Raw genomic sequence first — 57,671 nt, forward strand, 5'->3', positions numbered from 1 at the left:
TTAACCTTACTACAGGTCTTTCCTATTTGCTACCTTTTTTTATCTCTACTTTGTCACTCATCATTGTAACACCTACAGCTTCATACGAAGATTCCCAGCGTTTTCCTTGACAAGCCAATAGGGAAGCTGTTAAAATAAGAATACCTATGAAAATAGGCCCTCTGGGGCTGAAAAAACAAGAAAACGGCAGAGAACTGCCAGTTGAATTGAGATGATAATGTGATCAAGAGTATGACCGGCTATGGAAGGTTTGAAGGAGTGATTGAAGGCCGTCAAATTACGGTGGAGATCAAATCGGTTAACCACCGCTATTTTGAGTTCTCTTCGAGGATTACCCGCGGGTATGGATTTTTGGAGGAACGGCTCAAGGGATACCTCCAGGAGCGAGTGGCCCGAGGAAAAGTGGACGCATATGTATCCATCGAGACGTTGGAAGATGCCGAGGCCCAGGTACAAGTAAACCATTCCTTAGCGGCAGGATATGTAAACGCCTTGCATGAACTCGCACAGCGATACAATCTTCGGGATGACCTTTCTGTGAGTACGCTCTCCCGCTATTCCGAGATTTTTTCCGTGCATAAGGCGCCGGAGGACGAAGATGCTATTTGGAGAATCGTCCAGCAAGGTGCGGATTTTGCAATGGAATCTTTCCTTGCCATGCGCGAGCGCGAAGGCCAGCGCATGAAAGAGGATGTCTCCTCCCATGCGGAAAGGATTCTCCAATTGGTCGATCAGATCGAAGCGCGTTCCCCACAGACGGTGGTGGAATATCAGCAGAAGTTGCAGGCGCGTCTGGAAGAGATGCTGGCAGATGTGAAAATCGACGAACAGCGTATCCTAACGGAGGCGGCGATCTTTGCAGACAAAGTCGCCGTAGCGGAGGAAACCGTGCGGCTCCGCAGCCATTTTGACCAGATGCATCAAATGTTGGAATCCGGGGAACCCGTGGGCCGCAAGCTGGATTTCCTTGTGCAGGAGATGAACCGTGAAGCGAACACCATCGGTTCCAAGGCGGTGGATTCCCAGATCGCCTATCTGGTGGTGGATATCAAGGCGGAAATCGAAAAAATTCGGGAACAAATTCAAAATATTGAATAAGGATTGGCGATAGGAGGCATTTTCAACATGAAGCTCATCAACATCGGCTTTGGCAACATGGTTTCTGCAAACCGGTTGGTTGCCATCGTAAGCCCTGAGTCTGCGCCAATCAAGCGTATCATTCAGGATGCCAAGGAGCGCGGTTCTTTGATCGACGCGACTTATGGCCGCCGTACCCGTGCGGTGATCGTCACGGACAGCGATCACGTGATTCTTTCTGCGGTGCAGCCGGAGACGGTTGCCAACCGTCTGAACGACCGCGACGAGGACCTTGAAGACGAGGAGGAACTCGACGAGGATGACTAAGGGATTGATGGTGGTGCTTTCCGGTCCGTCCGGTGCGGGGAAGGATACGATTCTCCATACGCTTTTGCAGCGTGATCCGCGCGTTAAGCTCTCTATTTCCGCTACAACGCGGAAACCGCGTGAGGGCGAGGTGGACGGACAGCATTATTATTTTGTCACAAGGGAACAGTTCCTTGCCATGCGGGAGCGCGGCGAAGTACTGGAAAGCGCCGAATATTGCGGCAATTTCTACGGGACGCCGGAAAAGCCGATCCGGGATTGGATGGCCGCAGGAAACGACGTAATCCTGGAGATCGAGGTGCAGGGTGGAGCGCAGGTTAAGCAAAAATGCCCGGACTGCGTAGGGATTTTTATTTTGCCCCCTTCGATCAAGGAGCTTGAACGCCGCCTGCGCGACCGTGGTACCGAAACGGAGGAAGCCATTCAAAAGCGTTTGGACGCCGCCTGTGGGGAAATTCAGCACGCGAGGGATTATGACTATGTGGTCATCAACGATACAGTTGAAAACGCTGTTGAGGCGATTCAACATATTCTCCGCGCGGAGAAATACAGCAAGTGCAGAAATTTTGATACGATAGAAGGAGTTCTGAACAATGATTAAACCGATTGAAGATTCCAGCCTTGGCCCGAACCAGAGCCGCTATTCCTTTGTGGTGGGCATTGCCAAGCGTGCCCGTGAAATCGCTGGGGAAGCAGAAGAGAAGGGGGAAATTTTGATCGAAAAGCCCGTTGACCTCGCATTGGAAGAGTATGCGGAGCACAAATTCCAGATCATTGAAACCCCGGAACCCAACGACGATGATCCGGAAATGTAATGCCAATCCTTTTTGCACGTGTGGCGGTAGAGAATACCGCCTATCATTTTGACAAAGCATTTGATTACCTCATACCGGAAGAGCTTTTAGAACAGGCCAAGCCGGGCTGCCGGGTTCTTGTGCCGTTTGGCGCTGGGAACGCACAACGGCTTGCGATGATTCTGGAGGTTTCTCCGGAAAAGGAAACCCAAAATACGACGAAACAAGTGGTGGCGGTGCTGGATGAAGCGCCGCTTCTTACTAATGAAGCCATCCAGCTAGTCTTTTGGCTCAAGGACCGCTACTTTTGTACGCTGTTTGAAGCGGTGAAGCTGCTGCTTCCTGCAGGGATTCATTACCGGATGAAAACCGAGTATGCCCTGGCAAAAGGCAGGCCAGTGGAGAAGGAGGCGCTTTCCAAAGAGGAATCTGCGCTGATCGAGTACCTCGCCGGAAAAGGCAAGCCCGTCGAACGTGAGAAACTACTCAAGGCCATGGGACTTCCTGCGGACAGCCCATTGCCGGAAAATCTGTTTAAGCGCGGTCTGCTGGAAAAGACGGGCGCCGCCGTGCGGCAAATCAAGGATGCAGCGCAGAAGATGGTCCGGCTTACTGGCGAAGAATCACCCTCTAAGCTGACGCCAAAGCAGCGGGCAGTATGCCAGGTTTTGCAAGAGGCGGGAGCAGCTTCTCTGAAAGAGCTGTGCTATTTCGCAGGAGTGACGCCTGCTGTGGTCAATGCACTGGTGACAAAGGGCGTGGTCTGTTACTACGAAGCGGAGGTCTACCGAAATCCCTACGATCAGGTGCAGGACCCGGCAGAGGAAAAGGAAATTGTCCTTTCAGAAGAGCAGCAAACGGCCTTTCAAAATCTGTTGGCCCAGTACCGCGAGGAAACCGGAGGTGTCTCTTTGCTGTTTGGCGTCACAGGAAGCGGGAAGACTTCGGTCTTCATGCGCTTGATCGACGAGGTGCTCGCCGATGGGAAGAACGTCATTGTCATGGTGCCGGAGATCTCGCTGACGCCGCAAAGCCTGGCGCTGTTCCATCGCCGGTATGGACGGCGAGTGGCGGTATTTCATAGCGGCCTCTCGCTTTCCGAGCGCTTGGACGAATGGAAACGGGTGCGCCGCGGGGAAGTTTCCATCGCGGTCGGCACGCGGTCGGCGGTGTTCGCCCCATTCGATAACCTGGGGCTGGTGATTTTGGACGAAGAGCAGGAGCACACCTATAAGTCGGAGTCTTCGCCGCGCTACCATGCGCGGGATGTGGCAAAGTTCCGCTGCGCGTATCACAAGACGCTCTTGGTGCTCGCCTCTGCAACGCCGTCCATTGAGAGCTATTATTATGCGCAGACGGGGCGCTATACATTGAACCAGCTGCCGCACCGCTACGGTGGAGCAAGGCTTCCTAAGGTCCGGTTTGTGGACATGAATCGGGAATTGGAGGCCGGAAACGACAGCATTTACAGCCGGGAACTGCTGACAGAAATTGAAAAAAACAGAAAAGTTCATAAGCAGTCCATTATTTTGTTAAATCGGCGTGGTTACAATACGTTTGTATCCTGCAAAGCGTGTGGGAACGTCGTAACCTGCCCGAATTGCAGCATTTCCCTGACCTACCACGCCGCGAATCAACGGCTGATGTGCCACTACTGCGGGTACTCCGTACCGTTTTCAACGGAATGTCCCACCTGCCATGAGAATAAAGTCCACTATGCGGGATTTGGAACCCAACGCGCAGAAGAACAATTGCGGAAACTGCTCCCGGAGGTGCGGGTCCTGCGGCTGGACACGGACGCTGCTATGACACGCTTTGCCTATGAGGAAAAGTTACAGAGCTTTGCCCGCGGCGAGTACGATGTGATTGTCGGCACGCAAATGGTGGCAAAGGGATTGGATTTTGAGAATGTCACTCTGGTGGGCGTGCTCTCCGCAGACCAGGCGCTGTATGGGGACGATTTCCGCAGCTATGAGCGCGCTTTTGACCTGTTGACGCAGGTGGCCGGACGCGCAGGCCGCGGCCAATACGAGGGGGAAGCCATTATCCAGACCTTTACGCCGGAGAATACCGTGCTTTCCCTGGCAGCCCGGCAGGATTATCCCGCTTTTTATGAGGGGGAGATCGCCGTGCGCAAGGGGATGTTATATCCGCCGTTTGCAGATCTGTGCGTGGTCGGATTTGTTGGGACGCGGGAAGAAAAGGTCGCGCGTGCAAGCGAAGCCTTTTTGCAAATGCTCCGCACCCTGGCCCAGGCGGAATACCCACAGGAGCCGATGCGGGTTTTAAATCCCTCTCCCGCATTAATCAGCAAGGTTAGCAATAAATATAGGTATAAATTGATCGTGAAATGCCGGAACAGCCGGAACTTCCGCAGGATGATTTCCCGGCTATTGACCGATTTTGCAAAGGACCGGACGTTCAGCGATGTAACTGCCTTTGCGGACATCAATCCGGATATGATTTTATAAAGAAGAGGAACTATAAAAAATAAGAGTTTAATATGGGAGGAATTACAATGGCCATTCGCAATATTGTAAAAGATGGGGACGAAATCCTGACGAAGGTTTGCCGTCCGGTCGAAAAATTCGACGAGAAATTGGGCGTTTTGCTGGACGATATGATCGAGACGATGAAGTCTGCGGACGGCGTCGGCCTCGCAGCGCCACAGGTGGGCATCCGCCGCCGCGTCGTGGTGATCGATGTGGGGAGCGGCCCCATCGAAATGGTAAATCCGGAGATCGTGGAGCAGAGCGGCGAGCAGGAATGCGTCGAAGGGTGCCTGTCCTTCCCGGGGCAGTATGGAATTACCAAGCGCCCGATGCGCGTCCTGGTGCGCGCCCAGAACCGCGAGGGCAAGACCTTTGAGCTGGAAGGGGAAGAACTGCTGGCAACCGCCTGTTGCCATGAGATCGACCACCTCAACGGCGTGGTGTTCAAATCCCATGTTTTGCGGATGCTGTCCCCGGAGGAGCTACAGAAACTTCAGTAATTTAATCGCGGATAGGATGATGAAAATTGCGGATTCTATTTATGGGAACGCCGGATTTTGCCGTTCCATGCCTGCAAAGCCTGCTGGACGCAGGACATGAGGTATGTGCGGTATTTACCCAACCGGATAAGCCGAAGGGCCGGGGCTATGCCATGACGCCGCCGCCGGTGAAAGTGCTGGCGATGGAGCACGATATACCGGTCTATCAGCCGAAAACGCTGCGCACGCCCGAAGCGGCGCAGCAGATCCGAGAGATGCAGCCCGACTGCATTGTCGTTGTGGCATATGGAAAGATTTTGCCCAAGGAGATTTTGGATATCCCGCCGCACGGCTGCATCAACGTGCATGCGTCCCTGCTTCCGAAATACCGCGGGGCGGCGCCCATTCAATGGGCGGTGCTCAACGGCGATCCAGAGACCGGAGTCACAACCATGTACATGGCCGAGGGACTGGATACAGGCGACATGCTTTTGAAATCGCGTACAGAGATCGGGCCGGAGGAGACTTCTGGTGAGCTGCACGACCGCCTTTCCCAAATGGGGGCGGAATTGATCGTGGAAACCTTGAAGGAGGTCGAAGCGGGCACGGTCCGCTGCACACCGCAGGGCGATGCAGAGACCAGCTATGCTTCCGTGCTGACCAAGGAACTCGGCAAGATCGATTGGGGCCGTCCGGCAGGGGAGCTGCACAATTTGGTGCGCGGGCTTTCCCCTTGGCCTGTAGCGGAGACGGTGTATAACAAAAAACGCCTGAAGATACACCGGGCAAAGGTCATCCCAGGATTCGGCGGTGCGCCGGGCGAAGTAGCCCGCCGCAAGGATTGCTTTGTGGTGGCCTGCGGGGACAATACCGCCCTGGAGTTGGAGACGGTTCAATATGAGGGCGGAAAGAGAATGGGCGGAAAAGAGTTCCTATGTGGGCACCGGCTTGACCAAGGCGCAGTGCTTGGAGAGGCAAAGGAGTAACATTGATGGGATTTTATTATTTTGATTACACGTATTTCTTATTCATGCTGCCGGCCCTGCTCATCAGTATGGTTGCGCAGTTCAAGGTGAACTCCACCTTCCAGAAGTATTCACGTGTCAATACCGCACGCAATATGACTGGGGCGGACGCCGCCATGCGTGTGATGCAGTACGGCGGTGCATACGGTGTGCAGATTCGCCATATCGGAGGAAGCTTAAACGACAATTTCAACCCGTCCACCGGGATCATCAGCCTATCGGACCCGGTATACGCGGCAACGTCCGTTTCGGCGGTGGGTGTGGCGGCGCATGAGGCGGGCCACGCGGTCCAACACGCACAGGGGTATTTTCCCAATAAGATTCGCTCTGCGTTGGTGCCTGTCACACAGATCGGTTCCCGACTGGCAATGCCGTTGATTCTGATTGGTCTGCTTTTGCCGGTACAGTATGATGTCGTGGTAAACATCGGTATTGCGCTGTACAGTCTTTCTGTTCTGTTCCAGCTGGTCACCTTGCCGGTGGAATTCAATGCGAGCGCCAGAGCGCTTCAAGCGCTGGACGCAACGGGCATTTTGTATCCAGAGGAGTTGGAGGGGGCCAAAAAGGTGCTTCGTGCGGCGGCTATGACGTATGTGGCTGCGACGTTTACAGCATTTTTGTCCCTGTTGCGTCTGCTTCTGATCTTTGGGGGCAGGAGGAATGACAATTGATGGCGGATGCAAGAGCAGCCGCGTTAGCGGCTTTGCTGCATGTGGATGAAAACGAGGGGTTTTCAAATTTGGTGTTGGATAAAACCCTTGCGAGATTCGCCTTGGAGCCGCGCGACGCGGCTTTGGCGTCCGCCATTTTTTATGGCGTGTTGGAGCGCCGCCTGACTCTGGATTATTATATCGGGCAATTTGCCCGCACCCCTATCCATAAGATGACGCCGCAGGTGCGGGAGATCCTCCGTATTGGCGCCTATCAGATTCTATACCTTGAGAAAATCCCACCGAGCGCCGCTGTAAACGTGGCCGTGGAGTTGGCAAAACAAAATAAAGCTGTAAAGGCATCTGGCTTTATCAACGCGGTGCTGCGCAACCTGGTCCGGAGCCGGGAAAAGCTGCAGTTACCGGATGAGAAAGAGAACCCGCTCCGGCATCTCAGCTTGAAATATTCGTGCCCAGAGTGGCTGATTTCTCTATGGCAAAAGGCCTATGGGCCGCAGTGTACTGGGCTTTTGCTGGATTCTCTTTCCGAGCACCCACCGATCTATATCCGCTTGAATAATACGAAGGGCGATGAGGAATACTTACTGCGTCGGATGATGGAAGAAAATGTAAAGGTGAATACCATTACATGGATTCCGCATGCGGCAGTGCTGGAAGCGTCCGGTTCCGTGTCGTCTTTGGATTCTTTTCAAGAGGGATTGTTCCATGTACAGGATCTTTCCTCGCAATTGTGTGCAACACTCCTGGAGGCAAAGCCGGGGGAGCGCGTGTTGGACGTTTGTGCGGCGCCGGGAGGTAAGACATTTACCATCGCGGAACAGATGGAAAACAGCGGGGAGGTTCTCGCCTTTGACCAATATAAAGGGAAGGTACGCTTGATCCGTGAGGGAGCAAAGCGGTTGGGGCTGACCTGTATCCATGCGGAACTCCGCGACGCCCTGCGGCCGGAAAAGCCTTTGGAATGTGCGGACCGTGTCCTTTGCGACGCGCCGTGTTCTGGATTGGGCATCCTCCGCCGCAAGCCGGAAATTCGATATAAATCGCCTTCTGCACTTGACAGTTTGCCGGATTTGCAGTACCGTATTCTGAGTAAAACCTCCGAATTGGTAAAAAGCGGAGGCGTTTTGCTTTACTCCACCTGTACGCTGAATCCAGCAGAAAATGGGGAGGTAGCACGGCGCTTCCTGGAAGAACATCCCGACTTTGCCCCGAGAGCGCTGTCCTTGCCGCAGGGGATGCGGCGTGCCATTGAGGAGCCGGAGAATGAATGGACGCTCATGCCGCATGTGCATGGGACGGACGGTTTCTTCGTCGCTTCCTTCCAGCGCCTGTGACAAAGGACGGATAAAAAAGCGGGAAAAGCATCCGGAAAAGCAGGCCGGTCCAGGCCGCCGGATGCGTGGGAGAGTGTAAATTTGGCTTTACAGGACATCAAATCAATGACGTTGGAAGAGTTGCGTGCGGATTTTGCCGCGCAAGGGCAGCCGGCCTTCCATGCGTTACAGGTGTACCGATGGCTCCATCGGGGCGTGCGCTCCTTTTCGGAGATGTCGGATCAATCAAAGGCATTCCGCCAAAAGCTGTCCGAACGCTATTACATAGCTGCGGCGGAAATCGAACAGCGGTTGGTTTCCAAGCTGGACGGCACAGCCAAGTATCTGCTGCGCCTGCCGGACGGCGAACATGTGGAATGCGTGCTGATGGAGTACCACCACGGCTATTCCATCTGTATTTCCAGCCAGGTGGGGTGCAAAATGAACTGTTCGTTCTGCGCCACGGGGAAAAGCGGCTTCTCTCGGAATCTGACGGCTTCCGAGATGCTTTCCCAAATCCAGACGGTTCAACAGGATCAAGGTATTCGGATTTCCAACGTGGTGCTGATGGGCATGGGGGAACCGCTTGACAACTATCAAAATGTCCTCCGTTTTTTGGAGCTGGTCTCCTCCGACGAAGGTATGAACATTGGGATGCGGCACATCTCACTTTCCACCTGTGGGATTGTGGACAAAATTTATGACCTGGCGGAGCGAAAGCTTCAACTTACGCTGTCGGTTTCTCTCCATGCACCGAACGATGCAATCCGTTCACAAACCATGCCGGTCAACAACCGATGGGGGGTAGACGAGCTTTTGACCGCCTGCCGCGCCTATGCCGAGACAACGGGACGGCGCATCTCCTTCGAATACGCGATGATCAGCGGCGTGAACGATACGGCCGCATGCGCAAAGGAGCTGGCAACGCGGCTGCACGGGATGCTGTGCCACGTCAATTTAATCCCTGTCAACGAGGTTAAAGGCAATTCCTATCGGAAGAGCTCCAACGAACAGATTCAAAGGTTTATCCGGATTCTCTCGGAGAAGGGGATCACCGCGACCGTGCGGCGAACGCTCGGTTCAGACATCAATGCTTCCTGCGGGCAGCTGCGGCGTAGGTATCAAGAGGAGGTGGCCAATGTTGCAGATCTATATGAAAACTGATATTGGCCTTGTGCGCCATTCCAATCAGGACGCGGTAAAAGCGGGCGTACTCTCCGGCAATACGGCCTGGGCCGTCGTTTGCGACGGGATGGGCGGTGCGAACGGTGGGAATATCGCCAGTGCGCTTGCGGTCGATTTGATTTCCGAGCAAATTCTCAGCTCCGGGAGCGAGCATATCACAGATCAGTCCATTAAGAACCTGATGATCTCCGCCATCTACAATGCAAATGTGGCGATCTACGACCGCGCAATGGCGGATGAAACCCTGGCGGGGATGGGTACCACGGTAGTGGCGGCCATCGTCTCCGGCGGGGTGGCGCATATCGCCCATGCAGGGGATAGCCGGGCCTACCTGCTCACGCGGGAAGGCCTGCGGCAAATTACAACGGACCACTCAATGGTGCAGGAATTGGTAAACAGCGGGGATCTGACCACCCAACAGGCCAGGCGTCACCCGCAGAAGAATATTATCACCCGCGCGTTGGGCGTGGAATCTGGCATCGAGATCGACTACTGCGAATGTAAATTTTCCGGCGATGATCTGCTGCTTCTCTGCACAGACGGTTTGACCAACTATGTGGAGGAAGAGCAGATCGAGCGGCTCGCCCGGGAACTGGAGGCCCGGCTTCTGCCGGATCGACTGATCGCTTTGGCAAAGAGCGGCGGCGGCGGGGACAATGTCACGGTCGCTGTTATCAGACACTAACGGTATTGGAGATGATGTTTCATGGATAAGTATACGGGAAAACGGCTTGATGGGCGCTATGAGATTCACGAGTTGATTGGTGTTGGAGGAATGGCGTATGTATACCGCGCCTACGATATTATTGACGACCGCACGGTTGCAATCAAGATTCTGAAGGACGAATTCCTGGGAAATCAGGATTTTATCCGCCGCTTCAAGAACGAATCCAAGGCCATCGCGGTCCTCTCCCATCCCAATATTGTGAAGGTGTACGACGTCAGCTTCGGCGACCGTATCCAGTACATTGTGGAGGAATACATCGACGGCATTACCTTGAAAGAATATCTGGACCAGCAGCGTGAGCTCAAATGGAAAGAGGCGGTCCACTTCACCCTGCAAATCCTGCGTGCACTGAATCATGCGCACAGCAAAGGCATTGTCCACCGGGACATCAAGCCGCAGAATATCATGCTGTTGCAGGATGGCACCATCAAGGTGACGGATTTCGGCATCGCCCGCTTCTCCCGCAGCGAAACGCGCACCATGACCGACAAGGCGATCGGCTCCGTCCACTATATTGCGCCGGAACAGGCGCGCGGGGAGGTGGCCGACGAGCGTGCGGACATCTATTCTGTGGGCGTGATGCTGTATGAGATGTTGACGGGCACCCTGCCGTTTGAGGCGGATAACGCGGTCTCCGTGGCGATCATGCAGCTGCAAGCGGATCCCAAACCGCCACGCGACATCAACCCCGCCATCCCGGAGGGGCTGGAAGAGATCACCATGCGCGCTATGCAGAAAAATCCCGACCAGCGGTATCAATCCGCGGCGGAAATGCTGGAGGATATTGAGGCGTTCCAGCGCAACCCAAGCATCAGCTTCCAGTATAAGTATTTTATCGATGAGAAGCCCACGAAATACGTGAATGCCATCAGCGCCGTGCGCAATGGCCGGGCGCCTTCCTACAACGATGGATACGACTACGACGACTATGAGGAAGAACCTCCGCGCCGTAGGCAGAGCAGCAGCGGTGGAAACAACAAAAAGACCATGATGGTGGTCTTGGGCATTCTGGCGGCCTTTCTGATCGTCGCGCTGAGCATTGGCATTGCGGCGATTTTCCGCAGCTGTAGTACACAGCCGGACGACACGATGACCATGCCGAACCTGGTCGGGCAGCTATATACAGACGTCCAGAACAACGAAGAATATGCGTTCAAATTCTCTGTGGAAACGAGGGAGGATTCCTCGCAGGAGACGGGAATTATTTTGGATCAGACGCCTGCGGCTGGCATGTCTGTCAAGAAAGATGGAGAGGTCCTGCTGGTGGTTAACAGCGGTGCGAAAACCATCAACGTGCCGGACGTAACGAATTACCTCCAGGCGGATGCAGAGCAAACGCTGCAAAACGCAGGGTTCGAAACCACGGTCATTGAAGTGCCAGATGATAAAATCGCAGCCGGCTATGTCACAAGCACGGAGCCAAAGGGCAACGCCACGGCGCCGGAGGGCAGCACCGTCAAGATTTTGGTCAGCACCGGACCGGAAAATGAACAGATCGCGGTTCCGAATGTGATTGACAAAAATATCGAGGCGGCAAGAACCGAAATTGAGGCCGCAGGGCTTCAGGTGGGTGATGTCACTCTTCAGGACGACAGCGACAAGCCGGAGAATACCGTCATTGAGACCAACCCGCTGCCGGGCGTGCCGGTCGATCCGGACACCAAGGTCAACATTGTGGTCAGCTCCGGAAAGCAGTCGGAAAAGACCCTGGAGGCCAATGTGCATTTGCCGCTGAATGTCTCCCACGACATCGAGCTCAAAGCGTATCTCGACGGCACCGTGATGGAAGACGGCGTCCGCACGGTGAACCCGGCTTACAACAATCTCTGCACCATCAAGGTAACGGGCACCTCGGGACAGAAGACCTTGGTGATTGAGCTGGATGGCAATAAGTATGCGGTGTTTATTATGGACTTCGACACCGGGAAGCCCAGCCAGGTGGAGAGCTATCCATATGTCGATCCCGGTTCGCCTTCTTCGGATACACCCGGAACAGACACAGAGGAAGATTGGGGCGATATTCCGACCGATCTCCCCATCACGCCGACCGAATGAGCTGTATGAACGAGATGTTAAACGGACGAATCATCAAGGGAATCGGCGGTTTCTACTATGTGGAAACGGCCAAAGAATTGTATTCGTGTAAGGCGAGGGGCGTGTTCCGAAAAAAGAGGATCACGCCCCTTGTGGGCGACCAGGTGCAAATTCGCCTGGATGCGGATGGCACCGGATACATCGAAGAGATCCTTCCGCGCAAGAATTTTCTCACGCGTCCGCCGGTGGCCAATATCGACCAGTTGATCGTCGTCACCTCTGTGTGCGATCCTTCCCCGAATCCCCTGCTGATCGACGAGGCGGTCGCCGCCGCAGAGGACAAAGGGATCGAACCGGTTGTCGTGGTTTCTAAGACGGATTTGCAGAGCGGCGAATGGCTGCGAGAGATCTATGAGAAAGCAGGCATCCCGTTCTTTGCCGTTTCGTCGGTCACGGATGAAGGGGTGGAGGCGGTCAAGGCCCTTTTGAAGGGAAAGATCACTGCGTTCACGGGCAACTCCGGCGTGGGAAAATCTTCACTGCTCAACCGCATTGACAACCGGTTGGCACTGGAAACCGGTGAGATCAGCCAAAAGCTCGGCAGAGGGCGGCACACCACCCGCAAAGTCGAACTTTTGAAGCTGGACGGCAGCAGCTATGTGGCAGACACGCCCGGTTTTTCGTCCATTTCCTTGGAACAGTGCGATTTGGTGCGCAAAGAAAATTTGCAGTTCTGTTTCCGCGAATTCGAACCGTATCGCAATGCATGTAAATTTTCCTCCTGTTCGCATACCTGCGAAAAGGGATGCGCGGTATTGCAGGCCGTTGAGGACGGGAAGATCCATCCCTCCCGCCACGCCAGCTATGTGGCGATGTATAACGAAGTAAAGGACCTTAAAGAATGGGAAATGAAATGAAGCGTTGCATCATCCTCGGTTCTGCACCTGTGGAGGACGGCGGAATCTTTGACCGGTTTGACGCACAGGACGCCTTTCTCATCTGTGCGGACGGCGGCATGGACACGGCGCGCAAGTATGGCGTTCAGCCGAATCTATTGATTGGGGATTTTGATTCCATGCAGGGAAGCCTCCCGGACGGGATCGAGACCATCCGGCTAAAGCCGGAGAAAGACGACACGGATCTTTTGGCTGCGGTTCGGGAAGGTTTGCAACGCGGCTATCGGGAATACATCCTGTTGGGCGCGCTGGGCGGGGAGCGGTTTGACCACTCCTATGCCAACCTCTGTGTGCTGCAATTTTTGGCGCATGAGGGCTGCCGGGCTGTGCTTGCCGAGAAAGGGACCTATATCTTCCTGCTGCGCGAGGGGCAAACCGAGCCGCTTCTTCAATTGCGCGGGGCGACGTTTTCCGCTTTTCCGTTTGGCTGTCCGGACTGTACGGTCAGCTATGAAGGAATGCAGTATCCGCTGACACGAAAGCCTCTGCGTTCGGATTTTCCGCTCGGTGTCAGCAATCGGATTTTATCCGATCAAGCGGCGGTGACCGTCCATCAGGGGGAAATGCTTGGAATTGTATATCAGCCGTAAATCACAGATTGAATGGAATTCATAGAAAAATGGCGCAACGCCCGTACATTGGCCTTCGTATTTGGCCGGTGTGCGGGCTTATTTTTTCCCGAGAGGCCGCTAGTAATGTGTAACCATAACCACAGTGCCATTGCCATCCAACAGGTTTGCCCGTTCCTATGTATTTTTCCGGAACCAAAACTGTTCCCTGCGTATATACTGTTACTACAGCGGAACAAAAGAAGCATTGCCGCTGATACACATAAGGGAAACGAGGCGATGGAAAATGCGGTGCAGAGGGAAATGCTGTAAAGGTGCAGTTTGCTCTCAAGTAGGGCAATGTGCCGTCACATTTGGCCTGGGCCTTGTTTGCTCTTGCTTCTGCCCGGTCGGTCTGATCATGTTTGTGGTGGCGGTCATACTGGTGATACTGGGAATCGCGCTCCTGCGGAGCGGAACATAATTGGGAGGTTTTCGCTATGAAAGTCGTTGTTGTGAAGGGTTCAAAATTCTGGGGCTTCATTCTGCGCAAAATGTTCCACATCAAAAAAGAGGCGTGACAGGCAATCTTTGAAAAAGCCAATGGGAGGCGTTCCCGTTGGCTTTTTTCTTGTAAAAAACAGATGGATTCGCCTCCGATTGTATGATTGCACAGGTTTTTCTCCGGTTTCTTCAAGCGCAAGCATAAAATGGACAGGAACCTCATACCTATGGGATAGAAACAGGAAAAGGAGAGAGCCTGAATGGATTATATGCTTAACCGTGAGGCGCTGGCCGCCGGCGAAGTGCTCTACGACGGGAGCCAGGAACAGCCGGTGGATCTGGACATCAGCCTGCCGGATTACTGCCCGGACATACAAAGGATCCTGAAATGTCAAGTTTATCCCCGCATCACGGGGAGGAACATCATCGGGGACCACGTAGAGCTGGAAGGGACGTACAACGTAAAAGTCTTTTATCTGGACGCGGGAGGGACGACGTTGCGCTGCTGCGAGAACAGCAGTTCGTTCTTTGCTGCGATCACGCTCAAGCAACCGGCCGAAAGCGCACACATCTTTTCGTTCACCCGCGTGGAGTATATCAACTGCCGCGCGACCAGCCCCAGGCGGCTGGATATTCACGGCGCGTTCTCCGTATGCGCCAAAGTGATCGCGCGCACGGACAGCGAAGTGGTGTGCGGCATTGAGGGCGATGAGATCGAGCAGAAGCGCCAGACGATGCCTTATAGCCGCTTGGCCGGATTCTGCGGGCAGCAATTCCCGTTGGAGGAAGTTCTGGAATTGCCGGCCTCCAAACCAGGGGCGGACAATATCCTGCGTGCGACCGCCTTTGCCAGTCTACAGGACAGCAAAGCCGTGGCCGGGAAGCTGATGGTGAAGGGCGAGGTTACACTGAAGATTTTGTATTCGTCCGTCCTGGATGAGAGCATGCTGGAGACCATGGAATACGCCATCCCATTTAGCCAGATGCTGGACGGAGGCGAATTTACGGACGACTGCCTCTGTGAAGTGAAACTCGATATAGCGGGACTGACCATTCAGGTGAAAAACGACTACTCCGGCGACAAGACCTTCTTCGATGTGCAGGCGAGCCTCTATGCGGAAGCGGTGGCCTATCAGCCAGCCGAGGTTACGGTGGTGACGGACGCCTATTCCAAGGCCTATGAGCTGGAGATCGGATACCAGCAGAAGACCTTGGAGCAGGTGGTGGAACTTCTGAACGACTCGACCATCCAGAAGAGCAGCATTTCTCTGGAAGGGACCGGCATTTCCAAGGTGTTTGATATCTGGAATGAGCTTTCCTCCGTGACTGCTGCGGAACAGGACGGCCAGATCGTCTATAAAGGGAAATTTAACGTCTGCATTCTGGCGGCCAACCAGGAGAATCGCCCGTTCTATACCGAGCGCATGGTCGATTTTGAATATGCACATCCATGGGGCGCGGAAAAGCCAAAGGAGGTCAAATGCATCTCCTGGCTCAATGTGGCGGGTATCAGCTACCGCATCACAGGGGATGGCATCGAGATCAAGGCAGAGCTGCGGCTTGAAGCCCAGGTCATCACCCAGAACAGCTTGAAAATCATCTCGGAGATCCGCGCGGACGAGGACCGGCCGCGCGCAAGGGACACCTCTGCCGCGCTCAGCATCTATTACGCAGACCCAGGCGAGAGCCTGTGGGACATCGCGCGGGCGTACTGTACCTCTGTGGACGCCATCCGGCAGGAGAACAATCTCACCGGGGAGTTCGTGGAGAGCAGGGGGATGCTGCTGATCCCCATGTGACCGCCGGATTCCGTAACGGAGCACACCCACAAATTCTCTGCCTGAGGGGGAGGTAAAATGGAAGAACGCAATATTTACCATGATATTTCGGAACGCACCAACGGGGACATCTATATTGGGGTTGTCGGCCCGGTCAGAACCGGCAAGTCCACCTTTATCAAGCGTTTCATGGACACCATCGTCATCCCGAACATAGATGGGAACTACCGCCGGGACCGCGCCATCGACGAGATGCCGCAGTCGGCCGCGGGGCGCACCATCATGACCACCGAGCCGAAATTCGTGCCGGAGCAGGCGGTCACCGTCAATATTGAGGGCAACGCCAGCTTTGCCGTGCGGATGATCGACTGCGTGGGGTACATCGTGCCGAGCGCATTGGGATATGTGGAAAACGATATGCCGCGCATGGTGATGACACCATGGTATGACGAACCGATTCCGTTCAACATGGCGGCGGAAATCGGCACCAAAAAGGTCATCACCGAGCATTCCACAATCGGTTTGGTGGTGACGACGGACGGCAGTATCAGCGATATCCCGCGCGAAGAGTACGAAGAGGCTGAGGAACGCGTGATCTCCGAACTCAAGGAGATCAATAAGCCGTTCATCGTGCTGTTAAACAGCACCTATCCGAATGCGGAGGAGACCCTATCGCTCGCCAATTCCATGCAGAAGAAATATGAGGTGCCGGTATTGCCGGTCAACTGCCTGGAGCTTGAGGAAGGGGAGATCCGCACTATCCTTTCAAAGATCCTCTTTGAATTCCCTGTGAAGGAGATCAAAGTGGATATGCCGCACTGGGTTTCTTCCCTGGAGAAGGAACACTGGCTGCGCGCGTCACTCTACACCACCATTCAGCAGGCAGCGGGGAAGATCACCAGGATTCGCGAGATTGAGAGCGTGGTCAAGGAGGTGACCACCTGCGAATACGTGGCCTTTGCAAAGACCTCCACGGTGGATTTAGGGACCGGGCATGCGCGCATCACGGTGGGATTGCAGGCGAATCTGTTCTATAAGGTGCTGGGCGAAAAGACTGGCCTGGACATCGAGGACGAGGGCGCCCTGCTCGACTGTATGATGCGCTTCGCGGAGATGAAGAAAAAATACGACAAGATCAAGGATGCCTACGACGAGGTGCAGAATACCGGCTACGGCATTGTGATGCCGGGCATCGAGGAGCTCTCTTTGGAGGAACCGGAGATTATCAAGCAAGGCGGCAAATATGGCATCCGCTTAAAGGCCGCCGCGCCGTCCATCCACATGATGAAGACGCGCATCACCACCGAGGTGACACCGATTGTCGGTTCCGAGCAGCAATCGCAGGAGTTGGTCATGTACTTACTCAAGGAGTTCCAGGAGAATCCAGGGAAGATTTGGGAATCGAATATCTTTGGCAAGAGCCTGCACGAGCTGGTCAATGAGGGCCTGCACAACAAGCTCTACCGGATGCCGGTGGATGCGCGCGACAAAGTGCGGGAGACCATCGAGCGGATCATCAATGAAGGCTGCAATGGGCTGATCTGTATTATTCTTTAAAAATGCCGCGCAGACTGAACCGGGGACCGCCGCAGAAGGTAAGAAAGCGTACGCTGCTCCGCCTTCTGCGGCGGTTATCTTTTTCAGGAAGTGGGGGAAAGCTTCCCTGGAAAGAGGGAATTACTCGAATTTTCCATTTAACGACTGAATTTTTACGGGCAATTTTGCAATTTCACGCAAAAAATCTTGAAAAAGGACGACATATTCGATATAATGGTGCATATGGCTATAAATTTATCGCTTTATATAGGAAGTAGGGAAGTATCATGTTTACGATTGTGGAAAAGCGCAGACTGAACGACTCCATGACGTTGATGGCGGTAGACGCACCGTTTATCGCGAAGAAGGCGCAGGCGGGCCAGTTCATCATTTTGCGCGTAAACGAGTATGGAGAGCGGATTCCGCTGACCATTGCAGACTATGACCGCGAAAAAGGCACGGTCACCATTATCTATCAAAAGGTCGGCAAGACCACTTTGCTGCTGGATACACTGGAAGTGGGCGACGCGCTTCTCGATTTTATCGGGCCTTTGGGAAAAGCCTCCGAGCTGGAAGGCCATAAGAAAGTGGCGGTCGTGGGCGGCGGCGCAGGCTGTGCCATTGCCTATCCCCAGGCAAAAGCCTTGCACAACATGGGCGTCCAGGTGGATGTCATTGCGGGCTTCCGCAACAAAGACCTCATCATTTTGGAGGATGAGATGCGCGAAGTGTCCGACCACCTCTACCTGATGACGGACGACGGTTCCAATGGCCATAAAGGGTTTGTAACCGCCGCTCTGGAAGAGAACATTAAAAACGGCGCAGGGTATGATTTTGTGGTCGCCATTGGCCCACTGCCGATGATGCGTGCTGTGTGCAACCTGACAAAGGAACACAACATCGAGACCATGATCAGCATGAACCCGATCATGATCGACGGCACCGGCATGTGCGGCGGCTGCCGCTTGACCGTGGGCGGAGAAACCAAGTTTGCCTGTGTGGACGGGCCGGACTTCAATGGCCATGAGGTCGATTTCGACGAGGCCATGAAGCGCCTGCGTACATACAGCGAACAGGAAAAAGAAGCAACACGCGAATTCAATTGCCGTTTGATGGAGGGTGCAGAACATGCCTAATATGACGCCAAAAAAGACGCCGATGCCGGAACAGGCACCGGATGTTCGGAATAAAAATTTTGAAGAGGTTGCGCTGGGATATACCGATGAGATGGCCATGGAAGAAGCGCAGCGCTGCCTCAATTGCAAACATAAACCCTGTGTAAACGGTTGCCCCGTAGGGGTGCCGATCCCGGAATTTATCTCGCATGTGGCCAAAGGGGAGATGGAAGAAGCCTACCAGACTATTAAGACGATGAATTCCCTGCCCGCCATCTGCGGCCGCGTTTGCCCGCAGGAAACGCAGTGCGAGCACAACTGTGTGCGCGGCATCAAGGGCGAACCGGTGGGCATTGGCCGGCTGGAGCGCTATGTCGCGGACTGGCATATGAAGCACGGCGAGGAGAAAGTGGAAAAGGTCCCTTCAAACGGGCACAAAGTTGCGGTCATCGGCGCTGGCCCGGCTGGTCTGACCTGTGCGGGCGACTTGAGCGCGAAGGGCTATCAAGTGACCATTTTTGAAGCGCTGCACACCGCGGGCGGCGTGTTGATGTATGGCATCCCGCAGTTCCGTCTGCCCAAGGAGATCGTCCAGAAGGAGATTTCCGGCCTGGAGGAGCGCGGTGTAGAGATCATGACCGACATGGTGATGGGAAAGGTCCTCTCCGTAGACGAGCTCTTTGAGATGGGTTATGAAGCGGTCTTTATCGGCACGGGCGCTGGCCTGCCGAACTTTATGAATATCCCCGGGGAGAGCTTGGTGGGGACGTATTCCGCCAACGAATTCCTCACCCGTGTAAACCTGATGAAGGCATATAAGCCCGAGTACGACACCCCGATCATCCGTCCGAAGAATGTGGCGGTCGTCGGCGGCGGCAACGTGGCGATGGACGCCGCGCGCACGGCAAAACGCCTAGGAGCGGAGAATGTGTACATTGTGTACCGCCGCGCTGAGGAACAGATGCCTGCGAGAAACGAAGAGATCCACCACGCGAAAGAAGAGGGCATTATTTTCCGCCTGCTGTGCAACCCGGTAGCGATTCACGGAGACGACGACGGCAAAGTGCGCGCCATCGAGTGCATTGAGATGGAGCTCGGTGAGCCGGATGCCTCTGGACGCCGCAGACCTGTTCCGAAGGAGGGCTCGAACTTCGAGCTTCCCGTGGACTGTGTCATTATGGCCATCGGCAACAGCCCCAACCCCTTGATCCGTTCCACGACCGAGGGGTTGGAGGCCAATCAGAAGGGCTGCATCATTGTGGACGAGGCGACTATGGCGACAACCCGCGAGGGCGTTTATGCAGCGGGCGACGCGGTGAGCGGCGCAGCGACGGTTATTTTGGCGATGGGCGGTGGAAAAGAAGCAGCTGCCTCCATAGACAAATACATCCAGAATAAAGCAAAATAATTCCGGTTTCTATAGAAATCGGGATCGGTTGCGCCGGTTCGGAGAACCTTCCGAACCGGCGTTTTTGGCGTGACGGAAAATCTCCATTGTGCAGATGGAGCATTCCCATTGTTTCCTATGGCTACGATGGCGCAACGGGAACACGTTCTTTTTTGCCCCACGTGTGCATATAGTGTACAGGCAATCAAAAACAGGGGGATGGAAGAATGAACGGATTCGATTATGAGGAAGAATATCAAAGAGACACGCAGGATGCGAGGCAAATACCTTCCGAACCGGGACTTTACGATTCCTTGGAAGGGCTGTCGCACAAGAAAGCAAAGCGCGCCAGTTCCTGGCTTTTAACCGTCATACAGGTGACCGTATGCGGAGTGGTGATTGTAGCTGCGTTGGCGCTCAAGGTGTTTGGCGGGGATCTCTACACCAATATACGGGATTGGTATGTCAAACAGATCAATAATTCCATTGTTGCGGAAGAACAGGCCGATTCATTTAAAACCAAGGTGTTGGAGCTATTTCCGAGGGCTTCTTCCGCCCCGGAATCGTCGGAGCCGGAGAGCAGTGCCTCCGGAACGGAGAGCTCATGACGTTTTCCATCGGAACCTGCCGCGTGACAGTGGGATTCCTCTTTGTGGCAATGCTGGCCTTTTTCTTATTGCTGGACACCGATGGGATGGCCGGGCCGGGCATTGCGGCCGCAGCTTTGCATGAATGCGGCCATTTAGCGGTGCTTTTTGCGGTTGGCGAACCTCCCAAGGCCATCCGGTTGAATCCCTTTGGCGTGGAAATTGTACGGAGAGGGGAACCACGCGGCTATCTGCGGGAGGCAGCAGTGGACCTGGCCGGGCCCTGTGTCAACCTGCTTGTGGGAGGAACCTGCATGTTGCTCCTTGGGACTGGCGCAAAAAAGTTTGCCATCGCCAATCTCATGATCGGGGCGATGAACCTTCTGCCAATCGATCCACTCGACGGCGGCCAGGCCCTGCACGCATTGCTCTGCCTGCGCCTACGGGAGGAGACGGCGGCGCGTGTGGGAACAGCGGTCTCCGTTTTGGCATTGCTGCCGTTGGCCATCGCAGGATTCCTGCTTTTACTGCGTTCCAGGTACAATTTTTCGCTTTTGCTGGTTGGATGCTATTTGATGCTGCTGCTCCTGCTCAAGCGTCGCCGGTTCGGGAGTGAAAGAGCGTTTCCCAGAGAAAAAACGTTTCCATGTAGGTGAAGAGAAAAATGTCTCGTAACGCTTGGATTCGTTCCATATAAGTGGTCCACTTTCAAGCGGTCGATCCCATTTCTCACGCCGCCCGACTCCACAATACGGGGGAGGGCGGCATTTTTGCGTAAAGCAAGAAATTCCTTAACCTCAGCTCTGTGGCTTTACACGGAAGAATCTGATAAAAATAATACAGAGGTTCACAAATGAATTGAGCAATTCACACATTGACAATCAAATTGATGTGATTATAATTGATATGTCAATTATTGATATATCAATTATTGTGGCGAGGTGAAGGGAATGGAAAACACGTTTTATATGCTGCTGCATCGTGCGTTTCATGCCCAGCGGGGATATCTGCGGTCCTTTCTGGGGGAATCCGGGTTGGGAACAGGCCAACCGAAGCTCCTGGTCCATCTGGAACGGCAGGGGCCATGCAGCCAGCGGGAACTGGCGGAATATTTTGAAATTGACCCTGCCGCTGTGTCACGGATGCTGTGTGCACTGGAGAAAAGCGGGTTTGTAACACGGAAGGCCCACCCAGAGAGCCGGCGCAAGGATTTGGTGGAGCTCACCGAACAGGGACACACCATGGCGAAAATTTGGCGGGGAAATTATCAGAAGATGGAAGAGATCATGCTCAAGGGGTTTTCCGACCAGGAGCGGGCGCAATTTGCCGATTACCTCATTCGAGCGTATCATAACTTCCGAGAGAGAGAGGAGGAACCGCTATGCAAGATATGAAGCGGTTGCTGAAGTATTTAGGGCCTTATCGGAAGGACATGCTCATCGGCGCGCTGCTGATCTTTGTGGAGACCTGTTTTGAACTGTTTATCCCGGTGCTGATTGCCGACCTCATCGACGTCGGTGTCGCAAATGGAGATATTCCCTACATCTTTTCAAAGGGGATACAGATGGGGATTTGCGCGATCTTGGCATTGATAACCGGATTGCTATATGCCCGTTTTGCTGCCCGTGCCGCATATGGTTGGGGTGCGCAGATCCGCGCGGCACAGTATGAACAGGTGCAGAAATATTCCTTTGCAAATTTGGACCATTTTGATACCTCGTCCCTTGTGACCCGCATGACCACGGACGTCACCGTTCTACAAAATGCGATCAACGGCGGATTCCGTCCGCTGTTCCGCGGCCCATCCATGTTGATTATGGGCGTGGCCCTGTCCTTTTGGATGAGCCCACGGCTGGCGCTGATCTTTGTGGTGTGTACGCCGGTTCTGGGGATTATCCTGTTTTTTATCCTACGAAAGGTGGGACCGATGTATGGCCGCCTGCAAAAGGTGGTCGACCGGCTGAACAACGTCGTACAGGAGGGTTTGACAGCCATCCGCGCAGTCAAAGCGTTTGTTCGCGGGGAATATGAGGAGGAAAAATTCCGGGATGTCAACCAGGATCTGATGGATTCCAGCCAGACGACCTTTCACTATGCGGTTTTAAACCTGCCGGCATTCCAATTTGTCATGTACGCTGCCATTGTCCTCATCATGTGGTTCGGCGGCAATATGATCTTGCATTCCACTTTACAGGTGGGCGATCTCACCGGGTTCCTGAGCTATGTAATGCAGGTTATGAACTCTTTGATGATGATTGCCAATGTGTTTTTGCTGCTTACACGCTCCTTGGCCAGTGCGCACCGTATCAGCGAAGTGTTGGATGAACCGGTTATGCTGACCTCCCCGGAGAACGCCAGAAAAGAGATTCCGGATGGGCGCATCGATTTTGAGAATGTCTCGTTCAAATACCATGAGGACGCGCAGGAATACGCGCTCTCCGGCGTCACATTGCATATTCAGGCCGGCCAAACGATCGGAATTCTGGGAGGGACAGGCTCTTCCAAAACGACCTTGGTGCAGCTTATCCCGCGGCTTTATGATGCGACCGAAGGGTCCGTTAAGGTTGGAGGCCATGATGTACGGGAGTACGATCTCCGGTCCCTGCGGGATGCCGTGGGGATGATCTTACAGAAGAATGTCCTATTCTCCGGCACCGTGCGGGAGAACTTGCAGTGGGGCAACCCGGAAGCCGACGACGAAACCTTATGGGCCGCCTGCCGGGCGGCGTGTGCCGATGAATTTTTGGAGCGCATGCCCAGGGGGTTGGATACCGACCTCGGACAGGGGGCAAACAACATCTCCGGCGGACAGAAACAGCGTCTTTGCATTGCCCGAACCCTCTTAAAACGCCCTAAGGTGATGATCTTCGATGATTCCACCAGTGCGGTCGATACGGCGACGGAGGGAAAGATCCGCACCGCATTGGCGGGACTCTCTGATGTAACCAAAATTATCATCGCTCAGAGGATCACCTCAGTCATGCACACGGACCAGATTGTCATTTTGGACGACGGCAAGGTACACGCTATCGGCACACATAAGGAGCTGTTGGCGAGCGATCCAATTTACCAGGAGATTTACCGATCTCAGATGAAAGGAGGGGATGAATATGGCAGCACGGCAGCTCAATGCTAAAAAGCCTCAAGATTTGCGCTATACCCTGCGCATGCTGCTGTCCTACATGGGGCGTCACAAATTCATCCTGCTGCTGGTGGCGATTCTGGTGACCATCAGCGCCGTGGCCAATCTGCTGGGGACGTATATGATCCGGCCGGTGGTCAACAATCTGGCATCCGGAAATATAAGGGATTTGCTCATGGGCGTGCTGCTCACGGCCGCGATCTATGGAGTGGGGGCATTGTCCGCGTACGGCTATACACAGGCCATGGTAAAAGCGGCCCAGCAGGTGCTCTACGATATTCGCCGGGATCTGTTCGCCCATTTGCAGACATTGCCCCTCAAGTTCTTTGATACCCAGCGGCACGGCGACGTGATGAGCTATTTTACCAACGACGTCGATACGATTTCCGACGCCCTGAACAACAGCTTTGCAATGGCGATACAGAGCTTCATCCAGATGGTGGGCACGCTGGTCATCCTGTTCATCCTCAATTGGCAGCTTTCGATGATCGTGGTTGTGTGCTATGCCGTGATGTTCTGGTACATCCAGTTCAGCGGCAAACGCAGCAAAACGTACTACACACGCCAGCAGGAAAGCTTAGGGGATTTGGATGGCTACATTGAAGAGATGGTAAACGGACAAAAAGTCATCAAGGTATTCAACCATGAGGACGCCAATCTAAAGGGCTTTCAGGAAAAAAATGAAGCCCTGCGTAAGGCAGGGACCGGAGCACAGAGCTATGCAGCGACAATGGTTCCCGCCGTCGTCAGCATATCCTATATCAATTATGCGATCGTAGCGGTTCTGGGCGGAATTATGGCGCTGCAGGGAATGACCGACGTCGGCAGCCTGGCCAGTTACCTGGTATTCGTCCGGCAAGCTGCGTTGCCGATTAACCAGTTTACCCAGCAGAGCAATTTCCTGTTGGCTGCTCTGGCAGGCGCAGAACGGGTCTTTGATGTCATGCACTTAAAACCGGAGGTCGACGAGGGAAAGGTCGACCTGGTCAATGTGGAAGAAAAGGATGGGACATGGATTCCATGCGAAAAAAAGACCGGGCATTGGGCTTGGCGCAGGGAAGACGGTACGTTGGTTCCCTTGCGTGGTGATGTTCGGTTCCAAAATGTGGATTTTGCGTACGAATCCAATCATCCGATCCTAAAAAACATCACTCTCTATGCAAAGCCGGGGCAAAAGATCGCCTTTGTAGGATCGACTGGCGCAGGGAAGACCACCATTACCAACCTGATTAACCGCTTTTATGATGTGCAGGGCGGCAGCGTCACATATGACGGGATCGATGTCAAGGACATCAAAAAAGACGCCCTCCGGCGCTCCTTGGGGATCGTCCTCCAAGATACCCACCTGTTTACCGGCACCATTGCGGACAATATCCGCTTCGGCAAGCTGGATGCAACCGACGAGGAAATCAAAAAAGCAGCCCGCATCGCCAATGCAGATTCCTTTATTCGAAGGCTTCCACAGGGATACCAAACGATGGTGACGGCGGACGGCGCCAACCTGTCCCAAGGGCAGCGCCAGCTTTTGGCCATCGCCCGGGCTGCTGTGGCCGATCCACCGGTTTTGATTCTCGACGAGGCGACGTCGTCCATCGACACCCGCACGGAATCCTTGATTGAGAAGGGGATGGACCAATTGATGGAGGGACGTACCGTCTTTGTCATTGCCCACCGCCTGAGTACGGTGCGCAATGCGAATGCCATTATGGTCCTGGAGCACGGCGAGATTGTGGAGCGCGGTGACCACAAAGACCTGCTTGCACAGAAGGGAAGATATTATCAGCTCTACAATGGCATGTTTGAATTGAGCTGAGACGCGAGTTATAAAGGCTCTTGTGATGTGACAAAAAGACCAGGCTGAATTCCAGCCTGGTCTTTTACAATGTAAATGCATTTTTATAGCCATTAGAAAGTGCCGTGCTACAACGCATACGATTACACGCTACTTTCATAGGTTCGAATAATTTGTTCCGCAATGTTTCGGCGCTTGACGCAAGCGTCCATGGCTGCTTTTTCGATGTGCCGGTGTGCCTCCGCCTCACTCATCTTCAAATGCTCCATCAGAAGGAGCTTTGCGCGGTTAACTAGCCGGATCTCCTCCATCTTGCTTTGCAGGGAAGTGGCCTTTTCTTCCAGGGCCCGGAGCCTTTGCCGGGTTGCAAAAAGCAGCTTTACAGACTGGTATACGACCTGGCGGTTGACCGGCTTGGGCAATGTCAAAATGCCGTAATCCTCCACCTTTTGGCTGATCGGATCTTGCAGGTCCGCGCGGACAAATAGGAGAATACCCGGCCCCTGTGTTTCTGCGGCATCAATGGCAAACTGGATGCCGAAATCGTCGGATAGAGGGGTGTTGATAATCAGGATATCGAAAGGCCTGTCCACCAACATCCGCTTGGCTTCGCCAACGGTAGGCGCAGATCGAATCGGGGAAAAGTTGCTTGCTGGCAACAAGTCCTTGAAAAGCGCACCTGTCTTTTGCCCAGAGGATACCACCAGGACACTACACGGCCTTTTTGGTTGCATCATGTGGATTCACTCCTCTCTTAGACAGTCGTTTATAGAAACAAATGGCACATTACAAAATTTCGGGGATAAATTCCTGGATAAATTTGCTCTGGCGAGCCAGCGAACGCGCCTCCTCCAAAGTGGCAGGAAGAGTCTCTAGGGGGTTCGTGACCGAACGGTCCGCTGTAAAAAGATTGACGTCCAAAGGCGCGCACAACGGCATTTGCTTCCGGATACCGTCCAACCCCGCGTAGATCAGCAGGGCATAGGCGAGGTATGGATTGGCCGTCGGATCAGGGGACCGCAGTTCAAACCGCTTGTATTCCCCCTTCGCAGCAGGGATGCGGATAAGCTGAGAGCGGTTTTCCGAGGACCACGTCAAATATCGCGGCGCTTTCTGTTCTCCCAAGCGGAGATAGGATTCTTCGGTGGGGTTTAAAAAGGCCGTGATCTCACGGATGTGGCTGAGAATCCCTGCGATAAAGGCATCCGTGTCCTTTTGCCCGCCAGGGCTTTTGATCGAGATATTGATATGTAGGCCGTTCCCGCACTGCCCACTTAAAGGCTTAGGGGAGAAGCAGGCATAAAGCCCGTTCTGCATGGCGATGTTCTGGGCGACGGATTTAAATGTCACAGCGTTATCCGCGGCAGAGAGGGCATCGCTGTATCGGAAGTCGATCTCGTTCTGTCCCGGCCCCTCTTCGTGGTGGGAGCCCTCCGGCCGGATCCCCATATCGCTCAATGTCAAGCAGATGTCGCGGCGGACGTTTTCCCCCCGGTCCTCTGGGGCGATATCCATATATCCGGCGTGGTCAAATGGCGCCTTTGTGGGGAATCCATTTTCGTCGGTTTGGAACAGATAAAATTCGAATTCCGCCCCAAAGTAACAGGCAACATCCATCTTTTTAGCCCGTGCAATGGCCTTTTTCAGAAGGAACCGGCTGTCCCGTTGGAAGGGGGTGCCATCGGGATTTTGAATCTCACAAAACATCCGCACAACCCGGCCTTGCGTGGGGCGCCAAGGCAATACAGAAAGCGTAGAAGGGTCGGGGAAAAGGAATAGGTCGGATTTGGTTTCGTCGCCAAAGCCTTGGATCGCGGAAGCGTCAAAGGAAATCCCATATTCAAAAGCCCGTCCGAGTTCGGTAGGCATAATGGCAATATTTTTTTGATTTCCGGCTAAATCGCAGAAGGCCAGGCGGATAAATTTTACATCTTCTTCCTGACAATAAGTCATCACTTCATCGTAACGATACACAACGATTCACTCCTTTTGGCGGCGTTACGCCGGGATATGATGGGGTGCTTTGGCCGGGTTTATCCCTTTAACAGGCGAAAAAGCGGCCTTAAAGAAAAACGTCCATAGATATCCCAAAATGAGGAAATCATCCTCCTTCGATACTATGAACGCCATTGCCCATATTGAATGTTTGTATTCACAATTTATTAATAATCATAGTATGAACAACTAGATTTGTCAACGAAAAATCTGAACCCGGACGAAGGAAAAATTTGTACAGTTTTCCGGAGCTTTCCTAGGCAATATGAAATTTTATAATAACTTCCTTCATAAAACTGTTTCAAGCTTTGAGAAATCAAAATAAAAAATAGTTAAAACCTAGGGAAATCCACATCATACGAGAAATCCACTTTTTGGGAAATTTTTAGAAAATGAAATTTATATTGATTGTAATTGCAAAAAATTTAAAAAAGGGCTTGACAAAGGATTGATTTGCTCGTATACTGCTGTACAGACAAGCAAGCGGCGATGACGTCGCAGGCAAAGACGCTCGGCCTGTGAAAAGGCTGGGTTATAAAAGAAGCTTTGTTCCTCTGTAAATGGAAGACAGATGGAGAAAAACTTTTTCGATTTTGTTCCGAAAAACGGCAAAGGCGTCGTAGAAAGAATGTTTCTACGACGCCTTTGCCGTTTTATTTATTTTCTATGAAAAGGGGTATTGTTATGAACACAATCACAAGCGTTTTTGGAACGAACGTTTTCAGCGATTCTGTTATGAGGGAACGTTTGCCCAACGAGACGTATAAGCAGCTGCAGCGCACCATTAAGCAGGGGAAACATCTGGACAATACAGTTGCCAATGTGGTTGCGAATGCGATGAAGGACTGGGCGATTGAAAAAGGGGCAACCCACTTTACCCATTGGTTCCAGCCGATGACGGGAATCACCGCAGAAAAGCATGACAGTTTTATCACCCCAATCGAAGATGGGCGCGTCATTTTGGAATTTTCCGGCAAGGAATTGATCCAAGGGGAGCCGGACGCCTCCTCGTTCCCATCCGGCGGCCTGCGCGCAACCTTTGAAGCGAGGGGCTACACCGCTTGGGACCCCACTTCCTATGCATTTATCAAGGGGAAGACGCTTTGTATTCCTACGGCGTTCTGCTCCTACGGAGGGGAAGCCTTGGATAAAAAGACGCCTTTGCTCCGCTCCATGGAGGCCATCAGCAAACAGGCGGTGCGGGTGTTGAAGCTCTTCGGTGACGGCGATGTGACCTCGGTCAAAACGACGGTCGGGCCGGAACAGGAGTACTTCCTGGTTGAGCGGGAAATGTTTGATAAACGGCCGGATTTGATTTATACCGGAAGAACGCTCTTTGGGGCGAAGCCGCCAAAGGGACAGGAACTGGACGACCACTATTTCGGCACCATCAAAACCAGGGTGGCTGAGTTTATGGAAGACCTGAACGAAGAGCTTTGGAAGCTCGGTGTTCTGGCCAAGACCGAGCACAACGAGGTTGCGCCCGCGCAGCACGAGTTGGCGCCGATCTTCACCACGACCAATATCGCTACGGACCACAACCAGTTGACCATGGAACTGATGCAGCGGATTGCCAAACGGCACAACCTTGTCTGCCTGCTCCATGAAAAGCCTTTTGCAGGGGTCAATGGCTCCGGAAAGCACAACAACTGGTCGATCTCCACCAACACTGGAAAGAACCTGCTCGATCCGGGGGATACGCCGCATGAAAACGCGCAGTTCCTGTTGTTCCTATGTGCGGTCATCAAGGCGGTGGACGATTATCAAGACTTGCTCCGCATTTCGGTGGCCTCCGCAGGAAACGACCACCGCTTGGGCGCCAATGAAGCGCCGCCGGCAATTGTATCCATGTTCCTTGGAACGGAATTGACCGAGATTCTCGATTCCATCGAAAAGGATGAACAATATGGCACGAGAGAAAAAGAACTTTGGAAGGTGGGCGTACATATCCTGCCGCGCTTCCCAAAAGATGCGACGGACCGGAACCGCACCTCCCCGTTTGCCTTTACCGGCAACAAATTTGAGTTCCGTATGCTCGGTTCCAGCGACTCTATTTCCGGGGCCAACATTGTGCTTAATACTGCGGTTGCAGAAAGCCTGCGGCAGTTTGCCGATGTTTTGGAACAGAGCGAGGACTTCAACGAAACATTGCATGATTTGATCCGCGACACCATCAAGGAACACAAGCGTATCATCTTTAATGGCAACGGCTACGACGACCAGTGGATCGCCGAGGCGGAAAGACGCGGCCTGCTGAACCTAAAGACGACGCCGGATTGCCTGCCATACTTCGTCAAAGAAAAGAACATCCAGCTCTTTAAAACGCACAAGGTGTTCACCGAAACGGAGATTCGGGCGCGGTATGAGATTTTGCTGGAGAACTACAGCAAAATTCTCAACATTGAAGCGGTGACCATGCTCGACATGGCCAATAAGGATTTGCTTCCCGCGTACTCGGCTTATACAAAGCAGCTGAGCGAGACGGTTGTAGCGAAAAAGGCAGCGGTACCGGATGCGGATTGCAGTTATGAAGAAGAACGGATCCGGATGATCTCCGGTCTGTGTGGCAGCATGTACCAGAGGGCCAAGGATCTGGAAGAGGTTCTGATGAAGCTGACGCATATGGAATGTGACGAGCTGGCAAAGGCGCAATATTACCGCACGGAGGTCTTTGGTGCGATGAACGAACTGCGCATTGTGGCGGACGAGATCGAAGGCGTGATGGACCGGAAATTCTATCCGTACCCGAATTATGGCGATCTGCTCTTTGGCGTTCGTTGACCATATCAGCGGATGATGCGGGAAAGCGAACCTACGCAGAGTGGGGTCGGAAGGTGCTTTTTACAATATAAGGGACCCGCACAGAGGAAGAAACAAAGCTGTTTTGTGGATTTGCACAAAGCGGCTGAAAGAGAAACACAACGTTACAATTGGGCGGCTATTCAATAGACGGTCCCGCGGTAAGCGTAGATTGCTCCAAAGGTTCTTCGGAGAAATCTGCGCTTACGCATCAAATAAGGAGGAAATGGATATGTGTTCCATTATGGGGTATTGCGGTAAGAGTATGCCGCTGGAAACGTTTCAGAAAGGGTTTGATAGGACCATCTCAAGGGGGCCGGATGACGCCCGTATTATCCATATAGGCAACGGATTGTTTGGGTTCCATCGCTTGGCGATTATGGGCCTCCAGCCAGAAGGGATGCAGCCCTTTTCCTTGGACGGGGATTACCTGATCTGCAATGGGGAAATCTATGGGTTCCGGCCGGTAAAAGAACAGTTAAAACAAAAGGGATACCGGTTTTACAGCGAGTCAGACTGCGAGATTCTGCTACCCCTTTACCGGGAATACGGGGTGGATATGTTCCGCATGTTGGATGCAGAGTTTGCCCTGGTGCTGTATGACCACAGGCGCGATAAATTTATTGCGGCGCGCGACCCCATCGGCATCCGGCCACTTTTCTATGGAAAAGATGAAAACGGGGATATGCTCTTTGCAAGCGAGGCGAAAAACTTGGTGGGCCTCTGCAAAAAGATCATTCCGTTCCCGCCGGGGCATTATTACGACGGGGAAAGTTTTGTCTGTTACCGCGATATGACAACGGTGGAGACAGTCTGCGAGGACGATTTGGAAACTGTCTGCCGGAAGATCCGCGAGAAATTGGTTGCTGGGATCGAAAAGCGGCTGGATTCCGACGTGCCGCTGGGTTTCCTGCTCAGCGGCGGATTGGATTCCTCCTTGGTCTGTTCTGTGGCGGCAAAACTTCTGAAGAAGCCCATCGAGACCTTTGCGATCGGCATGGACACGGACGCGATTGACCTCAAGTACGCGAGGGAGGTCGCCGAGTATATCGGTTCCCATCACCATGAAGTGATCATCACCAAAGAGGATGTTTTGGAGGCCCTTCCAAAGGTTGTGGCCCTTCTAGGGACCTACGACATCACCACCATCCGCGCGAGCATCGGTATGTACTTGGTGTGCAAGTATGTGCATGAAAAGACCGACATCCGCGTACTGCTGACCGGCGAAATTTCCGACGAGCTGTTCGGCTATAAATATACGGATTTTGCTCCAGACGCCCAAGCATTCCAAAAGGAATCGGAAAAGCGTGTCCGGGAACTCTATATGTACGACGTGCTGCGCGCGGACCGCTGTATTTCCGTCAATTCCCTGGAAGCACGGGTCCCGTTTGGGGATCTGGCCTTTGTGGAGTATGTGATGAGCGTCGATCCGGCGAAGAAGCTGAACACATATGGAAAGGGAAAATATCTGCTGCGCCACGCCTTTGAGGGGGACTATTTGCCCCACGATATTTTGATGCGGGAAAAGGCGGCCTTCTCGGACGCAGTGGGCCATTCCATGGTGGACGATTTGAAGGCATATGCTGAGGAACAATACAGCGACAAAGAATTTGAAGCCGGCTGCAAAAAATACGACTTTGCCACACCGTTTACAAAGGAATCCCTGCTATATCGGGATTTGTTTGAACAGTATTACCCAGGACAGGCAGAGATGATTTCGGACTTCTGGATGCCGAACAAAGACTGGGAAGGATGCGACGTCCAGGACCCGTCCGCGCGGGTCTTGGCCAACTATGGAGACAGCGGCAAATAAACGGAACGGGGGTTTCACCATGGAACAACGACAAAACGGCCTATATCAGGAATCGTTCGAGCACGATGCATGCGGCATCGGCGCCGTTATCAATATCAAGGGGAAGAAAAGCCACAAGGTGGTTGACGATGCGTTAAAGATTGTAGAAAAGCTGGAACACCGCGCAGGCAAGGACGCCACCGGAAAAGTTGGCGACGGCGTGGGAATCATGCTGCAAATTTCCCATCCCTTCTTTGAAAAGATTGCCCGGGAAAAGGGCGTCTCCATCGGTGGCGAGCGGGAATACGGCGTGGGGATGTTCTTCTTTCCCCAGAACAAACTCCTGCGCACGCAGGCGCAAAAGATGCTGGAGGTCATTGTAAAGAAAGAGGGGCTGCTTTTTGGATTCTGGCGGAAGGTCCCAGTCCACCCCGAAATCTTGGGTCAGAAAGCGCTCGACTGTATGCCGGAGATTTATCAATGTTTCATCAAAAAGCCAAAGGAGATCCCCAGCGGCATTGCCTTTGACCGGAAATTGTATGTGGTCCGGCGCACCTTTGAGCAGAGCGGCAACGACACCTATGTCGCGTCCCTATCCAGCCGGACGATTGTCTACAAAGGGATGTTCCTCGTGAATCAGCTGCGGGAGTTCTATTCGGATTTGCAGGACGAGGATTACGTCTCCGCCATGGCGCTGGTGCACTCTCGTTTCTCCACCAATACGAACCCAAGCTGGGAACGCGCTCATCCGAACCGCTTCCTGCTCCACAACGGCGAGATCAACACGATCCGCGGCAATGTAGACCGCATGCTTGCCCGGGAGGAGACGATGTTCTCACCCGATCTTCAGGCGAATATGGATAAGATCCTCCCTGTGGTGGACGACAATGGTTCCGACTCGGCAATCCTGGACAACACCATCGAATTCCTCGTGATGAGCGGGATGGAACTGCCAAAGGCGATGATGATTACGATCCCAGAACCTTGGGAGAGCGATGACAACATCAGCCGGGAAAAGAAAGACTTCTACCGCTATTACGCCACCATGATGGAGCCCTGGGACGGCCCTGCGGCGGTTTTGTTCTCCGACGGCGACCTTGTGGGTGCAACGCTGGACCGCAACGGCCTGCGTCCCTCCCGTTACTATGTATTGGAGGACGACACCGTGATCCTCGCCTCCGAGGTGGGGGTGCTGGATATCCCGCCGGAAAAAATTGTGCAGAAATCCCGCTTGGAGCCGGGCAAGATGCTGGTGGTCGACATGGTGCGCGGCGCGATCATCTCGGACGAAGAGCTCAAAAGCACGTATGCACACCAACAGCCCTATGGCGAATGGCTGGATAAGAACGTCGTGGAGCTCTCGGAGCTCAAGGTGCCCAACCACAAGGTGGAGACACACCCGCAGGAACTGCGGGATAAGCTGTACAAGGCGTTTGGTTACACATATGAAGATCTGAAGACGGCCATTCTTCCAATGGCGCGCGACGGAAACGAACAGACCGCCTCCATGGGCATCGATATTCCCATCGCGGTGCTGTCCGACAAGCACCAGCCCCTGTTCAATTATTTTAAGCAGAGCTTTGCCCAGGTGACGAACCCGCCGATCGACGCCATCCGGGAAAAAGTCGTCACCAATACGACCGTATATGCTGGGTCGGACGGGAACCTCCTCCAGGAGAAGGCGGAGAACTGCATGGTGCTGCAGATCAACAACCCGATTTTAACGAGCGTGGATATGCTCAAGATCAAAAGCCTCAACCGGCGGGGGCTCAAGACCGACACGGTCTCCCTGCTATATTATAAAAACACACCGGTCAAACGGGCGCTGGACCGGCTGTTCGTCCAGGTGGACAAAGCTTATAAGAACGGCGCCAATATCATCGTCCTGTCGGACCGCGGGGTGGATGAAAACCACGTAGCGATCCCCTCGCTCTTGGCGGTGTCCGCAATCGAGCAGTATTTGATCCGGACCAAGAAGCGCACGGCGATCTCCATTATCCTGGAAAGCGGGGAACCCCGCGACGTGCACCACTTCGCAACCCTGTTAGGGTATGGCGCGATTGCGATCAACCCCTATCTTGCCCATGAAGCCATTGCAGAACTGATCGAAAACAACATGCTCGATAAGGATCTGTATGTCGCCATCGAGGATTACGACAAAGCGATCTTGAGCGGCGTGGTCAAAATTGCATCCAAGATGGGCATTTCAACGCTGCAATCGTATCAATCCGCTCAGATTTTCGAGGCCATCGGCATCAAAAAGTCGGTGATCGATGCCTATTTTACCAATACCGTCAGCCGGGTGGAGGGCATCGGCCTGGAGGAGATCGACCAGGACATCCATGTGCGGCATTCCCATGCGTTTGATCCCCTGGGGCTGGGCGTGGACACAACGCTGGATTCCTCCGGCAGTTACAATCTGCGGAGCGGAAAGGACAAAGACGACCATCTCTATTCCCCGCAGGTCATTGTCGCCTTACAGCAGGCTACGAGGTCGGGGAGTTATGAAAAATTTAAAGAATATACCGCTATGGTGGACGACGAGACAAGGCCCCACACGCTTCGCGGCCTGATCGACTTTGTGTTCGATCCGGACGGCGGGATCCCTCTGGAAGAAGTGGAACCGGTGGACAGCATCGTCAAGCGGTTTAAAACCGGCGCCATGTCATACGGCTCCATCTCGGAGGAAGCGCATAAATGCATGGCGCTCGCTATGAACCAGATCGGCGGCAAATCCAATTCCGGCGAGGGCGGCGAGCTTCCGGAGCGGCTTTCCTCCGAGTATTGCAGCGCGATCAAACAGGTGGCTTCCGGGCGCTTTGGCGTGACCAGCGAATACCTGGTCTCCGCGAAAGAGATCCAGATCAAAATGGCGCAGGGGGCGAAGCCGGGCGAGGGCGGACACCTACCTGGCAGAAAGGTCTATCCGTGGATTGCAAAGACCCGCTATTCCACGCCGGGCGTCTCCCTGATTTCGCCGCCCCCACACCACGACATCTATTCCATTGAGGACTTGGCGCAGCTCATCTATGACCTGAAAAATGCCAACCACAACGCGGATATTTCCGTCAAGCTGGTGTCGGAGGCCGGCGTCGGGACCATCGCGGCGGGCGTCGCCAAAGCGGGTGCAAGCGTCGTGCTGATTTCCGGTTACGACGGCGGCACCGGCGCGGCTCCCCGCAACTCCATCCACAACGCCGGCATGCCTTGGGAGCTGGGGTTGTCCGAAGTGCATCAGACGCTGATGAGAAACGGCCTGCGCTCCCATGTGCGGATTGAAACAGACGGCAAGCTTATGAGCGGCCGGGATGTGGCCATTGCCTGCATGCTGGGCGCGGAGGAATTCGGTTTCGCCACAGCGCCCCTGGTCACCATGGGATGCATGATGATGCGCGTATGCAATTTGGATACCTGTCCGTTTGGAATCGCCACCCAAAACCCGGAGCTGCGCAAGCGCTTTTCCGGAAAGCCCGAGTATATCGTCAACTTTATGCGGTTTATCGCAGAAGAGGTACGGGAGATCATGGCGCGGCTGGGCATCCGCACGATCGACGAATTGGTGGGACGGACAGACCTGCTGAAAAAGCGTGAGAATTCCGCAGCGCCCCGCGGGAAGCTGGTGGACCTCACCAAGATTCTGAACCATCCATACCAGGGGACTTGCCATTACCGCAAGGAAGATGCCTATGCGTTTGCGTTGGAAAAGACGGTGGATGAACGGGTCATCCTTCCAAAACTTCATCAGAACTTGATGAACGGGAAACCGGGGCAGGTGGAATTGCAGGTTTCCAGCACGGACCGGACGGTCGGCACGCGGTTTGGCTCGGAAGTGACGCAGCGGTTTGGCAATTCGCTTCCAGAGGACACCTACCAGATCCTCTGTCACGGAGGCGGAGGCCAGTCCTTTGGCGCATTCCTTCCCAAAGGCGTTACAATCCGGCTTTCCGGCGACAGCAACGACTATTTCGGAAAGGGTCTGTCTGGAGGGAAATTGGTGGTATTCCCGCCGAAAGGAAGCCGTTTTACAGCGGAAGAGAATGTCATCATCGGCAACGTGGCGCTCTATGGAGCCACGAGCGGCAAAGCCTTTATCAACGGAATCGCCGGCGAGCGCTTCTGCGTGCGCAATTCGGGCGCACTCGCTGTGGTGGAAGGCGTAGGGGACCACGGCTGTGAATATATGACCGGCGGTGTTGCGGTCGTCCTGGGGAGGACGGGCAAAAACTTTGCCGCTGGTATGAGCGGCGGCATCGCCTATGTGCTCGACCGGGAACACGATCTATATCGAAAGGTCAACAAGGAACTTGTAACCATCGAAAACCTGACGGAAAAGCATGATATCGAAGAGCTGAAGGCGATCCTTTCGGAACATTTTGAGAACACCGGTTCTGCCCTGGCAAAAGAGATCCTTGCGGACTTCGAGGCCTTTGTGCCGCTGTTCAAAAAGATCATGCCCAACGATTACCAGAAAATGCTCAAAACAATTTCTTCCATGGAGAAAAAAGGAATGAGCCGGGAAGAAGCAGAGATCGAAGCGTTTTATCAGAATACACGGAGATAGGAGAAGCGATATGGGGAAAGCAACAGGTTTTTTAGAGTATCAAAGAGATGAAACACCGGAGAGAAGTCCCCTGGAACGCATCCGCGATTTTGATGAGTTTCACGGCGCCCTCTCCGAGGAAGAGCGCAGAAAGCAGGGGGCGCGCTGCATGAATTGCGGCGTCCCATTCTGCCAATCCGGTATGATGCTGCACGGCATGGCGACCGGATGCCCACTGCACAATCTGATCCCAGAATGGAACGATGAGGTTTACCACGGCAATACCTGGCATGCGCTGTCCCGTCTGTTAAAGACCAACAATTTCCCGGAATTTACGGGCCGGGTATGCCCGGCGCTCTGCGAGGTGGCGTGTCTGTGCGGCGTAAACGACCGGCCGGTGACCATCAAAGAGAACGAACGCTCCATCATTGAAAAGGGATTTACGGACGGCTATATGCAGCCCTGTATCCCGGAGATCCGCACGGATAAACAGGTGGCGATTGTTGGTTCGGGGCCCTCAGGTCTGGCCTGTGCCGACATGCTCAATAAGCGGGGCCACCATGTGACGGTATATGAGAAGAACGACCGGATCGGTGGGCTTCTGATGTATGGGATTCCCAATATGAAGCTGGACAAGGCGGTCATCGATCGCCGTGTGGAGCTGATGAAAGAAGAGGGCGTGCGGTTTATCACCCACACAAACGTGGGCGTCGACCTCCTTCCCAAAGCTCTGTTGGAGCAGTACGATGCGGTTGTGCTCTGCTGCGGCGCGGAGCAACCCCGCGACATCCAAGCGTTGGGAAGGGAAGAGGCGAAGGGTGTTTACTTTGCCGTCGATTTTCTGACACGGAACACCAAGAGCCTTCTCGATTCCCACTTTGCAGATGGGCAGTATGTGAACGCCAAGGACAAACATGTGGTCGTTGTCGGCGGCGGCGATACGGGCAACGACTGCGTTGGCACCGTTCTGCGCCATGGCTGCAAGTCGGTGGTGCAGCTGGAGATGATGCCCAAAGCCCCGGACGAGCGCAGTGCCGACAACCCATGGCCCGAGTATCCTAAAACTTGCAAGACCGATTACGGCCAGCAGGAGGCGATCGCTGTATTTGGAAAGGACCCCCGGCGGTACTGTACCACGGTCAACCGTGTGATCACCAACGAAGAGGGAAATGTGACGGCCATCGAAATCGTCCGCCTGGCCTTTGATGAAAACCGCAAATACAGCCCAGTCCCTGGCAGTGAAGAGGTCATCGACTGCGACTTGCTCATCATCGCCGCAGGGTTTACCGGATGCAAGACATATATCGCCGACGCTTTCCAATTGGAGCTTTCTCCCCGGAATACGGTCAAGACAGGGGCTGGAAAATATGCGTCCAATGTCCCCGGCGTGTTTGCTGCCGGAGACATGCACCGTGGGCAATCCCTGGTTGTCTGGGCCATTGCAGAGGGCAGGGAATGTGCCAAAGAGGTAGACGCTTATTTGGAAGGATACTCCAATATGTAAGAGACTCATCGCAAAGGTTACACACATGGTGCCGTCCAAGGAATGAAGAGAGATTCTATTGGATGGACCAGTAAACATAAAAATAGATGCGCTGCATCTGGAAAGCGAAGTGGTTCTGGAATTTTCCATTGCCACTTCGCTTCTGCGTTTCTGTGCCAATTGACTAATGGGACTGGAACGGGAACGATACGAAACGGAACAAAAATGGCTCTTTTTCTGAATCGATTCCTATGTTATAATAATAGCCTTACAACACAAATGGAAATTTTTGATTTTCCCACAACTATCCTCAGAAACTATGTTGGGGCTTTTTGTAGGAATGTGATCGTTTGAAAGGAAAAAGAGATCTATGTACCGATTAATCAAACAGGTGGGCAAAGCCCGCCGCGGGGAATTTGTTACACCGCATGGGATCATCCAAATGCCTGCCTTTATGAATGTGGCGACCGCCGGTGCGATCAAAGGGGCGGTGTCCGCACTCGATTTAAAAGAGTTGAAATGCCAGGTACAGCTTTGCAATACCTATCATTTGCATCTGCGCCCTGGCGATGAGACGGTGAAAAAGCTCGGCGGCCTGCACACATTTACCCGCTGGCAGGGGCCAATTTTGACGGACAGCGGCGGTTTCCAGGTGTTTTCATTGGCAAAGCTGCGCAATATTAAGGAAGAGGGCGTAACCTTTGCCTCCCACATCGACGGGCACCGGATCTTCATGGGGCCGGAGGAAAGCATGCGGATTCAATCCAACCTGGGTTCTACCATCGCCATGGCCTTTGACGAGTGCATGGAAAACCCGGCGGAATACAACTATGCCCGCGCTTCCTGTCAACGGACCGTTCGTTGGCTATACCGCTGCAAGGAGGAACACGACCGGCTCAATGCCCTGCCGGATACGGTCAACCCCAAGCAGATGCTCTGGGGGATCAACCAGGGCAGCACATACGAAGACCTGCGCATAGAAAACATGCGCGAGATCCGGAAGCTGGACCTGGACGGATATGCCATCGGCGGATTGGCGGTGGGAGAACCGGCGGAGGAGATGTACCGTATCATAGAGGCTGTCGAACCGGAGATGCCAGCGGACAAGCCCCGCTATTTGATGGGTGTGGGGACGCCGGTCAACATTTTGGAAGCGGTCAAGCGCGGTGTGGATATCTTTGACTGCGTGATGCCAAGCCGCAACGCACGCCACGGCCATGCCTTTACTTGGGAGGGATGCCGCAACCTGATGAACGCCAAATACGAGCTGGACACGCTTCCGCTGGACCCGACGTGCGACTGCCCGGCCTGCCGCAACTTCTCCCGTGCTTATATCCATCACCTCTTTAAGAGCGGGGAAATGTTGGCGATGCGCCTTTGTGTGATGCACAATATTTATTTTTACAACACGCTCTTAGAGCGTATCCGTGCAGCGCTCGACAACGATCAATTTGATGCGTTTTACGAGGAAAACGTTGCAAAGCTCGGAAAACGGATTTAAAACGGAAATTCCTTTGGGAAAGCGATTAAAACGCTTGCATGCCTTCCCATTTATTGCTATAATGAGTAGCACGAGTGCCCGCCAAAACCGTTCGAATGCACGATGGTTGTGAGTGGATGGGCTTATCATTATGGAGGTGCAGTATCGTATAATGGAAAACTTTATGGTTCTAGCAAACACCACAGAAGCAAGTTCCGGCGGCAGCATGTGGACAATCCTGATCTTCTATGCGGTCATCATTGTGGGCTTTTATCTGCTGCTGATCCGCCCTTCTTCCAAGAAGAAAAAGAAGGAAGAAGCCATGCGCAAAAACGCGCAGATTGGCGATGAAATTACGACCATCGGTGGAATTGTGGGCCGCATCATCAGCATTAAGGAAGACACGGATACCGTTATCATCGAGACGGGCACGGACCGTGCAAAGCTGCGTGTGAAGCGTTGGGCGATCGGCAGCGTGGATACGGAGCATGAAGAGCCCGCAGAGAAGGAAGAAAAGAAAGAAAAAACTGGAAAGTTCAAGTTTAAGAAATAAGCACAGTGGACGAATACCGAACGCGTTCCCCGCATATCTATCAAGCAGATAGTGGAGGAGGGCGTGTGATGAAAATGACCAGATCCAATAAAAACAGCACCGTATTGGGAGCGGTACGCGCGGTCGTGATCGGGGCGGTATGTGGAGCGGTTTTATGTGCGGGACTTTTGGCTCTCTTTGCTTTTGGCTTTGTAAAGGCAAGCTATATCCCGCAATTTGCAATCAATCCCATCATTATTGCGGTTTCCGCTTTCAGCGCTTTTGCAGCGGGATTCTTTGCGGCGAAGGTTTCCAAAAAGAACGGCCTGCTGTTTGGGGCAATCTCTGGGCTTCTGTTGTTTGTTCTGTTTTTGCTTGCGGGTGTGATCGCCTTCCATGGAGCACCCGTGCTGACGACCCTCACGCGCTTAGCAGTGATGGTTTTAGCGGGTGCGATTGGCGGGTTGCTTTCTGTGAGTAAAAAGAGCAAAATAAAATAGCCCTTTTCTTATCGAGTAGATTGTGCTATAATGAACAAAGAATATTCAAGACTTAGAAATGGGGGTTTTATCATGGAGCAGATCAAAACGTTGAATAAGGCCAATCTGAAGGAAAGCGCTGTGAAAGGCGGCTGCGGCGAATGCCAGGCGTCCTGCCAGTCCGCATGCAAGACTTCCTGCACGGTTGCCAACCAGAAGTGCGAAAACGCCAATCGCTAAGGTTTCATATTGCGAAGGGCACGTTTTTTGTAGCGGGTCCGGCTCGCACATAGACCAAGAGACCAAAGGGACAGGAAACCTGTCCCTTAAATTTTGTGCAAATGGGGAAAAGTACATGATACATAAATATCGTTTGAATGGCTACCGCATTGTGATGGACACAAATAGCGGCGCCGTACATCTCTTTGAAGAAGCACCTTTTTTGATGTTGGACTACCTGGAAAAGGAAGATTGTGTCCCGGAATTGCCGCCGCAGGATATGATGGAGGCGCTCCGCAGACAGTTCGATGAAGAAACCCTCACCCAGGCTTATGCCGAATTGCGGGAATTGTATACTTCAGGCCAGCTCTTCTCAGCGGACGAGTACGAAAAGTTTGCCACAATGATGACGAATGCTCCCATCAAATCCATGTGCCTGAACATTGCGCACGATTGTAATCTGCGCTGCGAATATTGCTTTGCAGCAAAGGGGGACTTTGGCCGCGGCAGAATGTTGATGCCTCTGGAAGTTGCGAAAAAAGCTATCGACTTTTTGATTGAAAAGTCCGGGCCGCGCCACAATCTGGAAGTGGATTTCTTCGGCGGAGAACCGTTGATGAACTTTGATGTGGTGAAAGAAACAGTTGCTTATGCGCGTAGCATCGAGAAGGCGCACAACAAAAATTTCCGCTTTACAATCACCACCAACGGCCTTTTGCTGACGGACGATAAGATCGACTTTATCAACCGTGAGATGTCGAATGTGGTCCTTTCCATCGACGGGCGGAAAGAGGTCAACGACCGCCTGCGTGTACGTACAAACGGAAGCGGCAGCTATGACACCATTGTGCCGCGCTTCCAGAAGTTGGTGGCTACCCGCGGGAAGGACAAGGATTACTATGCACGTGGCACCTTTACGAAGTATAATTTGGACTTTACCGAGGACGTCCTGCATTTGGTGGATCTCGGCTTTGACCAGGTTTCCGTGGAGCCCGTGGTATCTGACCCAAAACTCAGTTATTCCATCCAGGAGGAAGACCTTCCCCGTGTGTTTGAGGAATATGAGCGACTGGCAAACACCATCATTGCCAGAAAGAAAGAGGGGAGAGGGTTTAACTTCTTCCACTTTATGCTCGACTTAAACCAGGGCCCCTGCGCAATCAAACGGCTTCGCGGGTGTAGCTGCGGCAATGAGTATGTTGCTGTGACGCCGGAAGGGGATATCTTCCCATGCCATCAGTTTGTCGGTGAGGATGAATGGAAGATGGGCAATGTGCTGGATGGCAGCTACGACATGGAACGGAAAAACATGTTTGCGCTTGCCAATGTGTATAGCAAGGAGCAGTGCAAGAATTGCTGGGCGAAGTTCTATTGCAGCGGCGGATGCAACGCCAATAACTGGCAATACGAGGGCGATATCCACAAGCCCCATTCGATCGCCTGTGCGTTAGAGCAAAAGCGTCTGGAATGTGCTGTAATGATTCAAGCGGCCCTGGCAGAATAAGGCCCAATAAGAGGTGTTTTATACACGCGGATGCGGAATATACACCCGCGTGTATTTTTATGCACTTTTAATTTACATAACGTTGTTTACATAATCTTAAATTGGTTTACATAATTGATATCTGCATAGAGTAACAATTCTGCATGAAAATGCAAGAAATATTCTTTGGGATATTGCACTACATTTTGAAATGTATTATAGTATATACTAGATAAATTGATAAGAGCGAGATGTTTTTCAGAAGCAGGGCTGAAAAATCATATTTGTCCCCAGCCGCGCATACCTTTAAAGTGAGCAACCTTTGGGGAGGCGGTACATGATGCATATAAAAGGGACAAACGTTTTTCAGCTCGATCGATGGAAGGGGCGTCTAATTGATAAGGCCAGCCTGATCGAAGCGGTGCGGTCAAACTTGGCGACAGTTTTGTTGGCCCTGTGCTTTTTGGTCGGGATGGTATCGGGAGCATTGATCACGCGGAATGTAGACGTTTCCATACTGGATAAGGTGGATTTTCTATTTTACAGCAACTTTCAGGAGAGGGCTTCACAACCGGTTTTTTCTGTGTTCTCTGCATCTTTTGCATCCTCGTTCTTGTTTGTGTTGGCATGTTTTCTTTGCGGCCTTTCGCTGTGGGGGGTGTTTGCCGTTCCAGCGATTCTGTTCTTTCGGGGGCTTGGTCTGGGCCTAACTTCCGGATATCTCTATGCCACACATGGTTTTCACGGGGTGATTTTTCACTTCCTCGTCATCCTTCCCGGCGCGTTTGTATGTTGCCTAGCTTTATTGCTGGCAGGAAGGGAAAGTATGCGGTTCTCCCGTCGTATTACAGGGACCGCCGGTTCTGGGATGAAATTGTATTGTCTCCGCTATGGCGCTGTTTTGGCGATGTGTTTTTTGGCGGCGCTTCTCGACTTGTTGACGACGGTCTGCTTTGCGGGGCTTTTTTCGTTTTAAGGGGTAAAGAACATGAAGGACTTTTGTTTGGATTTCAGCGACTACTTGGTGAATCAAAAAAATGTTTCAGACAATACGCTGGACTCCTATCTTCGCGATGTGGAGCATTTTCTGGCGTATCTATCGCAACAAGGATTAGATGACCCTGCCTCCGTTGATGAAGCCCAAATGGAACGGTATGTTGAAAATTTGACGAGTTTAAAAAAATCCAATGCGACCATTACACGTAATATAGCATCAATCCGGTGTTTCTATTATTTTCTCATGCAAAGCGGTTTAGCAGAGAGCAACCCCGCACGGAATATCAAATTGGAAAAGGCGCCAAAGAAACTTCCGCAGATTCTCAGCGGGGAAGAAATTGACTTGCTCCTCAGTCAGCCCGATCCCACAGAGCCGAAGGGATGCCGCGATAAGGCGATGTTGGAGCTTCTGTACGCTACGGGGATACGTTCTTCGGAGCTGGTTGCTCTTGACGTCAACGACATCAATCTGCGAACGGGAATGCTGTGCTGCCACAGCGGAAAATCGGAGCGAATGATCCCTGTGTATGCCACCGCTGTAGCGGCCATTTCGGATTACATCCTCCGGGTACGCAATCTCATTGTTTCCCAGGATGGCGGACAAGCCCTGTTTACCAATTTGAACGGAAAGCGTTTGACCCGGCAGGGGTTCTGGAAGATCGTGAAAGGATATGCGGAACAAGCGGGGATCACAAAGGAAATTACCCCGCACACCCTTCGCCATTCCTTCGCCCTTCATCTATTGGAAAATGGGGCCGATTTAAAGGACATCCAGGCTATGTTGGGACATGCGGATATTTCTTCTACGCAGGTTTATGTGCACCTATTGAACGACCATTTTAAAGAGGTGTATAATCAATGCCATCCTCGTGCAAAGCTGGGATAACGCAAAAGAAAAAATAGCAGCTAGTTTTTAAACTAGCTGCTATTTTTTCTTTGTCCGGCCAATCACATCCGTATAAATCTTGATGTTATCCGGCAGTACACGATCCAACCGGTATCGTTGGATGTGCAGCAAGGCGTTGTGCCGGTAAGAATCCAATTGGTCGCGCAATTGATATACCGCTTCGAGTTGCTGCTCAAGAGCCTCCTGATCTCCACTGGGAAATAAAAACCCGGTCTTGCCAGGAAGAACCAACTCCCGATGCCCTTTAATGTCGCTGGCAACCACCGGAAGGCCGCAGGCCATGGACTCCATCACATTAAACGGCAGCCCCTCAATCCGGCTGGATGTGACAGACACATCGCACAGGGGATAGAGTTCCCCCATCCGGTCAACATACCCCAAAAACTGTATTTGCGTCTCCATATGCAGCGACTTGACCAGTGCTTTGCACTCCTCCTCAAGAGCTCCTGTTCCAGCCAGGAGCAGCTTCATCTCCGGATGCCGTTTGGCAACGGATGCAAACGCACGGAGCAAAAGCGCCTGATTTTTACGGGGAGAAAACTCCGCCGCATAGACAAAGAGGACATCCGCATCTGTATATCCAGCTTTTTTACGTGCCGCCCTACGCGCTTCCTGCGAAAGAGGATGGTATCTTTTCAGATCCAGGCCCATCCCGTCGGTGAAACAGAGCTGGTCTTTGTAGAGATGATGATGCCGCGCAATCTCCAGATCTTCATGATTCATAACAAGGGTTACATCTGTAATCCGCGCACAGAGTTTTTCCGGCAGGAGATAGCGCCATTTTTTCCATCCTTCTTTTTCAGAAAAGAGATACCCGTGGGACGTGCAAAAAACAAGCGGCCTCTGCCGGGCTGGAATTGTTAGAATCGCTGCTCGTATCACCGCGCTGGCCAAGGTTGTGTGTGTACTAACAACATCAAAGGAATGCTCTTTGAAAAGTTTCCTTGCTTTCCAGATTGCCTGCAAATTCCGAGGGCTTGTCAAATTTTTTTCAAAAGGCAGCGTGATCACAAAATCCGCAAAGGGAATTTCCTGACTGCTACTTGCAACGACCCAGACTTCGTACCCAAGGGAACGAAACGCTTGGAGATAGGGAAGATGGAAGTGCAAAATATGTCCCGGGGTGGATGCACAAAATAAAATTTTGGGCTTTCGATTCAATGCCATATAAGACCTCTTACTATTTACTATAATTTTATCGTTAAGATTCTATTCATTGGAGCGATCTTTTCTTTGGGAATCCTCCTTCAGATTCGTGACGGCACTCCGAGGTTTTATGTGGGCCAGTGGATTTGCATTTGCCGCTTGTTCCATCTGCTGGTCGGATAGATGCGTATAGATTTCTGTAGTTCCCAAATTTTCGTGGCCCAAAATATCTTTTAAGACGCGAATATCCACATGGCCATGCTGATACATCAAAGTAGCCGCAGTGTGTCGCAATTTATGAACGGAATACCCTGGACCACCTAAATCAATTTGTGCAAGATATTTCTTGACGAGGTATTGAACCGTTTTCGGGCTGATTCTTTTACGCTGTGCGCTGATAAATAGCGCCTTTTTATCAATCAGTCCATCGTGCGGACGAACCGCCAAATATCGGCGGATTGCATCTTGGCAAGCCTCATTCAAATATACAATTCGTTCCTTATTTCCTTTCCCCAGCACTCGCATCGTGTTGGAGCTTTGCCGCACATCACTCAAATTGAGGCCTACCAATTCGGAAAGACGTAATCCACAATTTAAGAACAGAACAAGAATACAGTAGTCGCGTTCCTTGTTTTTTCCATCCACTTTTGTCAATAGATCGATACTTTGTTCGAATGTTAGGTATTTGGGAAGCGATGAACGCAATTTTGGCGTTTCCAATTCCAAGACAGGATTGACGTCTAATTGGTTGGTTTTATTGGTCAAATATTTAAAAAAAGTACGAAGGCTTGAAACTTTGCGGGATCGGGTAGCTGGTTTATTGTTTCGAACATTTGTTAGATAATTCATGTATTCAAAAACCTGCGTCAAAGTAATGGTACGTATCAGGTCAATATCCACATCGGATATAGAGATTTCTTCAAATGGCGTATCATCTTTAACTAAGTTTCTGGATAGCTTAATGTACCGAAAAAACGTACGCAAATCTAAATAATATTCTTCCACTGTTTTTTCGGATTTTCCTTTGATCGTACCTAGGTAGCCTAAAAATTCACGGATAATTTGTGGAGCTTCTGCTAATAATTCTGGTTTCATGTTATCATCTCTAAAAATGTTTGGATTTATTTTGATTAAAATATCGTTTGTTGACTTGAATATATTATAACATAAAAACTGAATGTCGTCCGAAAATCTCTGGTTAAAAATGATCTTAAGTTTTCCGTTTTACAAAACCTAATTTTAACATTTCTCCTTCCCTAAATTATACAAAATATTTATTTTGTCTAATTGCCTAACCTTTAAAAAATAGGGGCCCTTCGGGGCTCCTTCTCTTCTGTTGTGTTCCCGGCGCTCTCGCGCAAGGTATTGCCGGCAATTTACGCTGCGCAGACAAAATAAAGGGTTTTGCCCAATCGGCGTTAGCCATCCTCCTTTCTGTAGGAATCGCAGCGCCTAATTTAAGGGTAGCAGTAAATACAGTGTAACACAAGAGAATGCTACCAAACAGTGGCTTATTTTTTCCTGCGGCGCAGTTCAAGTTGATCTGCCATTGCATACAAGATTGTCACAGCCTCATCCTCATGGTTCAGCAGTTCCTTCACCCGCTCAATGCTGCCGGTCCTGCGGTACTCGCTCACTGCATAGAGCTTGCGGGCCGAGTGCGGCGAAATGTGAATATCTTTGACCCGAAAGAGCTTTGCCGCACGGCGGAGGTCTTTGTAAACCGCCTGGCGCGTCCTGGGCTTGCGGTAGTCGAGCCGGTTCTCAAAGACGTAGATGCGTCCAGCCTGTGCCAAAAGCCGGTCCAGCAAGGTTCTGGGAAGGCGGACGCGCTTGGTCTTGCCTGTTTTAAGCTCTCGAACAGAAAAGCGTTCCGAAAGCTTTGTCGTGCGCAAATTGAGCACATCAGAAATACGCAAACCCGTGCAAGCACTGACCTCACAGGCGAGGCGATTTGGCGGCATGAGCGCCGCGAGTAGATGTTCAAATTCGTTGGCTTCCATAAAGCCAGCCCTCATAAAATCCCCCCAGTGTTCAAACCTGAAAAAGACAACTCGGAAAAGCAAAGCCAGTACACGCGGGAAAAAGCGGCTCTCCCCTCTCTGGAAACTGGCTGCTCAATCGAGCTCGGTCCATTTTTGCCAATAGAGGGAATCGGCGCGGGTGTTGACCATGAGATTGCGGAGTGCACCGAAGATGGTGTGGCCCGCGCCAATGGCTTCATGGCCATCCTGGAAGATGACTTCAATCATGGCGCAAAGCTCATTGAGGCGCGCTTCGCAGTCGTAAGTGAGGCTGATCGTAGAGACGGGTTTCCGCGCGGCGGAGAGAATGTAGAGTACCATTTCAGAGCTCATAGAAGGTTCCCCTTTCATGTCGATATTTTTCACAGATGCAAAGTTCAGAAAAGTTCGCGATACAGGCCGTCGATGAAGGAAAATTTCCGAGTTTGGCCGGAGATGGCGGCCTGTTCGCGGTCGTCGTTGATGTTGATCTTCAAGGCGCGTGCGGTCTCGGCAAAGACGCCATAGAGTTGGATGAGACGCCGCCGGGCCATGGCGGAGTGGAGGACGGGCAAGACGCGGCAATAGCCATCGAGATCCAGCTTCAAGTGGAACGGTTTAACCGCATATTTGGCAACTTCAGCGACAGCATTGTTTCGTTCGGCCTCTTTCACCCGGGAGATATAGACTTGCCAGAGGCCGCCATGCGGATCTCCAAAGATTCCGGCACTGTGGCCGGTCCAGAGGACGCGCAAAAGCTCCTGAGAGATGTAGTCCCTACTTGTAAAATAAGAGGGCCGTACGGCGACAAGGCAGTGCAAGTGCGGATGATAGTCGTCCCGATCAGGATTGTAGGTGATTTCGAGGCAGCGCATGATGCCTTTGAAGGCGCGCTTAAAGTGGGACTTCGCATGAAGCGGGTCGCTTTTTGGATAGAGGCGGTCGCCAAAGAGCGCGCTGCTGCGCCAGTAGAGCCAATCGCAGTGGGCGGGGAGATCCTCCGCAGAGCAGTTTGGGAGCGTAAGGGTCATGTGAAGATAGGCGAACCCCTGAGGTTCAAGGGAATCCAAGATACGTTGGGTCTGGCCGTAGATGCGAAGACTTCTGCGCCATTGGCACATGGGACAGAAGCGATCGCGGCAGAGATTGGAGCGGACGAGTTTGCCGTCCTGATCGAATTCGATGTAAGTGCCGCATTCCCAGAGATGGCGGGCGCGGTCGTCCCAGCCGGGGATTTCCTGCATGGCAGAAGCGACAAGAGCGGCGAGTTCCTTGTGTTCCTGGAATCTTTTTAAGATACCATTATCAGGATCGTCCAAGGAAAATAAGGGATTCGAACATTCATTCGGTATACAAGGCATATGCGGAAAAACCCAGGCAGGATGCGGCTTTCACCCACTTTTTTTGGTTAGAGATGTTTCTATAGTATCAAGATAAGGAAGGGGCTTCGCCCCTGCGTGCAAACCCTGATCGGGTGTGCACTTGTGGCGGTCCGCTCGGTGGCCCCCTGCGAGCGATCGCGGGGGCCCGCTCGCGTCCCGCTTTGCCCGCGTGCCGCCGCAACAAGATTGCGGCGGTCGTGCGGGCTTCTTCGGTGTGCGGCCCATGCGTCGCGCCTGCGCCCTTGGCAAGCGGCGGGGCCCCATCCCCGCCGCTTGCCTTCGGGTCTTGGCTTGCGCGGGCCGCCCGCGCCCACAGGCTTCCGGCCACCCCCCCGGCTCGGTAACACGCCCGCTTTGCCGTGGCAAGGGGCGCGCCCGCTAACGCGGCGGCTGCGGCCGCCCTTGCCGCGGCTTCGCGGGTGTGTTGCCGTGTGGGGTTGCGCGCGCGTCGTAAGGCTCCGCGCGCGCGGCCTTGCGGGGGGTTGCGCCGGGTCCCCCCCGTCCGGCCCCCTCCGGGGGGTCGCCTGGGCGCTCCACGGCGGGGGGCTGGGCGGGCGGCCTTTGGGCCGCCCTTTTGGGCGCGTTGCGCCCCCCGCCGTTGCTCCGTGTGGGCTGTGTGCTCCTTGCTTGTTTGGCCCGTCCTGTGGTGCTTGTCTCCTCCCTTCTCCGTCGTTTCGGTCCTCTCATTCTAGCGCCTTGTCAAGGACGGCTGCGCCGCCGCTTGCGCGGTCCAGGGGCGCTAAGAGCGCGCCCTGCTGGCCGCGTCCAAGCGCCCCTTGGCTCCTTGACTTGCGGCGCTTTTCCGGGAGCGCCCAAAACGCGCGGAAAATGCGCAGAAAAGCGGAAAAAATGCGCAAAACTGCCCGTTTTGATAAAAAAATATGCAGAAAAGGAGAATGCCCCATGACCAGTCAGGAAGCAAGAATCATCGTAAACGAACGCCACCGTATTGCGGCGATCATCGAACGGAACCAACAAAAGCTTCACAACCAAATGCGCGGGAATCGCGCTGAGTGGAGCCGGTGGGCCATTGCCAATCAGTGGCTGGCGCTGGAGAAGCAGCGCCTCCAAATCCTCGGCAAAGTCGATTACCGCGAAGCAGGAACGCTAAATTTCCACGCCCATGAATTCCCCACCGCCGAAGAAAAGCCAGCCTCCCCCGGTCCCCAACTTCCCAATTTTGAGGCGGTCCGCTCAGCAACAGCGTCTGCCCCAAAGCGCGGCCGCCGTCCCAAAGCAGCAAGCCAGCCCCCGGCCTCCCCGTCCGGCGCTGCAACGCCTTCCCTCTCCCAAAAGGGTATAAAAAAAGCGCGGTGAAAATCCACCACGCCGAATTAGGCAAAACTTTTATCTTATTTTGTCTAATTGCCTAACCTTTAAAAAATAGGGGCCCTTCGGGGCTCCTTTCCCTATATTCGTTCCCGGCGCTCACGCGCAAGGCATTGCCGGCAATTTACGCTGTGCAGACAAAATAAAGTGTTTTGTACGAATGAGCGTTGCCCATCCTCCTTTCCGTAGGAATTGCAGCGCCTGCTTTAAGGGTAGCAGCAAATGCAGCGTAGCGCAAGAGAAAGCCACCAAACAGTGGCTTGTCTTTTCTTGGCTTCCATAAAAAGTCACCCCTCATAAAATCCCCCTACGCTTGAAGTGATCCCAAAAAGGCGGCCGGTATTTTTACGCCCTCGGCGTTCTACCGCTAAGCCTTCCTTCAAGATAGATTCGTTCCCAACGTTTAATTATACCCTTGTCATTGATTTCAAACCCACTCGCATTGTTTCTACAAATGAAGCACCTCACTTGTTTTCTGTATAGCATACTGTCTACAAATGAGGTGCTGTTCAGCTTGCTGGGAGATTTTATTTTATATTTTATATTGTTAGCATTACAATCTTGATTCATTCCATTCGCAGGGCATCTACTGGGCGAAGTTTCGACGCCTTATAAGCCGGATAGACTCCAAATGTTGTGCCAGTGAACAAGGAGAAGAACACGGCCAAAAACAGGACATCCCATCGAACTCCCAGGGACATTCCAATCAGCGAAGCTCCAGCAAAAGAAACCAAATAGCCGGCTACAATTCCGATCGCGCAGCCAATAACGGAAATCAAGACAGCCTCTAACAAAAACTCCAGCATGATGTCTAGCTGTCTGGCGCCGATCGCTTTTTTAATGCCGATTTCGCGCGTGCGTTCGCTCACCGATACCAACATTACCGTCATAATGCTCAAGCTCGCTACCAACAGGGAAATCGCCCCCACAGCCGAAAGTACAAGCGTAACAATGTCTAAAATAGAAGTCAGGCCATCTTTTTGTTTGGCCAGATTGTTCGAAACAAAGGCATCTGATGTGCCATTATTCTGGTTCAAAATCGCGGTAATAGAATTTCCCGCACGATCTACGTTGCTATTAGAATCGATTTTCACAGCGATTTGATCGAAATTGCTACGTCCCATGGAGGCTTGCATGGTCGTATATGGGATATAAACAAAGGTCGGGATATAGTTTCCCAACATATTTTGAAGAAGGCCACTCCCTGTCTTGATTATTCCTACGACTTCAAAGTCTTCCATCGCACCACCACATTGAATGGAGATATGTTTTCCAATGATATTACTCCTATGATAAGACTTCTGTGAAAAAGCCTCATCAACCAGGCATACATTGGCAGCGGTGCTGACTTCTTTGTTGCTGAACATCCTGCCGTAGAGAATTTGAATGGAAACAATTTGGCTGGCAGAGGTGTCAATTCCCCAAAGCAGAGCGTTGGTCTCCTCATCCCTTACAGTGACGGACGTGCTTTGCATGAGAATCGGCGTCGCCTGTTCGACCTGATCACAATGCTTAACTAGGTTCAAGTCCTCTTCGTCCAAAGAGACGTTCGCATCCGCATTGCAGGAGATTGTCAACCCTCCAAGGCCCAGGCTTTCCAATTCTGTGGTGAGGGCATTCGTACCGCATTGGCTGATATTGCCAATTAAAATTACGGATGCGACTCCTATGGCAATTCCTAAAATGGTGAGGACGGTCCTGCCCCGTTTTCTTCCCAAGCTGCGATATGCAGAACGAATGAGATCAAGCATGGGAATCACCTTCTGCCTTTTCCAGCTGTGCAACTACATGTTCCCCGTCTGAAATGGAATCTGGATTCATGATGATTTGATCGCCTTCTTCAATCCCAGAAGTGACCCCAAATCCATCTTCAAATTCTCCATCCGTTTCCACAGGGGTTTTCACCGCGCGCTGTCCTTTCAATTTTAGGACGTATTCCGAACCGTCTTCCTCCGCACGCACAGCTTCATATGGTGCAATCAGGACATTGTCATTTTGCGCCGTAATAATCTTTGCTTTGGCCGTATAGCCTGGCTTAATATCATTCCCCGGATTATCAACACTCACAACCACTTCAACAACGGTTTCCTGTCCTGTGGTAGACACCACTTGCTTTGCTTCGGAAGAAATGCTTTTTACGGTACCTGTATAGCAGGTATGGAACCCCACACCAGTGATTTCAGCCGGTTGCCCCACCTGAATATCCGAAATCTGCGATTCGTTGACGGACAGACGCACCTGGAGCCCCTCGTCGCTGGCGATGGTAATCGCAGGTTTACCAAATTCCAAAGTCCCTTGGTTGGTTATAGAAACAGCAGTCACTTCGCCGCTGATTGGAGCGGTCAATTGCTGTGCATCTTCCTCTTGTCCTACGGAAGAAAAATCAGAAAAAGGAATTTCCGTTTGCGTATATTCGCTCAACAGAGCGGCGTATGTTTCCTGGAGAATTTCCGTCTCTGAGGCTGAAGCAGTAACCAGGATATCCATGAGGGGATCTCCATCCTCAACATGATCCCCTATCTCCACATAAACTTTCTGAACAGCAGCAGGAGCAGGGGGATAGACGCTTCGAACCGACACACGTTCGACCTTTCCGCTGCAAGTGACAGAGCTTTCAACAGTTAAGCTACTAACCTTTACAACAGTCGCTTGTGTGGTTCTGCTCTTCATCACGCTTCCAGCCACCAAAATAGCTGCAATCGCCATGCATGTAAAGGTGATTAGCTGTACATACTTTTTCATTGCCACTCCCCCATTCCTTTCTATTTTGCGAGCGATCTACGGAAATATACTTGCATTTCAAGAGCTTTTGATAGAAAAAACACGCTTCAATCCATATTAAACAGTGGATTGAAACGTGTAAAGAAGGCTGTGCATATTTTGGGCGGCAAAAGTCTAAAATATCCATGCAAGTTCATGATTCCTGTGCGAAAAGAGGTGAATGGGAATGAGCATCATTCAGTGTGACGAGGATTGCATCTATCAGCGTGACGGGTATTGCAGCTTGGAAATGCCATCTGCCATCACAAATTACACTGGGGACGGTTGTGTTCATTGCATTAAAGTGACACCGCGGGTCCGGCCAGAGACACCAGTCAACGACGTGCAGCCGCGCATTTAAACCGATGGCATGGTCAATGCTTCAAAAGCTTCCCGGACGTTTTTAACACCGATCAATTGGATATCCTCCTGTTTCGAGTGTATTTGTTTCAAGTTGGAATACGGCAGGACACAAAGACGGAAGCCAAGGCGTTTGGCCTCACTGATGCGGGCTTCGATGCGGGAAACGGAGCGAAGTTCTCCGGCAAGGCCCACTTCCCCAACGACCATGGCGTCGTCGCGAATCGGACAATCCTTCAGGCTGGATACCAGCGCCATCGCGACCGCCAGATCTGCCGCTGGCTCATCCAAACGTAGCCCGCCTACCACATTAATATAGGCGTCTAAATTTGAGAAGTAATAACCGGCGCGCTTTTCCAACACGGCCAACAACAAGGACATGCGATTGTAGTCAAAGCCGGTCGACATCCTGCGAGGGTTTCCAAAATTTGAAGTCGAGGCTAACCCTTGGATCTCGGCCAAGATAGGACGCGAACCCTCAATGATGCAAGTGACACAAGTTCCGGAGACATTGATCGGGCGGCCTGCCAGCATCGCCAAAGAGGGATTGTCCACTTGATGCAGCCCGTGCTCCCCCATATCAAATACGCCAATCTCGTTGGTGGAGCCATAGCGGTTTTTCACAGCACGCAGGATGCGGTAGGTCATCTGCCGGTCCCCTTCAAAATAGAGGACCGCATCCACAATGTGTTCCAGGACCTTGGGCCCCGCAATCGCTCCATCTTTGTTGACGTGCCCCACCAGAAGGATGGGAATTTCCAGCGCTTTTGCCGCCCGCATCAGGGCATTCGTGCACTCGCGCACCTGTGTGACGCTTCCCGGAGAGGAATTTAGATCGGTAAAGTTCATGGTTTGTATGGAATCGATCATCACCAGATCCGGCTGGTCGCTGCGTATCTGTTCCACAACGTTCTGGACATCGGTTTCGGTCAGAATATAAAGGTTTTCACTGTTGACCCCCAGGCGTGCAGCACGCAGCTTGATCTGCCGGCTGGATTCCTCGCCGGATACATAAAGTATGCGCAAGGTCTGGCCCAAAAACTCGCAGATTTGAAGGAGGATGGTCGATTTGCCGATCCCCGGTTCTCCGCTGATCAAAATCAGCGAGCCTTTGACAATTCCCCCGCCGAGCACACGGTCCAATTCGGTCAAGCCGGTATGGTAACGTGCTTCCTCTTCTGTGCTGATTTCGTCGATCCGCACCGGACGATGTAAGCTGGGTCTTGCGGCAGAAAAACTCCCTTTGACCGGAGCAGTCTCCTTCACTTCTTCGTTCATCGTGTTCCACTGTCCGCAGCCAGGGCATTTCCCGTACCATTTTGCGGACTCAAATCCACATTCCGAACAAACATAAACACTCTTCATTTTCTGTGCCATTTTCGAGCACCTCATTACCGGTTCATTTTTTAAAGGTTGTTTCCATTATACGGAAAGAGTGTAGGAAAAACAAGTTGTCGTTTGATTCTAGTTATATTTCACAAGTTAGTTATAGGAGTTTCAGCGGGAAGATTGATAGTAGTCTAAAAATCCGCTGTAGATTGCAAAGGCCATCTGCTCTTGATACTGTGGATCGTTGAGCTTTTGCGCCTCGCTTTCATTAGAAAGAAAGCCGCATTCCACCAACACAGCGGGTACCTCTGCATGCCATAAGAGATAAATTGAGCTTGTAGCCGGCTTGCATTCGCGCGTATTGTCCGGCTGTAAAAGAGAAACCACCCTCCCTCGGACAGCTTCTGCCAGCTCTTCGCTGGATGGATCATTTGTGGAATAAAATACCTGTGTACCATAATATCTGCTGCTGGTAAAATGGTTTTGGTGAATGCTCAAAAAAATACAATCGCCTTGTTCTTCAATGAGACCTAAACGATTATGAAGATCGGAAACTTTGCGCTCCTTTACGGTATCCAAAGCTGGCTCCCCGATGGAAACATCTTCCTCCCGCGTCATAATCACATGGAATCCGGAGAGTGTCAACATCTTTTCCAGCTTTTTGGCAATAGCCAGATTGATATCCTTTTCCAGCATCTTGGACACGCCCTGCGCACCGCCGTCTTCCCCGCCGTGCCCCGGATCGATCACCACGACAGGCTGCTCCCGTGCAGCGAGGTTGGAGGCCATCTCCCCTACCTTTTGATACGATAGATAGGATAAAAGTAAAAAGACCAGGCAGCAAAGTACCAAAACCGCTACCGGCACAAAGTATCCGCTTTTACGCGCAGAATCCAAGGCAATTCCCCCTTTTTCAGATATATATGTAGCCGTTTGAAGAGCTATGCGGCACATGAACGGCATTCCAAAGCGAAAAAATAAAGTCATTTTGGGAAGGGGGCTTCCCAAAATGGAATTTTTCCGATATAATGATAAAGTATGTTTTTTAGTGCCGTTCGTCATAGCGGCAAAATCACCCCAATGGCAGTGAAAAAATTTTTTAAAAAATTTTTTATGGCTGCAATAAAAACGATGATTCGTTCATTATGTTGATAGAGGGATGAAAATGTTGGTTCCAGGAAACCGTGACGACGGGAAAAAGGAACAGTTGACGGATTCTCTGATGCGTGAGGTTGCGGACGGTGACAGGGCCGCTTTCGAACAGCTGTACCGCATCACACAGAACTCTGTTTATTGTTATCTTTTGGCCATCGTCAAAAGCCACTCGACGGCGGAGGATCTGATGCAGGATACCTATCTTTCCGTCCGCAAGTCGATACGACATTATATTCCTCAGGGAAAGCCCCTGGCTTGGATTTTTACAATTGCTAGAAATCTGGCCTATATGGAGCTTCGCCGGGCCCAAAGGCAGGAGTCTTCCGATTTCTCTGAAGAAGAGAATCATGTCGGAGTAGATGTGATCTCCAATACCATCGACAATCTGGTATTGCAGAAGGCGCTAGAGATCCTGAACGAACAGGAACGGAATATCGTCCTCTTGCATGTAACCCAGGGGTTCAAGTTTAGAGAGATTTCCTCCCTGCTCGATATTCCAATTGGCACGGTTCTTTCCTGTTACAACAGGGCGATCAAAAAACTTTACAAAGCTGTAAATGAAGATCGCGCTGGCTGATTTTTTTGGGCTCTGGTCTAAGCACTTTCTACAAGGATAGGTGCGATATGAGACTATGACAAAAAAAGAAATGAAGCAATCCTTGAGAAATGCCGTTCTGACAGCGACTCCCGATGTACTGGGCGAAATCCTGGCGGTACAGAATGACTCGTCTGTTGTGGAGTTTAAAAAGGAGAGCAACCCAAAATCGCATATCATCTCCTTTAGAATGGCAAGTTGTGCGATTGCTGCGGCGTTGATGTTGTTTGTTGGAATTTTCTTTATGGTTCAACCTACAGTGGATTCCATTGTCAGCATTGACGTGAACCCGAGCATTGAGCTATCTGTGGATCCGCAGGATACGGTAGTGAATTGCCGGGCGTTAAACGAGGACGCCGTAAACGTTTTGGACGGTATGGACCTGAATCGGATGGATTTGGGGACAGCAACAAACCTGATTATTGAGGCGATGCTTCAAGAAGGGTATCTGTCCGCGGATAGTCCAGAAAACACCATCTTGATCTCTGTAGCCAATGATGACGCAGAAAAAGTGCAGCGCTTACAAAGCAAGGTGACCTCCAGCGTGGATGCCACCCTGAAGCAAAATCATACGAAAGCAACGATTTTGCAACAGAGCGATCCTGTTACCGACGATGTTAAATCCTTTGCAAAGGATAATAACATTTCGGTTGGGAAAGCGGATTTTGTAAAGAAGATTGCGGAAAAAGATCAAAATTTGAATTCCAGTGATCTAGCTGCGATGTCGATTAAGGAGCTTGCTTCCTTGGTTGATATCCATCAAATTGATCTCAGCGGCATTGTTACAACGGAAATCGATCCAGAAGTTCCAGAGGAACCTGATTTTGTTGATTCGGATGGCGACGACAACATAGTCAAGAACCCAGGAAATGAGAGTTCGAATCCGGAAAACAATCCGAGCAGTGTGCCGGAGCAAAGGCCGGTTCTGCCGGAGAGTGGTAATAGTGACGTGGTCAAGGACAGCGGTATCCCTCCTCAGACTTCTCCAGAAAGCAGCGAACCTGCCGAGGAAAAGCCATCGGAGAACAGCGGTTCGGCAGTAACCAGTGATCCAGCAGGTACGACCCCCATTGATGATCCGGATCAAAAGGTACTTATTGAGGAAGGCGAATCCAGCCCCTACTGTGAGTACTGTGGAAGCTTGCTTTCCGTCTGTGAAGGCAAATGTGACCAGTCCGAAGGAAAACAGTATTGTAAATATTGTGGTCAATTGCTTTCCGTGTGCAATGGAACCTGCCCTGGGACGCAGATGTCCGAGCAGAGTGATCCCCCCGCGGAAACGGAGTTGGACGAAAATCTTGGCAGCATTGATGGTTTGATGATCACGCAGGGTAGCGTGATGCAAAAAGGGTAAGAATATACCTCCAATAAAGAAGAAGCCGTGGTAAGTTTCCACGGCTTCTTCTTTTTTCTCTAAATAGCTACAGTCACCATTCTC

At 52.3% G+C, this 57,671-nt stretch carries 51 protein-coding genes; 40 read left to right on the forward strand and 11 right to left on the reverse strand.

Going from position 1 to position 57,671, the window contains the following annotated elements:
- The first annotated feature begins 219 nt into the window (after positions 1-219).
- The 24 genes from I2E77_RS02800 (at position 220) to I2E77_RS02915 (ending at position 25,490) form a co-directional block, all read left to right on the forward strand.
- Positions 220-1,098: a YicC/YloC family endoribonuclease gene (locus I2E77_RS02800; protein ID WP_087231945.1), complete on the forward strand. Its 879-nt coding sequence runs from the start codon at positions 220-222 to the stop codon at positions 1,096-1,098.
- A gap of 27 nt (positions 1,099-1,125) precedes the next feature.
- Entirely contained in the window at positions 1,126-1,404 is a 279-nt protein-coding gene (gene remA / locus I2E77_RS02805; RefSeq protein ID WP_054323388.1) for an extracellular matrix/biofilm regulator RemA, read from the forward strand.
- Positions 1,397-2,005, forward strand: a complete 609-nt coding sequence (gmk, locus tag I2E77_RS02810; protein WP_191362550.1) for a guanylate kinase — start codon at positions 1,397-1,399, stop codon at positions 2,003-2,005. Before remA ends, gmk begins: the two co-directional genes overlap by 8 nt.
- Positions 1,998-2,219, forward strand: a complete 222-nt coding sequence (locus I2E77_RS02815) for a DNA-directed RNA polymerase subunit omega (RefSeq protein WP_087231951.1) — start codon at positions 1,998-2,000, stop codon at positions 2,217-2,219. Before gmk ends, I2E77_RS02815 begins: the two co-directional genes overlap by 8 nt.
- Positions 2,219-4,669, forward strand: a complete 2,451-nt coding sequence (priA, locus tag I2E77_RS02820; protein WP_195450583.1) for a primosomal protein N' — start codon at positions 2,219-2,221, stop codon at positions 4,667-4,669. The genes I2E77_RS02815 and priA overlap by 1 nt, the downstream gene beginning before the upstream one ends.
- A 47-nt stretch (positions 4,670-4,716) precedes the next feature.
- A complete protein-coding gene (gene def, locus I2E77_RS02825; RefSeq protein WP_087231954.1) occupies positions 4,717-5,190 on the forward strand; it encodes a peptide deformylase in 474 nt (157 codons plus the stop codon).
- Positions 5,191-5,216: 26 nt separating this feature from the next.
- Entirely contained in the window at positions 5,217-6,155 is a 939-nt protein-coding gene (gene fmt, locus I2E77_RS02830; RefSeq protein ID WP_207738174.1) for a methionyl-tRNA formyltransferase, read from the forward strand.
- A gap of 5 nt (positions 6,156-6,160) precedes the next feature.
- Complete coding sequence (locus tag I2E77_RS02835) at positions 6,161-6,865, forward strand: zinc metallopeptidase (protein ID WP_087231959.1); 705 nt, start codon at positions 6,161-6,163, stop codon at positions 6,863-6,865.
- Positions 6,865-8,199, forward strand: a complete 1,335-nt coding sequence (gene rsmB, locus I2E77_RS02840) for a 16S rRNA (cytosine(967)-C(5))-methyltransferase RsmB (RefSeq protein ID WP_243252504.1) — start codon at positions 6,865-6,867, stop codon at positions 8,197-8,199. The genes I2E77_RS02835 and rsmB overlap by 1 nt, the downstream gene beginning before the upstream one ends.
- Before the next feature lie 105 nt (positions 8,200-8,304).
- Positions 8,305-9,342: a 23S rRNA (adenine(2503)-C(2))-methyltransferase RlmN gene (gene rlmN / locus I2E77_RS02845; protein WP_191362547.1), complete on the forward strand. Its 1,038-nt coding sequence runs from the start codon at positions 8,305-8,307 to the stop codon at positions 9,340-9,342.
- The gene (locus I2E77_RS02850; RefSeq protein WP_237966772.1) at positions 9,317-10,048 is read left to right on the forward strand and encodes a Stp1/IreP family PP2C-type Ser/Thr phosphatase; all 732 of its coding nucleotides are present in this window, start codon (positions 9,317-9,319) and stop codon (positions 10,046-10,048) included. Before rlmN ends, I2E77_RS02850 begins: the two co-directional genes overlap by 26 nt.
- Before the next feature lie 21 nt (positions 10,049-10,069).
- Positions 10,070-12,145, forward strand: a complete 2,076-nt coding sequence (gene pknB, locus I2E77_RS02855) for a Stk1 family PASTA domain-containing Ser/Thr kinase (protein WP_191448444.1) — start codon at positions 10,070-10,072, stop codon at positions 12,143-12,145.
- Between the two features lie 5 nt (positions 12,146-12,150).
- Positions 12,151-13,041, forward strand: coding sequence for a ribosome small subunit-dependent GTPase A (gene rsgA, locus I2E77_RS02860; RefSeq protein ID WP_243252505.1), 891 nt, complete (start codon positions 12,151-12,153; stop codon positions 13,039-13,041).
- A complete protein-coding gene (locus I2E77_RS02865; protein ID WP_087231975.1) occupies positions 13,038-13,670 on the forward strand; it encodes a thiamine diphosphokinase in 633 nt (210 codons plus the stop codon). The genes rsgA and I2E77_RS02865 overlap by 4 nt, the downstream gene beginning before the upstream one ends.
- Positions 13,671-14,128: 458 nt before the next feature.
- On the forward strand, positions 14,129-14,209 hold the full coding sequence (gene spoVM, locus I2E77_RS14215; protein ID WP_140400337.1) for a stage V sporulation protein SpoVM: 81 nt from the start codon (positions 14,129-14,131) through the stop codon (positions 14,207-14,209).
- Between the two features lie 183 nt (positions 14,210-14,392).
- Positions 14,393-15,931 (forward strand): DUF3794 and LysM peptidoglycan-binding domain-containing protein, encoded by a 1,539-nt coding sequence (locus I2E77_RS02875; protein WP_195450586.1) that lies wholly within the window; start codon positions 14,393-14,395, stop codon positions 15,929-15,931.
- 57 nt (positions 15,932-15,988) lie between these two features.
- Positions 15,989-17,467: a stage IV sporulation protein A gene (gene spoIVA / locus I2E77_RS02880; protein ID WP_087231981.1), complete on the forward strand. Its 1,479-nt coding sequence runs from the start codon at positions 15,989-15,991 to the stop codon at positions 17,465-17,467.
- 266 nt (positions 17,468-17,733) lie between these two features.
- Positions 17,734-18,582: a sulfide/dihydroorotate dehydrogenase-like FAD/NAD-binding protein gene (locus I2E77_RS02885; RefSeq protein ID WP_087231984.1), complete on the forward strand. Its 849-nt coding sequence runs from the start codon at positions 17,734-17,736 to the stop codon at positions 18,580-18,582.
- Positions 18,575-19,969: an NADPH-dependent glutamate synthase gene (gene gltA, locus I2E77_RS02890; protein ID WP_087231987.1), complete on the forward strand. Its 1,395-nt coding sequence runs from the start codon at positions 18,575-18,577 to the stop codon at positions 19,967-19,969. The genes I2E77_RS02885 and gltA overlap by 8 nt, the downstream gene beginning before the upstream one ends.
- Positions 19,970-20,175: 206 nt before the next feature.
- Positions 20,176-20,556 carry a hypothetical protein gene (locus I2E77_RS02895; RefSeq protein WP_191362544.1) on the forward strand — a complete coding sequence of 127 codons (381 nt, stop codon included), beginning with the start codon at positions 20,176-20,178 and terminating at the stop codon, positions 20,554-20,556.
- Complete coding sequence (locus tag I2E77_RS02900) at positions 20,553-21,191, forward strand: site-2 protease family protein (RefSeq protein WP_191362543.1); 639 nt, start codon at positions 20,553-20,555, stop codon at positions 21,189-21,191. Before I2E77_RS02895 ends, I2E77_RS02900 begins: the two co-directional genes overlap by 4 nt.
- A gap of 378 nt (positions 21,192-21,569) precedes the next feature.
- Positions 21,570-21,929 carry a MarR family winged helix-turn-helix transcriptional regulator gene (locus I2E77_RS02905; RefSeq protein ID WP_243252506.1) on the forward strand — a complete coding sequence of 120 codons (360 nt, stop codon included), beginning with the start codon at positions 21,570-21,572 and terminating at the stop codon, positions 21,927-21,929.
- The gene (locus I2E77_RS02910; protein ID WP_195450587.1) at positions 21,917-23,671 is read left to right on the forward strand and encodes an ABC transporter ATP-binding protein; all 1,755 of its coding nucleotides are present in this window, start codon (positions 21,917-21,919) and stop codon (positions 23,669-23,671) included. Before I2E77_RS02905 ends, I2E77_RS02910 begins: the two co-directional genes overlap by 13 nt.
- The gene (locus tag I2E77_RS02915; protein ID WP_195450588.1) at positions 23,646-25,490 is read left to right on the forward strand and encodes an ABC transporter ATP-binding protein; all 1,845 of its coding nucleotides are present in this window, start codon (positions 23,646-23,648) and stop codon (positions 25,488-25,490) included. Before I2E77_RS02910 ends, I2E77_RS02915 begins: the two co-directional genes overlap by 26 nt.
- A gap of 122 nt (positions 25,491-25,612) precedes the next feature.
- Here the strand turns inward: I2E77_RS02915 and I2E77_RS02920 are convergent, their stop codons facing one another.
- Positions 25,613-26,206, reverse strand: a complete 594-nt coding sequence (locus tag I2E77_RS02920; RefSeq protein WP_087232005.1) for an ANTAR domain-containing response regulator — start codon at positions 26,204-26,206, stop codon at positions 25,613-25,615.
- 49 nt (positions 26,207-26,255) lie between these two features.
- Positions 26,256-27,443, reverse strand: a complete 1,188-nt coding sequence (locus I2E77_RS02925) for a glutamine synthetase family protein (protein ID WP_442858915.1) — start codon at positions 27,441-27,443, stop codon at positions 26,256-26,258.
- A gap of 705 nt (positions 27,444-28,148) precedes the next feature.
- Here I2E77_RS02925 and I2E77_RS02930 point away from each other — a divergent pair.
- The 11 genes from I2E77_RS02930 (at position 28,149) to xerD (ending at position 44,153) form a co-directional block, all read left to right on the forward strand.
- Positions 28,149-30,245, forward strand: a complete 2,097-nt coding sequence (locus tag I2E77_RS02930; protein ID WP_195450589.1) for a glutamine synthetase III family protein — start codon at positions 28,149-28,151, stop codon at positions 30,243-30,245.
- A gap of 250 nt (positions 30,246-30,495) precedes the next feature.
- Positions 30,496-32,076 carry an asparagine synthase B gene (asnB, locus tag I2E77_RS02935; RefSeq protein WP_191448439.1) on the forward strand — a complete coding sequence of 527 codons (1,581 nt, stop codon included), beginning with the start codon at positions 30,496-30,498 and terminating at the stop codon, positions 32,074-32,076.
- Between the two features lie 19 nt (positions 32,077-32,095).
- Positions 32,096-36,616, forward strand: a complete 4,521-nt coding sequence (gene gltB / locus I2E77_RS02940) for a glutamate synthase large subunit (RefSeq protein WP_195450590.1) — start codon at positions 32,096-32,098, stop codon at positions 36,614-36,616.
- Between the two features lie 10 nt (positions 36,617-36,626).
- The gene (locus I2E77_RS02945; protein WP_195450591.1) at positions 36,627-38,099 is read left to right on the forward strand and encodes a glutamate synthase subunit beta; all 1,473 of its coding nucleotides are present in this window, start codon (positions 36,627-36,629) and stop codon (positions 38,097-38,099) included.
- Between the two features lie 349 nt (positions 38,100-38,448).
- Positions 38,449-39,579 (forward strand): tRNA guanosine(34) transglycosylase Tgt, encoded by a 1,131-nt coding sequence (gene tgt, locus I2E77_RS02950; protein WP_087232020.1) that lies wholly within the window; start codon positions 38,449-38,451, stop codon positions 39,577-39,579.
- 151 nt (positions 39,580-39,730) lie between these two features.
- Complete coding sequence (gene yajC, locus I2E77_RS02955) at positions 39,731-40,111, forward strand: preprotein translocase subunit YajC (RefSeq protein ID WP_087232023.1); 381 nt, start codon at positions 39,731-39,733, stop codon at positions 40,109-40,111.
- A gap of 68 nt (positions 40,112-40,179) precedes the next feature.
- A complete protein-coding gene (locus I2E77_RS02960) occupies positions 40,180-40,590 on the forward strand; it encodes a TIGR04086 family membrane protein (RefSeq protein ID WP_191362535.1) in 411 nt (136 codons plus the stop codon).
- 72 nt (positions 40,591-40,662) lie between these two features.
- The gene (gene scfA / locus I2E77_RS02965; protein WP_087232029.1) at positions 40,663-40,809 is read left to right on the forward strand and encodes a six-cysteine ranthipeptide SCIFF; all 147 of its coding nucleotides are present in this window, start codon (positions 40,663-40,665) and stop codon (positions 40,807-40,809) included.
- A 115-nt stretch (positions 40,810-40,924) separates the two neighbouring features.
- Positions 40,925-42,292 (forward strand): thioether cross-link-forming SCIFF peptide maturase, encoded by a 1,368-nt coding sequence (gene scfB / locus I2E77_RS02970; protein WP_191448436.1) that lies wholly within the window; start codon positions 40,925-40,927, stop codon positions 42,290-42,292.
- Positions 42,293-42,608: 316 nt separating this feature from the next.
- Positions 42,609-43,247 (forward strand): stage II sporulation protein M, encoded by a 639-nt coding sequence (locus tag I2E77_RS02975; protein WP_242969649.1) that lies wholly within the window; start codon positions 42,609-42,611, stop codon positions 43,245-43,247.
- Between the two features lie 12 nt (positions 43,248-43,259).
- The gene (xerD, locus tag I2E77_RS02980) at positions 43,260-44,153 is read left to right on the forward strand and encodes a site-specific tyrosine recombinase XerD (RefSeq protein WP_195450592.1); all 894 of its coding nucleotides are present in this window, start codon (positions 43,260-43,262) and stop codon (positions 44,151-44,153) included.
- Between the two features lie 39 nt (positions 44,154-44,192).
- Here xerD and I2E77_RS14050 read toward each other — a convergent pair whose 3' ends face one another.
- From I2E77_RS14050 to I2E77_RS03005, 5 genes are all read right to left on the reverse strand, one after another.
- On the reverse strand, positions 44,193-45,341 hold the full coding sequence (locus I2E77_RS14050; RefSeq protein ID WP_195450593.1) for a glycosyltransferase family 4 protein: 1,149 nt from the start codon (positions 45,339-45,341) through the stop codon (positions 44,193-44,195).
- Positions 45,342-45,383: 42 nt separating this feature from the next.
- Complete coding sequence (locus tag I2E77_RS02990; protein WP_191405917.1) at positions 45,384-46,415, reverse strand: tyrosine recombinase XerC; 1,032 nt, start codon at positions 46,413-46,415, stop codon at positions 45,384-45,386.
- Between the two features lie 416 nt (positions 46,416-46,831).
- Positions 46,832-47,323 (reverse strand): tyrosine-type recombinase/integrase, encoded by a 492-nt coding sequence (locus I2E77_RS02995; RefSeq protein ID WP_191395388.1) that lies wholly within the window; start codon positions 47,321-47,323, stop codon positions 46,832-46,834.
- A 114-nt stretch (positions 47,324-47,437) separates the two neighbouring features.
- Positions 47,438-47,677, reverse strand: a complete 240-nt coding sequence (locus I2E77_RS03000; RefSeq protein WP_195450594.1) for a hypothetical protein — start codon at positions 47,675-47,677, stop codon at positions 47,438-47,440.
- Between the two features lie 44 nt (positions 47,678-47,721).
- Positions 47,722-48,444, reverse strand: coding sequence for a protein rep (locus tag I2E77_RS03005; protein WP_243252516.1), 723 nt, complete (start codon positions 48,442-48,444; stop codon positions 47,722-47,724).
- Between I2E77_RS03005 and I2E77_RS13840 the strand changes: the two genes are divergently transcribed.
- Complete coding sequence (locus tag I2E77_RS13840; protein ID WP_243252520.1) at positions 48,355-48,618, forward strand: hypothetical protein; 264 nt, start codon at positions 48,355-48,357, stop codon at positions 48,616-48,618. The genes I2E77_RS03005 and I2E77_RS13840 overlap by 90 nt on opposite strands.
- A gap of 990 nt (positions 48,619-49,608) precedes the next feature.
- The gene (locus I2E77_RS03010) at positions 49,609-50,022 is read left to right on the forward strand and encodes a hypothetical protein (RefSeq protein WP_195450595.1); all 414 of its coding nucleotides are present in this window, start codon (positions 49,609-49,611) and stop codon (positions 50,020-50,022) included.
- A gap of 578 nt (positions 50,023-50,600) precedes the next feature.
- On the opposite strand, the gene I2E77_RS03015 is transcribed toward I2E77_RS03010, so the two are convergent.
- Complete coding sequence (locus tag I2E77_RS03015) at positions 50,601-51,785, reverse strand: ABC transporter permease (protein WP_195450596.1); 1,185 nt, start codon at positions 51,783-51,785, stop codon at positions 50,601-50,603.
- Complete coding sequence (locus tag I2E77_RS03020) at positions 51,778-52,776, reverse strand: efflux RND transporter periplasmic adaptor subunit (protein ID WP_195450597.1); 999 nt, start codon at positions 52,774-52,776, stop codon at positions 51,778-51,780. Before I2E77_RS03020 ends, I2E77_RS03015 begins: the two co-directional genes overlap by 8 nt.
- Positions 52,777-52,981: 205 nt before the next feature.
- Here I2E77_RS03020 and I2E77_RS03025 point away from each other — a divergent pair, with 205 nt between their 5' ends.
- Positions 52,982-53,155 (forward strand): hypothetical protein, encoded by a 174-nt coding sequence (locus I2E77_RS03025; RefSeq protein ID WP_191395394.1) that lies wholly within the window; start codon positions 52,982-52,984, stop codon positions 53,153-53,155.
- Here I2E77_RS03025 and radA read toward each other — a convergent pair.
- Both radA and I2E77_RS03035 read right to left on the reverse strand, forming a co-directional pair.
- Positions 53,152-54,531: a DNA repair protein RadA gene (radA, locus tag I2E77_RS03030; RefSeq protein ID WP_191362527.1), complete on the reverse strand. Its 1,380-nt coding sequence runs from the start codon at positions 54,529-54,531 to the stop codon at positions 53,152-53,154. The two genes, I2E77_RS03025 and radA, sit on opposite strands and share 4 nt — an antisense overlap.
- Before the next feature lie 120 nt (positions 54,532-54,651).
- A complete protein-coding gene (locus I2E77_RS03035) occupies positions 54,652-55,380 on the reverse strand; it encodes an N-acetylmuramoyl-L-alanine amidase (protein ID WP_243252507.1) in 729 nt (242 codons plus the stop codon).
- 268 nt (positions 55,381-55,648) lie between these two features.
- On the opposite strand from I2E77_RS03035, the gene I2E77_RS03040 reads away from it, so the two are divergent.
- The gene (locus I2E77_RS03040; RefSeq protein ID WP_191362673.1) at positions 55,649-56,215 is read left to right on the forward strand and encodes an RNA polymerase sigma factor; all 567 of its coding nucleotides are present in this window, start codon (positions 55,649-55,651) and stop codon (positions 56,213-56,215) included.
- Between the two features lie 55 nt (positions 56,216-56,270).
- Positions 56,271-57,587, forward strand: coding sequence for an anti-sigma-I factor RsgI family protein (locus I2E77_RS03045; protein WP_191448430.1), 1,317 nt, complete (start codon positions 56,271-56,273; stop codon positions 57,585-57,587).
- Positions 57,588-57,671: the final 84 nt, after the last annotated feature.

Source organism: Anaeromassilibacillus sp. 1001302B_160321_C8 (genome assembly GCF_015554745.1).
Taxonomy (GTDB): Bacteria; Bacillota; Clostridia; order Oscillospirales; family Acutalibacteraceae; genus Anaeromassilibacillus; species Anaeromassilibacillus stercoravium.

Coding starts and splice junctions, on each gene's coding strand:
- remA (WP_054323388.1), top strand. CDS start 1,126: ATGAAGCTCATCAACATCGGCTTTGGCAACATGGTTTCTGCAAACCGG.
- gmk (WP_191362550.1), top strand. CDS start 1,397: ATGACTAAGGGATTGATGGTGGTGCTTTCCGGTCCGTCCGGTGCGGGG.
- I2E77_RS02815 (WP_087231951.1), top strand. CDS start 1,998: ATGATTAAACCGATTGAAGATTCCAGCCTTGGCCCGAACCAGAGCCGC.
- priA (WP_195450583.1), top strand. CDS start 2,219: ATGCCAATCCTTTTTGCACGTGTGGCGGTAGAGAATACCGCCTATCAT.
- def (WP_087231954.1), top strand. CDS start 4,717: ATGGCCATTCGCAATATTGTAAAAGATGGGGACGAAATCCTGACGAAG.
- I2E77_RS02835 (WP_087231959.1), top strand. CDS start 6,161: ATGGGATTTTATTATTTTGATTACACGTATTTCTTATTCATGCTGCCG.
- rsmB (WP_243252504.1), top strand. CDS start 6,865: ATGGCGGATGCAAGAGCAGCCGCGTTAGCGGCTTTGCTGCATGTGGAT.
- rlmN (WP_191362547.1), top strand. CDS start 8,305: ATGACGTTGGAAGAGTTGCGTGCGGATTTTGCCGCGCAAGGGCAGCCG.
- I2E77_RS02850 (WP_237966772.1), top strand. CDS start 9,317: ATGTTGCAGATCTATATGAAAACTGATATTGGCCTTGTGCGCCATTCC.
- pknB (WP_191448444.1), top strand. CDS start 10,070: ATGGATAAGTATACGGGAAAACGGCTTGATGGGCGCTATGAGATTCAC.
- rsgA (WP_243252505.1), top strand. CDS start 12,151: ATGAACGAGATGTTAAACGGACGAATCATCAAGGGAATCGGCGGTTTC.
- I2E77_RS02865 (WP_087231975.1), top strand. CDS start 13,038: ATGAAGCGTTGCATCATCCTCGGTTCTGCACCTGTGGAGGACGGCGGA.
- spoVM (WP_140400337.1), top strand. CDS start 14,129: ATGAAAGTCGTTGTTGTGAAGGGTTCAAAATTCTGGGGCTTCATTCTG.
- I2E77_RS02875 (WP_195450586.1), top strand. CDS start 14,393: ATGGATTATATGCTTAACCGTGAGGCGCTGGCCGCCGGCGAAGTGCTC.
- spoIVA (WP_087231981.1), top strand. CDS start 15,989: ATGGAAGAACGCAATATTTACCATGATATTTCGGAACGCACCAACGGG.
- I2E77_RS02885 (WP_087231984.1), top strand. CDS start 17,734: ATGTTTACGATTGTGGAAAAGCGCAGACTGAACGACTCCATGACGTTG.
- gltA (WP_087231987.1), top strand. CDS start 18,575: ATGCCTAATATGACGCCAAAAAAGACGCCGATGCCGGAACAGGCACCG.
- I2E77_RS02895 (WP_191362544.1), top strand. CDS start 20,176: ATGAACGGATTCGATTATGAGGAAGAATATCAAAGAGACACGCAGGAT.
- I2E77_RS02900 (WP_191362543.1), top strand. CDS start 20,553: ATGACGTTTTCCATCGGAACCTGCCGCGTGACAGTGGGATTCCTCTTT.
- I2E77_RS02910 (WP_195450587.1), top strand. CDS start 21,917: ATGCAAGATATGAAGCGGTTGCTGAAGTATTTAGGGCCTTATCGGAAG.
- I2E77_RS02915 (WP_195450588.1), top strand. CDS start 23,646: ATGGCAGCACGGCAGCTCAATGCTAAAAAGCCTCAAGATTTGCGCTAT.
- I2E77_RS02920 (WP_087232005.1), bottom strand. CDS start 26,206: ATGATGCAACCAAAAAGGCCGTGTAGTGTCCTGGTGGTATCCTCTGGG.
- I2E77_RS02930 (WP_195450589.1), top strand. CDS start 28,149: ATGAACACAATCACAAGCGTTTTTGGAACGAACGTTTTCAGCGATTCT.
- asnB (WP_191448439.1), top strand. CDS start 30,496: ATGTGTTCCATTATGGGGTATTGCGGTAAGAGTATGCCGCTGGAAACG.
- gltB (WP_195450590.1), top strand. CDS start 32,096: ATGGAACAACGACAAAACGGCCTATATCAGGAATCGTTCGAGCACGAT.
- I2E77_RS02945 (WP_195450591.1), top strand. CDS start 36,627: ATGGGGAAAGCAACAGGTTTTTTAGAGTATCAAAGAGATGAAACACCG.
- tgt (WP_087232020.1), top strand. CDS start 38,449: ATGTACCGATTAATCAAACAGGTGGGCAAAGCCCGCCGCGGGGAATTT.
- yajC (WP_087232023.1), top strand. CDS start 39,731: ATGGAAAACTTTATGGTTCTAGCAAACACCACAGAAGCAAGTTCCGGC.
- I2E77_RS02960 (WP_191362535.1), top strand. CDS start 40,180: ATGAAAATGACCAGATCCAATAAAAACAGCACCGTATTGGGAGCGGTA.
- scfA (WP_087232029.1), top strand. CDS start 40,663: ATGGAGCAGATCAAAACGTTGAATAAGGCCAATCTGAAGGAAAGCGCT.
- scfB (WP_191448436.1), top strand. CDS start 40,925: ATGATACATAAATATCGTTTGAATGGCTACCGCATTGTGATGGACACA.
- I2E77_RS02975 (WP_242969649.1), top strand. CDS start 42,609: ATGATGCATATAAAAGGGACAAACGTTTTTCAGCTCGATCGATGGAAG.
- xerD (WP_195450592.1), top strand. CDS start 43,260: ATGAAGGACTTTTGTTTGGATTTCAGCGACTACTTGGTGAATCAAAAA.
- I2E77_RS14050 (WP_195450593.1), bottom strand. CDS start 45,341: ATGGCATTGAATCGAAAGCCCAAAATTTTATTTTGTGCATCCACCCCG.
- I2E77_RS02990 (WP_191405917.1), bottom strand. CDS start 46,415: ATGAAACCAGAATTATTAGCAGAAGCTCCACAAATTATCCGTGAATTT.
- I2E77_RS02995 (WP_191395388.1), bottom strand. CDS start 47,323: ATGGAAGCCAACGAATTTGAACATCTACTCGCGGCGCTCATGCCGCCA.
- I2E77_RS03000 (WP_195450594.1), bottom strand. CDS start 47,677: ATGAGCTCTGAAATGGTACTCTACATTCTCTCCGCCGCGCGGAAACCC.
- I2E77_RS03005 (WP_243252516.1), bottom strand. CDS start 48,444: ATGTGCCAATGGCGCAGAAGTCTTCGCATCTACGGCCAGACCCAACGT.
- I2E77_RS03010 (WP_195450595.1), top strand. CDS start 49,609: ATGACCAGTCAGGAAGCAAGAATCATCGTAAACGAACGCCACCGTATT.
- I2E77_RS03015 (WP_195450596.1), bottom strand. CDS start 51,785: ATGCTTGATCTCATTCGTTCTGCATATCGCAGCTTGGGAAGAAAACGG.
- I2E77_RS03020 (WP_195450597.1), bottom strand. CDS start 52,776: ATGAAAAAGTATGTACAGCTAATCACCTTTACATGCATGGCGATTGCA.
- I2E77_RS03025 (WP_191395394.1), top strand. CDS start 52,982: ATGAGCATCATTCAGTGTGACGAGGATTGCATCTATCAGCGTGACGGG.
- radA (WP_191362527.1), bottom strand. CDS start 54,531: ATGGCACAGAAAATGAAGAGTGTTTATGTTTGTTCGGAATGTGGATTT.
- I2E77_RS03040 (WP_191362673.1), top strand. CDS start 55,649: ATGTTGGTTCCAGGAAACCGTGACGACGGGAAAAAGGAACAGTTGACG.
- I2E77_RS03045 (WP_191448430.1), top strand. CDS start 56,271: ATGACAAAAAAAGAAATGAAGCAATCCTTGAGAAATGCCGTTCTGACA.